The sequence below is a fragment of the Sphingobium lignivorans genome, from assembly GCF_014203955.1.
Taxonomy (GTDB): domain Bacteria; phylum Pseudomonadota; class Alphaproteobacteria; order Sphingomonadales; family Sphingomonadaceae; genus Sphingobium; species Sphingobium lignivorans.
Genome location: NZ_JACHKA010000001.1, coordinates 2,179,975 through 2,235,111 on the forward strand (window position 1 = coordinate 2,179,975; position 55,137 = coordinate 2,235,111).

The following is a 55,137-nucleotide window of genomic DNA, read 5'->3' on the forward strand; positions in this document are numbered from 1 at the left end:
GCGTATCGGCGCCGCGAGTCGAGTCTCCGGACGAGATCATGGTGCTGGGCCAGGCCGGCACGCTGGACGAAGCGCTCAAGGTCTCCAGCACCGGCATGATCCAATGGCTGCGGGACGACTATGGCCTGACGCTGTCGCAAGTGGCGCAGGTGCTCGGCACGGCGATGCGCTACAATGTCGCCAATCTGGCGGGGCGAAACGTCGGCGTTGCCGCCAGGCTGGACAAGGCGCTGCTGCCACCGAAGCGGTGATTTTCCCGCCCCGCCGCGCGCATTGTCTTTTCCTCGCGAAGGAGGCTTGACGATAACTCTATATAGGTAGAGTTATCGCATATGACTCGAACCCGCACACTCTCGCCCCATGCTCGCATGGTGCTGGCCGTCCTTCTCGAGGCCCGGGGCAAATGGTCCCATGGCTACGAGCTGGCGCGGCTTGCCAGCGTCAAGTCCGGCACGCTCTACCCCCTCCTGATCCGGCTCGAAGCGCAGGGCCATCTGGAAGCGGAATGGCAGCAACCGGCCGAGGGAGGGCGGCCGCCGCGACATGCCTATCGGCTGACCGCCAGCGGTGTGCAGCTTGCACACGCTAATCCGCCCGTCGGGACCGTGCCTTCTGCAGCCGGACGGCGCGAGGCGACGACATGAGCGGAGGCGTGCGGCGCGGCCTTGCCGATCTCTCCTGTCGGGCCTTGCAAGCCATGCTCCCGCCTTCGCTCCGGTCATGGGGCTGGGCCGTGCGCTGCGAGACCGCCGAGATCCCTGACGACACCGAAGCGCTTCTGTTCGCGCTGGGCAGCCTGTTCGGGCTCATGCCCCGCGCGCTTGCCACGCATCTTCTTCATCGCCGCGCCTCGCTGACTCGCGATGGCGGTCTTCTCTCTGGAGGCTCGATCACCATGAACGCCCACCCTCGCCGCCTCGGGATCACATGCGCGATCGGCGCCGTCATCCTTGGCCTTGTCTACATGGCGATTGCCGGGGCGCCGGCGCGCTATCTCGCGATCAACGTCGGCGCTCTCGTGATCGGCCTGGCGGTTCTGGCGACGCTCGGCCGCAATCGGATCGCGGGGCAAAGATGGGCCGGCGGGACGATCGCCGCGATGGCCGGCGTGCTGCTGGCGACCGCTCTGCTCGGTAATACGGCGGATGGAGCGGCACGCTGGGTCAAGCTGGGCGGATTGTCCATCCAGCCAAGCCTGGTCCTGCTTCCCCTGACGCTTGTCCTGTTCGCGCGAACCCGCGACGCGCTCGCGACGGCGGGCCTCATCGCCGCCGCTGTTGCCATGGCACTTCAGCCAGACCGGGCCATGGCCGGCATGCTGGCGGCGAGCCTTGCCGTCCTCGCCATGATGCGCTCCGACCGGCATGTCGTCGCGGCACTGGGTGCGAGCGTGACCGGCTTTGCCATGACGCTGGCTCGTGCCGACACGTTGCCGGCGGTCCCCTATGTCGACCAGATCCTCTACACGTCTTTCGACGTCCATGCTGCAGCCGGAGCGGCGGTGCTGGGGGGCTGCGCTCTGCTCCTCGTCCCGGCGATCACAGGCTGGACCCGCGATCGGGCGAGGCGCGAGATCTACGCCGTCTTCGGCGCCGTCTGGTTCACCGCGATCCTCGCGGCCGCGCTGGGCAATTACCCGACGCCGATAGTCGGCTATGGCGGCAGTGCCATCATCGGCTATGCGCTCAGCCTCCTGGCGCTGCCGAAGCGGGCCGATGCCGAGCTTGGCGCAGGGGCCAGAGCCGGCAATGAAGCGGATGCCATCGCGGCCGACCGGCCAATGTTCCTCGCGCCAGCCTGATCGGCAATCAGCTCATCCCGCCACCAGCGCCGCGTCTCGCAGGCCACGCCAGACGCGGGCTGCCTGCACGCTCTCCTGCACGTCATGCACACGCACGATCTGTGCGCCCGCGCTGATCGCGGTCAGGGCAAGCGCCACCGATCCGCCGAGCCGCTGGTCGACCGGCGCGCCATCCGTCAACGCGCCGACGATCCGCTTGCGGCTCGCGCCGAACAGGATCGGGACTCCAAGCCCATGATACATCGGGAGATTATTGATGATCCGGGTGTCATCCTGCAGCGCCTTGCCGAAGCCGATGCCCGGATCGACGATGATCCGCTCCCGCTGCACGCCCGCGGCGAGACAGACGGCGATCCGCGCTTCCAGCCAATCGAAAACCGCCAGATCGGCCGCCCCGTCCACCACCGCGTCGGCTTTGTAGCGGACGGCGCCGCCATGCGGGTCCTCCCCGGCGGAAGGGGTGTGCATGAGGATCACCGGGCAACCCGCTGCGGCGACCACCTCCAGCGCGCGGGGGTCATGCGTCAGGCCCGTCACGTCATTGACGATTCCCGCCCCGGCGGCCAGCGCAGCTTCCATCACGCTGGCCTTGCGCGTGTCGATCGACACCACGATGCCGCTTCTTGCCAGCCTTTGTATGACCGGAACTGTCCGCTCGATCTCGTCGCCTTCCCAGACCGGCGCAGCGCCCGGCCGCGTCGATTCCCCGCCCACATCGATGATCGAGGCCCCGGCAAGCTGCATCGCGAAGCCGGCATCGGCCGCCCGCTCCGGCGCGTCGACATGCTTTCCCCCGTCCGAGAAACTGTCCGGCGTCATGTTGAGGATGCCCATGACCTGCGGCGTGTCGAAGCGCACGATCCGCTCGCCCAGAGTCAGAGGCGCCCGCGACGCTGTGAGGCCCGCCATCAGCCCATCGATGCGCTCGGCCTGCCGGTCGGAAAGCCCTGCCTGCCAGCGGTCGAGCAACCCCAACGGCACTTGCGCCTTGCCGCTCGCGTCCGTGCCGTCGATCCAGCGGACCTCGACTGCCTGGAACCAGATGAGCCCGCCGGCCAGACGCCGAACATCACTTTCCGCCAGCCCCACAGGGGTGTCGGCGAACCAGATCGGGCGGAGATAGAGTGTCGCGTCGGGCGGCGGCAAATCTGCTGGCAAGGTCATGCCGTTCTCGTAACGGAAGCGATCCCCTGAGGGAACATGGCTTCGCTGCCCCGGCATCGCGCCTTCCAGTTCATCCAGCAGCGCCATCGCGCACGGACATTGCCTTCTCCCGGAGGAACGGCAGGATCGCGCCCGCAAGCGGCCATGAGCGCCGCGCGGGCACGGAGGGACTATGCGTTTCGGCAAGGCAGCGGTCATGGGGATGCTGGCGCTCATGCTGTCCCCGAGTGCCAGCGCCGGAGACGAGCCCCCATCGCAGCCCCCCGCCTTGCCCGCGCATGTGACATCAGCCCGGATGAGCGCCCCGGATGCGCCGGGCAATGCCGGGAGCTGGATGTCCCACGGCCGCAGCTATGACGAGCAGCGTTATTCCCCGCTGACCCAGATCAACGATCGCACCGTCGGGCGCCTCGGCCTTGCCTGGTACGACGATCTGGCGACTTATCGCGGCGTGCAGGCGACGCCGCTGGTGATCGACGGAATCATCTACAATGCCTCGGCCTTCAACATCGTCACGGCCTATGACGGGCGCACGGGCAGGAAGCTGTGGACCCATGACCCGCAGGTCGAGCGGCAGTGGGCGCGCCTCGCCTGCTGCGGCCCCAGCACGCGTGGCATCGCGGCGTGGAAAGGCAGGATCTACATCGCGGCGCTCGACGGGCGGCTGATCGCGCTGGACGCCAAGACAGGCAAGCCGGTCTGGACCGTCCAGACCTTCGATCGCGCTTATCCCTATTCCATCACTGGCGCGCCCCGCGTCTTCGACGGCAAGGTAGTGATCGGCCATGGCGGCGCCGATTATGGCGTGCGCGGCTTCGTCTCGGCCTTCGATGCGGAGACGGGGCGCCGGCTGTGGAAATTCTACACCGTCCCCGGCAATCCGGCCGACGGGCCCGATGGCGAGGCGTCGGACAGCGCCATGAAGATCGCGCGCCCGACATGGCACGGGCAATGGTGGAAATATGGCGGCGGCGGCACGGCGTGGGACAGCTTCGCTTATGATCCGCGACTCAATCTCGTCTATATCGGCACGGGCAACGGCTCGCCCCTTTCCTGGCATTTCCGCAGCGAGGGGAAAGGCGACAACCTGTTCCTCTGCTCCATCGTCGCGGTCGATGCCGACAGCGGCGCATATAAGTGGCACTATCAGATGGTGCCGGAGGAGGACTGGGACTTCACCTGCACCCAGCCGATGATGCTCGCGGACCTGCGGATTGGCGGCAAGTCTCGCCAGGTCATCATGCAGGCGCCCAAGAACGGCTTCTTCTATGTGCTGGACCGCAGGACAGGAGCGCTCATCTCGGCCGAGAAGTTCGTGTCGGGGAACTGGGCGAGCCACGTCGATCCAAAGACTGGCCGGCCGGTGCTTTACCCCGGCGTCCACCTCACCACCACGCCGCAGCGCATCACGCCCAGCCTCCTTGCCGCGCATAGCTGGCATCCCTGGTCGTTCAGCCCGAAGACCGGCCTCGTTTATTTCCCGGCCATGGAGCAGTCCATCGTCTATGCACGCCAGCGGGACGCGGATTTCCGTTTCGTCCCGTTCCGCAACAATGCCGGTTATGACTATGCGGGCGCCACGCCGGAGAATGCCGCCCTCCGCCGGAAGCTGCAGGCCGAGGCGGACGCCATGGAGAAGGGCTATCTTCTGGCCTGGGACCCGGTGAAGCAGCGCGAGGCCTGGCGCGTGCCATATTCCCTGCCCGGCTCGGGCGGCACGCTCGCGACCGCGGGCAACCTCGTCTTTCAGGGTACGATCGAAAAGACATTCGCCGCCTATCGGGCCGACGATGGCCGCAAGCTCTGGGAGATGCCGGTCGACAATGTCGCCATCGGGGGACCGGTCACCTATGAGATTGACGGCGTGCAATATGTCGCGGTGAATGTCGGCTGGGGCGGCTCGATCGTCGCGGGCCTTTCGAAGATTCCCGGCGGCTTCCGCGTCTCGCCCGCGCGCCTGCTCGTCTTCCGGCTGGATGCCTCTGGTGTCGCCTTGCCGCCCCTGCCGCCACCCACGGCCCTCCCCCGCCCGCCCTTCCTGCGCGCCAGCGAGGAAGAGGTGCGGCTCGGCGCGCAGCTCTATGGAGAGACGTGCGCGCGCTGCCATGGCGAAAATGCACGCGGCGGCCTCAAGGACCTGCGCTACATGACCAGCGAGACACATGCGCAGTTCCTCGACATCGTGCTCAAGGGGACGCGCGCCGCGCAAGGCATGGCCGGCTTCAGCGATGTGTTGAGCAAGGCGCAGGCGGAAGCCATCCACGCGTTCCTGATCGCGCGGGGTAACGAGGACTGGCAGGACGACGCGGCGCGGAAATGATCCTCTCGACCGGCTATCCTGCTCGGGGATCGGGGATATGGTTGCCCGAGGGAGACCCCAGGCGTGTCCAGGCTTCATGATCGGCAAAGCGCGGCGGTGCGTTGGCTGCGACTGCCCGCAAGCCCGCCAGATCGGCAATGACGATGCGCCCGCGCGACCGCTGGACATAACCGGCCTGGTCCAGCCGCTTGAGCGTGCGATTCACATGCACCGGCGTTATCCCCAGCAGATCGGCGAGATGCTGCTGGGTCAGCGGCAAGTCGAAGCCATCCGCGCGGGTCAGCCCGGCGGCGTTCAGACGACTGTGCAGATCGAGCAGGAAGGCCGCGAGGCGCTCCAGCGCCGAAGCCGCCCCAATCCATGAGAGGGACTGCATCAAGGCCACCCTCTCCTTCTGCGTGCTCAGAAACAGTCCGACCGCAAGTCTCGGATTCTCGATGAACATGCGACCAAGAGCAGGGCAGGGAATCACGCTCACGACGACGTCAGTGAGGGCCTCCAGCGTCTCCCCCGCACGTGAGAGGGAGAGGCTTGGCATACCCAGCATGTCGCCGGGCAAATGGACTTTCACGATCTGACGCCGACCCTCGCGAAGCATCATGGATGACGCGACCCAGCCTTCCATCAGGAAGAAGATTCCCCCCACATGATCGCCCTCGCGCCGGATCGCGTGGCCCCGATGGATCTTTCGACTGGACGCCGCGAACCGCCGGACCAGCCCCTCGTCCGAACCCGTCAACGGTACGAATTCTTCCAGACGATGATAGGGCGGTTGCATGCGGTTCTCCGGTAATCCGCCGCTCCCATCGGGAAGAGTTCAAGGCCTTGCATTTACACAGGTTAGTTTGCGGAAATGCCTTTCCGCCCCCCTCACCGGCGCCTGGTCGCGAACCAGATGACATGGCGCGGTCCCTTGCCGTTATCGCGCGCTTTCACCGCCACTTCCTCCACCACAAAGCCCGCAGCGCGCAGGCGGCGCGTGAAGGCTTCGTCCGGGCCGGCCGACCAGACGGCAAGGATGCCGCCGGGCCGCAGCGCCCGCATGGCGCGGGACAGCCCGCTCGCGGAATATAAGCGATCGTTCGCGGCCACCGTGAGCCCGTCCGGCCCATTGTCGACGTCCAGCAGGATCGCATCATAAGTCCCCTGCCCCGCATCGATCAGCGCGGCAACGTCATCCTGGACGAGATTCACCCGGGGATCGTCCAGGCAGCCGGCGGTCAGGTCGGCCATGGGCCCACGCGCCCAGACGATGATGTCCGGCACCAGTTCGGCAAGCGTGATCGTCTCGCCAGCATCCATCTTCGCGAGCGCGGCCCGCAGGGTGAAACCCATGCCATAGCCGCCGACGAGCAGATGCCGCTTTCCGCGGCCGGGCAATCGATCCAGCGTCATGACGGCCAGCGCAGCTTCCGATCCGCTCATGCGACTGTTCATCAGTTCATTGCGATCCAGCACGATCATGAAATCATTGCCGCGCCGGAACAGACGCAAGGGCTCTCCACCGGGAACGTCGGCGATTCCAAGAAGTTCGCGGGGCTGCATGGATCATCCTTTCCGGTCGCGCCGATGGCCGGCGCGCACGCTCCCCACTGGCAGCTTGGCTTCCCGGACGCAAATATCGCGGTGCAAATGATCGCGCAAACGGCCCCGGGGCGCTATTGCGCTCGCGACTCCCTCTCACCACCCCTGGATGCACATGCGATATTTTCTCGATACCGAATATAATGGCTTTGGGGGGATGCTCATCAGCCTTGCCCTGGTCCCCGAGCATGGCGATCAGGAATTCTACGTTTCGCTGCCGCTGCCTGAGGCCATTCACCCATGGGTCGAGCGCAATGTCATTCCCTATCTGCGTCATGTGCCCCCGGGCGTCGATCATGTGCTTGACCGCGTACAGGCCGCAGAACAGCTCGAGGCTTATCTTCAGGGAGATCCCGACCCGTGGATCCTGGCCGACTGGCCTGAAGACCTTGCCCACTTCTGCGCGCTGATGGTGACGGGGCCGGGCCAGCGCATCAATCTGCGGAGCCTGCGCCTGGAACTGATCGATGCGACAGGGTTCAGCAGTGCGCGAAACAGCAGCGTCCCCCACAATGCGCTGCACGATGCGCGGGCGCTGCGCGGATTCTGCTTGTCGGAGTAGGAATCTCCGATTGGGCCTGTCGAAAAGCGGTCTCAGGCGGCGGCAGGCCGTCGCGGCGTAGCGGGCGCGGGCTGGCTGTCCGGCTTACTGCCCCGTCCAGCTCGGCAGATCGAGCGTGAAGCGCGCGCCCTGGCCCAGTGCGCTTTCCACCGTCACGTCGCCGCCCATGGCACGGGCGAGCCGGCGCGAAATGTAGAGGCCTAGGCCGCTGCCTTCCTCGCCGCTCAGGCCCAGACGCTCGAACCGTTCGAAGATGCGCTCATGGTCGGCGGGATCGATGCCCCCGCCCTGATCCGCCACCACGACCCGCGCGCGGCCATTCTCGACATCGACACGGACCCAGACAGTGCTGTCCCCCGGCGAATGACGCACCGCGTTGCCGACCAGATTGACGAGGATCTGCAGGACACGCCGATATTCGGCACATGCCGGCGCCCGCTCTCCAAGAGGCGGTGTCTGGATGCGGACATGGCGAGCGGCGGACTTGAGGTTCAGCAGGCCGGCGGCGCGACGGGCCATATCGGCCAGGTCGACTTCCTCCTTCGCTGTCGTGAAGCCCGGACGCTCGATCGCCTGCAGGTCGGCAAGGTCGTCGATCAGTTCCAGCAGATGCCGTCCTGCCGCCGCGATATCCGCGGCATAATTGGCATAGTCCTGCCGCAGGGGGCCTTGGAGCTGCCCACTGATCGTGCTGGCATTGGCGATGATCCGCCCGATCGGCTGGCGCAGGGCCTGATCGAGCCGCCGGCCAAGATCGGCGCTGAAGATCCGGCCTGCCTCCGCCGATGACGGGCTGGCTGACGCGGCGGACAGGTCGGTATGGATGACGGCCGGGACTGCCTGTCCACGATAGCCCGTCAGGCCGCCGACATTGTCGAACAGCGGCTCGCCGAACAGGCGATAATGAATGGACGGATCGGCGCGCAGCCGTGCCGGCTGATCCCGGAACGGCACCCGCAATGCCAGCGCCTCCAGAAGCGGCATGGCCGGGTTCTCATCCTCTGCGACGATATCCAGCAGGAAATAGCCCGTCAGCGGCTCGCCGGACCGTGGCGGCTCGTGCCCGATCACTTCCGCTTCCTGAGAGCGTCGAAAACGCAGCCGTGCGTCGACTTGCCAGGACCAGCCGTTCGCGCCCTCCTCCCCCGGCGCAGGGCTGAGATCGCCAGCGGGTTCCTCGGGCGCGCGGGTCTGCCAGTCGACGATGGTCAGCGCATAGCCTTCCCCGTCGGGACGGATCTGGACCCACATGCTGGCATCGGATGCTCCGTCGACAACTTCGACCGCGCGGGAGACGGGAATCGACAAGCGGCGGACGAGACGGACCAGTTGCGCGAGCGCCGGCACGGCCAGCGGCCCGTTCGGATCGCCGCCCGCCTCGACCTGCAGGCGCAGAAGCGCGGCATCTGCCGAGAGGATGGAACCTTCATGATCCAGCCGAGCCTGCGCGGCGGGCTTGAGCGCGATCATCGCACGCGGTCCAGCAGCGCGAGTTTGTCGGCCAGGGCACGGGGTCCGGACATCCGGTCAAGCCATGAAACGGCGCGATCGGAGGTATAGCGGCGATAATCCTCGATGAAGGCGACCAGCGCAGCGTCGCCGCCCGCCGCCATGCCATTCAGCGGCGCGAGCAGTTCGGCGGCGCGGAAAGCGACGGCATCGCCCACCCGCATGAGGCGCAGCAGGGCGAGGCGCGGCTCATCGCGAAGGTCGATCATGGCGTCGAGCACGTCGTCAAGCGGCAGTCCCGTCTCGCTTTCTGCAAGCGCGGCGAAAAGCAGAAGCCTGGCGTCCACGAGAGCGGCCGATGCCAGCGCATGGCGCGTCTCCGAGGGAAGGCTCCGCGCGCAACGGCGGGCCAGCGCGAAGGCGCCCTGGCCTTCGTCGTGGCGGCCGATCAGCTGTTCGGTCGCCCGCGCGATCGCCTTGACCGCCGCAGGCGCTTCGAGGCCGGGAAAGCGCTCGCAGCCCCGGATCAGCAATGCGGCAACCGTCCATGCGAGATCATGATAATGCTCGGCCGGAAGGTCGGGCCGCATCGGCGCATCCAGCAGCATCGGCGCAGACCAGCGCTTCTCCGCTATGCCAAGAGCCGTCAAGGCCTCGATATAGATGTCATTGCCAGCACCGGAAGCCAATGCAGCAAAGCTCGCCGGGCCGCCCGGCGCGTCATCGTTACGCAGCAGCAGCGCCACCGCGGCGCGTCGACGCAAATGACCCAGCAATTCCGGAGAGAGCAGGTCGAGATCGCTCTCGATCGCACGGCGGGCATAGCCGGTCCCGAGATCGGAAAGCAGCGCCTCGATATGCGGATCGCCCACGTGCAGGCCGATGGCGAGCTCGATCGTGTTCATCATCCCGGCGAGATGGAACCGGGTTTCGGCGAGCAATGCGTCCGTCCACCGGCGGGGCGCAGCCGCGGCGAGCCATGCGAGATCGGTGCCGTGGCGGACATCCTCGATCAGGCGACGCGAGAGGCGCGCGGCTGGCCGTTCGCCCACGCCATAGGGGCGCTGCTCGACGGGATCATTGGCCATGCTCATGGCACGTGCTTAACGCCACAGCCTTAATAGGCCCTAAATTCCCGGCGTGGATTCAGCAGGAGCGCTGCATGCGGCGCCCGTCTCACGCCACCTTCTGCACGCCCGGGAACAGGCGTATGGTGACGATCAGCGCGCAGAGCGCTGCGAGCAATGCAAAAGCGCCGTCCGGCCGACCGAGAAGATAGCCCAGGAAAATGATCAGTGTCGCGGCAGGCACGGTGAGGCGGGCCCAGCGGGTCCACAGACCTGCCGGTGGCGCCCGCTCATCGGCAAGCGCCAGCACGCCGATCAGGAAGACCGGCAACCCGGCGCCCGCCAGCATCAGCGGCTGACCTCCCGAAAGATGCAGGCCCGACAAGGCAAGAAGAGCGAGGCCAGCCCCGTGCACCAGCCGCTCGCGCCACGGCGGGCCGGCGACACGCAGTGTCACCAGCGCGGCCTGTCGGGCCAGATCGCATGTGCCCAGAGCCAGTAGCATCACGCCGAGCGCGGAGATCATCCAGCCGCTCAGGCCCAGGGCAAGCCCTGCCGAGGCAAGCAACAAGGAGAGGGCAACCGGCAGGGAAGGATCGATCTGCCTTCGCACCAGTTCGCGCACCATCGCCCGGGAGACAGGCGCGAGCAGGCTGCCGAGCCCGCTTGCGCGTCCGGAAAGATCGGCCTGACTGCGGTCGCTGAGCGCCTGCAGCGCGAGGTCTGCGCTCTCCTGGTCATGGACCAGCGCGAGCCGCCCCTCCATCACCATTTCCGGCGACAGCGCGACGCGCGCAATCCCATCCTGCACGGCCCGACGCAGCAGAGTGAGGGCCAGATCCCATTCGCCGAGCATGTCGATCGTGGCCAGCACGCGAGTCGCGGGAAGGCACAGCGCGCCGCCCCAGACGGCGCCACCATCGATGCGCTCCAGGTCGCTGGTAGCAGGAACAGCAGGCAGCGCCAGCACTGCCGCCGGCCCGGCCACGAGCAATGATGCCAGCGTATCCGGAGGGAGAATGATATTCTCGGCAATGAGAAGCACGCGGTCCTCGGGAGCGAGGCTGCGAGCGAGAATGGTCATGTCCTGGAAAAGCGCCACCTCGGGTGCGCGCGGGCCGCCAATCTGATCGACAAGCCGGGAGAGCTCCGGCGTAACCTCATCCACATGAATGAGCACGCGTTCGGCTCCGGCCGCGACGGCCAGGCGCGCCTGATACCCCACGAGCGGCTGTCCCCCGAACTCGATGAGCGAGCCGGACCGATCGCCATCAGCATGGTCGCGCGCGCCATCGCGCGCACTGAGCAAGGCAACAAGCGCCATCCGACGTGCTAATCCAGGGCTTTCGACATGCCTCCTGTCTGACGGCGAGACAGCCTGAATGCAAGCGGAGGGCGTGAACGTCTTGCGCAGACAGGCCGCGCGGGCTGGCCGGGACGGCGAAGTGCCGATCGCCGGCGAACGCTCCTAACAAAAAGCCCCGCCAAGGCGGGGCAGTGTTGACCGCTGCTCGGGTCTGCAGTGGACAGCGGGCGTCGATGAAACGTGCTGCCGGCGCGTTGGTTGCATGCCGCGCGTGCGAAATGAAAAAAATTTCCGGCGGGCGTTCAGTCCCGCGTTTCGCCTTCGACCAGAGCGATCGCATCGCGGATGCGCCGCAGGATGACCGGATCGCCGGGGGCACTTTCCAGGGCTTCGTCAGCGAGGTCCATCACGCTGTTCACGCCGAAGCTCGCGCACAATCCCTTGAGCTTGAGAGCTGCCATGGTCCAGTTCGCGTCGCAGCGGGCGCGGGCCAGAAGATCGAGCTGCCTTTCGGCGCTTTCCATGAACGCGCGGCGCAATTCAGCGATCAGCGCGAGGTCCGATCCGACAGCCGCGGAAAGGGCTGCTTCAAGAGTGCCGGGGTCATAAGCCATGCGCTGAAAATAGGGCGGCAAACGTAAACAGGGCGTAAAATTCGGTTCCACGGCGAGGCTAAAATGTTAAGGACAAGCCCATGACAGGGCGCAAAAAAGAGAATAATCCGTCCCACTCAGGGACAGGGGGCCCGGACTCCGAACCGGCAAGGGATGCAGACGGCATGAGCCATGACTGGCTGGCGCGATTGCGCGAATCTGACTCCGGATGGAATGAACCGGCCTTTCCGGATCGCTTCCCGCGGAGCGATGGCCAGACGGCTGCGTCTCTTTCGGAACAGGCTGCCGTGGAGGAAACCTCTTATTCTGAAGAATCCGGACGCGGCTTCGTGCGTCTCGCCGGCCTGGGACTGGTTGCGCTCGCAGCGATCGGCTGGATTGCGCTCGTGGCGGCAAGCGGCGTCGATCCTGACATCGCGCTTCGCTTCGCGCCTCTCGTCAATCTGGTTGCGGTTCTTGCCGCACCGCTGGTGCTGCTCGGCGGGCTTGCCGCATGGCTTGCGAGGCCGCGTCGCGATCAGGGCATGAACCCCGCGATGCTGGCCGGCGCGCGGGATACGGTCGGCCAGGCTGAACGCGCCGCCATCCGGCTCGGCGAAGCCCAGGCCCTTTTCATGAACCAGACACGCGATTTCGCGGCGATGGCGGACCAATCTGCCGGCGCGATCCTCGGCACCGTCCAGGCCATGAGCGCCCAGACCGCCCAGATCGAGCAGAGTACGGGTGCTTCCATCGCGACCCTCACGGACCTGAGCGAACGGATCGCGACGATGAGCGAGGCGCTGCCCCGCCTTGAGGACCGACTGGCGACACTGGGGGAGACGCTGGCCCGGACTAGCGGCGAGATCGGCCATCGCCACGATTCGCTTGATCAGCAGCTCCAGTCCACGGCTCTCATCGCCGAGGAAGTGCGGCTGCAATTGCTCGATGCAGGCAAGGCCCTGGGGGACCAGCTTGCTGATCTGCGCGAGGGCACGCGAACGGCCGGCGAGGAACTGGCCGGTCTCTCGGAGCTCTCCTCCGCGCGGATCGATCTGACACTCGATCGGGTCAAGGGCGTGCTCGCTTCGACCCAGGAGCGCATCGAGGCGCAGAATGTCGCTCTTGCCGCGCTGGTCGAGGAGAGCCGGGCGAGCATCGATCGCGCCGCCGGCAACGCGCATGAGCGCTTCGCCGAGCATTGCCGCAAGATCGAAACCATTCTCGATGCGCTGGACGCCCGGATCATGGGCCAAACTGAGAAGAGCAACGCCTGGCTGGAGAGCACGGCGCGCGGGGTTACTGAACTGGCCGGCGAGTTCAATGCGCTGGAACAGTCCGCCATGGCGCGCACCGAACGGCTGTCCTCGACGATGATGCAGCTTTCCGGCGACACCCGGCGGCTGGTGGATGCCATCGAGGACGGCCACGGCAGTTCCGAGCAGCTCGTCCGTCGGGCCGAGGCCTTGCTGGTCGCGCTCGATTCCGGGGTCCGCGAGCTGGATGAGAGCTTGCCGACGGCGATGGGGCGCGTGGAAACGCGGCTCGGCGCCCTGCATGACCGCATCCGGGACGCCAGTCCGGCCATCGAAGCCGTGGAAGCTGTCGCCACCGGCGTCGTCAGCCAGCTTCGCGAGTCCGACGATCTCGCCAAGGGCCATGCTGCCGCGCTCGGCGAGGCGCTTCAGCGCTCCCAGCAGGCTCTTGCGGCCCAGAAGGCGGAAGTCGCGGCGCTCGCGCAAGCCGTGGGCGAAGCGAGCGACAGCATGGCGCGGCTGGGCGAGTCGGTCGGGCCGCAGATGATCGAGGCGCTGCTGCGCGTGCGCGAAACGGCCGATGCCGCTGCCAACAGGGCCCGCGCGGCGATTGCGGAGGCGATCCCGGCAGCCGCTGCCGCGTTGGGCGCAGCAAGTGGCGAAGCCATGGACAAGGCCGTCGGGCAGGTCGTGACGGATCATCTCGCCCGGCTGACGTCCGTGGCGGACGAAGCCGTGAAAGCGGCTCATCGCGCGACCGACAAGCTCACCCGGCAGATGCTCACCCTCACCGATGCCAGCCAGACGCTCGAGCGGACCATTGCCAGCAATGCCGAGCGGATCGAGGGGCAGGACCGCGAACTGATGGCCGAGCGCTCGGCCCGCCTGATCGCCTCGCTCAACGAACGCGCGATCGACGTCAACAAATGGCTCGACAAGGATGTCTCCGAGGCGGACTGGACGGCCTATCTCAAGGGCGATCAGGGACTGTTCGCCCGGCGGGCAACGAGGCTGGTGAGCAGCGCGGACGCCAAATATGTCCATGCGCTCTACAATGAGGATGCGGATTTCCGCGAGCATGTGAACCGCTACATCCATGACTTCGAGGCCCTGCTGCGCACCGTGATGGCGACCAGAGATGGCAGCACGCTCGCGCTCACCATGGTGTCGTCGGACATCGGCAAGCTGTACGTCGCGCTGGCACAAGCCATCGAGCGCCTGCGCGCTCACTGAGCCTGCGGTGCGGGATGTCCCGCCCGGTCTCTAAACCCGGCGTCTGCGCGTCGGCGCATGAAAATCGCATGGCTTGTCAGCGATCCAGCGCAGAAATGAAGCCATCGCCGGAGCTGCCTGCAAGGCGGCGACATCGTCGCCGGTGCGTTGAAGCTCGCCATTGCTGAAATTGGCATGGATCGCTCGGTGGCAGATCGGATGCACGGGCCGGGTCAGGCGCCCGCCCTTCACTTTCGGGACCGGGTGATGCCATTCGATGCGTCGGCCGAGCAATCTCCCACAAAGCCAGCACCGCACTTCCGCTTCCACGGGGCCGGCATCGGCCCTGTGATCATGCGGACCGCGCTTTTCCTTCCCTCTCGCCATGGCGCAATCAGCGGGCCAGTGCCTCCGCCCGCCCCCGCCAGGCTTCCGCCAGCACCGGCATGCGCGCCAGCGCAGCCACGCCGGCAGGGTCTCGCTTGTGCCCTCCCCCGATGAGCAGGGCGAATATCCGCGCAACAGGCCAGTCCGGATGCGGCCGTGCAACGAGAGTCATAGGCTCGCCGGCCTGCACGTCACCCTCGCGCAGCACGCGCAGATAGAGGCCGCAGCGGCCGCTCGCCACGGCCTTTGCCAGCACGTCGTTGCGGCCGAAGCGATGATTGAGCTTGGAGCATGGCTGGCGCCCGTGGCTGATCTCCAGCAAGGACGTCCCCAGTTCGAAGCGGTCGCCAAGGCAGAGGTCGACTTCCGTCGCGCCGCGCGTCGCGAGATTTTCGCCGAAAGCTCCCGGGCGCGTCAGCAGGTCATGCGACCCTATCGCCTCGCGCCACCAGCCATAATGTTCCTGCGGCACCAGATGCACCGCCTTGTCATGCCCGCCATGATGGACGGGATCGGCCACGGTGTCGCCCTCCAGCCCCAGCCAGCCGATCCGCACCGGACCTGCCACGGGCACTTTCCCCATCGCGCTGGTCACGCCGGGCGCGAGCAGCGCCGGTCGACCGGTGAGAACGGCATCCAGGCCGAGAGACAGGGATGGCAAGGCCATGGGAATTCCTACTCCCGGAACATCAGCATGCGGATCTGCTTGAAGGGCAGGTCCCCATAAGTGAGCAATGTGTCGTGGAAATGCTTCATCGAATAATGCTCGCCCATGCGGCGCTTATATTCCTCGCGCTGCTTCACGATTTCCAGCTCCCCGATGATCTCGCGCCCCGGGGAAGCCGGTGTCTGGGAATCCCGCTGCACCTCGATGAAGGCATTGGTCGGCTCCATGCCGATCTTCTCGACATAAGCGGCCACGGCCTGATCAAACGTCATTTCGCCCCGGGCCATGCGCAACTTGGTGAGAATGCGCTGGACGCGCCACATGCGCATCTGCCGCCGCGCCATTCGTGTCTTGAGCTCCTCCATATAGGGCAGCGTCTTGTAGTACCCTTCTTCCTCCATCAGTCGCTCGAGATAGAAGGACCAGGACTGGCTGAAATAGGCGCTCCGATAAGCGCGCCGCATCGGCCGGGTGACATGCTGGTTGCGCGAGGCGATCTGCACATTGTGGCCCAGCCATTCGTGATAGGAGATCACGTGCGTCCAGTAGGGATTATAGCTCTTGATGCGGCTGGCCCGTTCCTCTGGCGTGAGGATGTCTTCGAGCGGGGTCAGCACATAATATCCTGATTGCCGGCCCGCCACGGTCGGTCCACCGGTGGCGCCGCCGAAGGATAGGATCCGCCTGCCCATGGGCGGGGTCAGCCGCGCGCCATAATCGATATAGTCGGGGATCGTGACGATGTGCGCGCCGGGACCGCGCAGCCAGTCGCTCATCATGTCCACGTAGCGTTGCGCCATCGGCACCACATGATCCCATGGCGGCGCCTCGTTCTTCATCGCTTCCCACGTCATGCGCAGGTCGCCGCTCGGATGGATCTGGCGCGCTAGGTCGCGCATTTCCGTGAGGAGGACCCGCTCCTCCCCTTCGGCGATCCTCAGCATTTCTTCGACGCTGTAGTCGTCCAGCTGTTCCTGCACGAACTGGTAGAACTCGATTTCCTCGGGCTTCCACGCCGGCGCGCGCGTCGAGCGGGGCAGCAGGTCCGTCTTCAGCCAGCGGGCGAAGTCATCGACGGCCGCAAGCGCCGGGCCGGTAGCGGCGATGAGGTCACGCTTCACTGCCGGGTCGTCGGTCGACACCGTGGGAACATAGTCCTTCAGCAGGAGCCGTGCATAATAGGCCTGATAGATGCCGTTTTCCGTCCATGTCCGGGCGGGATTCTTCAGATTCTGCTTTGCACGGGCCAGCACCGCCGGCAGCGCCCGCAATTCGCTTGCCGCTTCCTTGACCGCGCCGTCGGACAGCGCCCCGGGGCGAATGAACAACCGGTTCGTCTTCTCCAGCGCGAAGACGAAGGCGGGAGTCACTTCATGAAGACGCAGCGTCTCCATCTCGAAGAGGCGCGTGCGCACATGCGCAATGAGCAGGTCATGATCGACCTGATCGTCCAGCCCCAGCCGGTCCCGATCGATCTCGCGGGCCTTGGCCAGCACGCCGCGATAGGCCTCGGCGGCAGCGGCGAAGGCCGGCGTCCCCGGCTCCCCTTCCCTGACCGCCAGTGCCTCGGTGATCACCGCCTCCAGCGGCTGCGCGGACGACGCGGGTTGGGCAGCGAGGCGCGACGAGGGGAAGATCGCCATGCAGACGATGGCGAGGCAATGAAGCAATCGGAACATCTGAACCCTCCCGGCGCGCCGCGACGTACGAAAATCGCCGGACGCGAGGCTATCGCCGCGCCGCAAGCCGGTCAACGCCATGTCCCGGCATCGGATCACGCCACTCACGCCTGGCGCCCATGTCGCAGCCCCCCCGGGCCTTCAGGCCGGTTTGCGGAACATGGTGATGACCATCTCCCGCGCAACCTGAAGCCCGCAGCGCCGGTAGGTCGCGATGGCCGCTACGTTGTCCGCGTAGCAATGGAGAAATGGGCGCAGGCCCTGTGCGGCGAGGCTGGCCATGGCCGTGCGCGACATGAGCATGCCGAGCCCCCGCCCCTGCGCGTCGGGATGGACACACACGGCACTGACCTCGCCATGTCCCTGCAGGCGCATGCGCTCGCCTGCCATGGCGATGAGCCGTCCGCCCTCCTCCCGCACGCCCCAGAATCGTCCAAGCACATGGGTCCGCGCGGCGAACGGGCCGGGCTGGGTCAATTCGGCAAGCGCGCGCATCTCCGTCGCATCCGCTTCGCCGAGCGCGATGATCCTGGGATCGTCCACCGGCGGGGGCGGATCGAGGGCCACCATCTGCACGGCAGCGGACATGCGCTCCAGCACCGTACCCGGCGGATGAGGCACGCTATCGCGCTCGATCATGGCAAGCAGTTCGCCGGGCGCGGCCAGCGCGGCGATGGCGGCAAGACCGGCCTCATCGAATGTGCGCATGGCCGCGAGAGGCCCGATATCGGGCAGGAAACGCACCGCATGATCGTTGCGCCGGGCATGATGTGCCTGAAGACCCGTGAGCGCATTCCAGACCGGCCGGTCGAGGGGCGAGTCAGCCATGCCTCGTCTCCCCGCCAGCGCCTGCCGCGGCGATCCGTGTGTCGAGTGACCGCACTGCCAATGCCTCCTCCATTCGCGCAATCTGGTTGAGGAAATCGGGGCCCGCTGCGTCGCACAGCGCCGAAACCGCATCCCGGACGGCGGGAAACAGGCTGGCGGATAGATCCGCCATCAGCGCATCCCCGGCCGGGCTGATCGCGACGCGCCGCTGTCGCTTGTCACGCCGGACGCCGGTAACGATGACGAGCCCATCCTTCTGCAGGGCGGCCACGATCCGGCTGACTCCCGGCTGGCTGATCCCCAGACGCGCGCTCAGCGCTCCGACGGGGAGCGGTCCTTCCTCCCGCAACGCCCAGAGCAAAGGCAATTGCCCCGGCTGCACGGCGAGCCCCCGGGCCACGAGTTGCGATGCCACACCGCTCTGCAGGCGCTCGCCCAGCCGCTTGAGACGGCTGCCAAGGCACAGATGTCCAAACTCTGCGATCAGGTCGCCCGCATTATCACCGGTTTCGAGATTTTCCATACGCCGCTATATATCGCGCTATTCTTTCAAGGGAAGTCCGTCATTGGGAAGTGCCGGTGAAGGCACCATGAGTGGCTTCCGGCTGCTGCAGCGGCCCGACACGCGCGCGTGAACCCGAGCGCAATCAGCGCTCACAATGGACCTTTCCTTTCTCGCACCGGGGCGCTATAGGCGCGCGCTTCCTGTCCTTGGTGACAGGGAGCATGCGGGAGGAATGCCCTTGGGCCATCCGCTTGACCGCTAAGCTTGAACCGGATGCATGCCTCGCTTGCGCGGCGCATCCACTACAGAGTGAGACACATGGCCAAGAAAATCACGGGCTACATCAAGCTCCAGGTGCCCGCTGGAGCCGCCAATCCCTCGCCGCCGATCGGCCCTGCGCTGGGTCAGCGCGGCGTCAACATCATGGAATTCTGCAAGGCGTTCAACGCTGCGACGGAGAAGGAGCAGAAGGGCACGCCCCTGCCGACCATCATCACCGTCTATGCGGATCGCAGCTTCTCCTTCGTCACCAAGAAGCCGCCGGCAACCTATCTCATCAAGCAGGCCGTGAACCTGAAGTCCGGCTCGAAGGAGCCCGGCAAGGTCTCTGCCGGCAAGATCACGCGCGCTCAGCTCGCCGAGATCGCCGAGGCCAAGATGGCCGACCTCAATGCGAATGACATCGAGGCAGCGACGAAGATCATCGAAGGCAGCGCCCGCGCGATGGGCCTGACCGTGGTGGAGGGCTAAGCACATGGCGAAGATCAGCAAGAAGGCAAAGGCTCTGGCAGCGGCCGTGAACAGCGAGAAGCTGCACGGCGTCGATGAAGCGATCGCGCTCATCAAGACCCACGCCACCGCCAAGTTCGACGAGACGGTCGAGGTCGCGATGAACCTCGGCGTCGATCCGCGTCACGCCGACCAGATGGTCCGCGGCGTCGTCACGCTCCCGGCCGGCACCGGCAAGGAAGTCCGCGTCGCCGTGTTCGCTCGCGCCGACAAGGCGGAGCAGGCCAAGGCTGCCGGCGCAGAGATCGTCGGCGCCGAGGATCTGCTCGAGCACATCCAGGGCGGCAATTTCGACTTCGACCGCGTGATCGCGACGCCCGACATGATGGGTCTCGTCGGCCGCCTCGGCAAGGTGCTGGGTCCCAAGGGCCTGATGCCAAACCCGAAGCTCGGCACCGTCACGCCGAACGTCGCCGAGGCCGTCAAGGCGGCCAAGGGCGGCCAGATCGAGTTCCGCGTCGAGAAGGCTGGCATCATCCATGCCGGTCTCGGCAAGGCCAGCTTCTCGAACGAGGACCTGCGCAAGAACTTCGACGCGTTCGTCGATGCGATCGTGAAGGCGAAGCCCTCGGGCTCGAAGGGCAAATATGTCCGCAAGATCGCGCTCTCGTCCTCGATGGGGCCGGGCGTGAAGGTGGACGTGGCGGAAGTCGCCAGCGCCTGATCTGCCGGCACCGGCGCTTCCAGGCGCCGAACCAACTCACAAATTCCCCGTCGCGACCCGATCGCGGCGGGGTTTTCTTTGCCAAGGCCAATCAGCGCCTTCCAGGCCTGTTCGCGCCCGGCATCCCTTTTCCTCACGCGCACTGACGTCTTGCAATCTCTCCTCTCTGATATGCATCCCGTCTTCCTTGCTTTTCCCTGTCCTACACCCCCTCCGCCATGGCAGCCCTGCCGGAGACCTCTTCCCGTCGAAGGAGACAAGGCCATGCGCGCATCTTTCCTGCTGAATGACTTTCGCCCTCCGGTCAGGCCACACGGCCTTGCCGGGACCGCCCCTGGCATGCGGCGCATCGCCCCTTCCGCAACGGTCACGGAAGCGGAAGATGACACTGACGGGTCGTCATCTTTGTAAACTTCCAGAGCGCAGCACCGGGCTGGACCGCCCGGCCCCGAGGTCCTGGAAACGCAAGGGGCGTTTCGGCCGCAAATCAGTAAACGGCGCGTTAACCGGATCGCAAAACCACATGTTGGGCAAGGACGCCCCATCCTCCCGCCATGGCAAGAATTCACCTCGAACTCGGCAGCATCCTCGCTTTGGCAGGCTTCACTATGCTGGCCCTGACTGCCCCATCCGCCGGGAACGGGGTGCGGGCGGCAGGTCCCGTCGCGAATATCGCGGTGACGCCTGCTGTCGAAGAGGCTGGGCGTGCGGAGATCGCGCCTGCCCTGCCCAGCCAGACCATCCGCCGGCACAAGGATGGCCTCTTCTATGTCGAGGGAAAGGCAAACGGCCATTCGATCCGTTTCGTGGTCGACACGGGTGCCACGGTGGTGGTGCTCAACCGGGTGGACGCAGCGAAGCTGGGCATTCCCTACGAAAGCCTGACGAGCCGGAGCAGCATGCGCACCGTCGGCGGCTCCTCGGACATGCGCTGGGCGCGTATCGACCAGATCGACATGGCCGGCAAGCGCATCGAGAAGATCAATGCGGCCGTCGTGGAAGGTGGCCTTCCCGTCTCGCTGATGGGCCAGAATGCGCTCGAGAAGCTCGGCACTGTCACCCTGCGCGGCGACTCCATGACCATTCACTGAATGGATTATGGATTGGCGCGCGGTCGTTCACGGCCCGCGCCATGCCAGTGTTCAGTCCGGCCGCTGCCCGGGACCTCATGTCAAAGATGTTGCATTTCGGCGCCGTTCCGCTTATCGGCGCGACGCTTGCCGGGATTCGTCCCGGCATACCGTCCGAGACAGCTGGCGATGGCAAGGGCCATCTTAATATCCAGCCGAGACGGGGAAAAGTTCTCGCCGGAGTGCGGCCTGCATGCGTGCAGCTGCCTTCCGGGTCTGCCCGCCCTCCTGGCGCGGGTCCAGTCAACCCTTCCCCTCGGACAAACATGCCGCGCGCGGCCGGTGAACGGTCGCGTCTGGCTTAGTGCAACGCGGCCGCGCGGCGGGGTTCGTCCCAGCGGCAGGCCGCAGAGGAGAATGGCATGGATCGCAATGAAAAGACCGAGGTCGTTTCCGCGCTTCACGCATCTCTGAAGGAGATGGGCGTGGTCGTCGTGACCCGCAATCTGGGCATGAGCGTCGCTCAGTCCACCCAGCTCCGCCAGAAGATGCGCGAGGTCGGCGCGACCTACAAGGTGACGAAGAACCGGCTTGCCAAGATCGCCATCCAGGACACCGACTATGCCGCGCTCAGCGACATGCTCGTCGGTCCGGTCGGTCTGGCGACGTCTTCCGATCCGGTCGCGGCCGCGAAGGCTGCGATCGATTTCGCGAAGACGAACGACAAGCTGGAGATCGTCGGCGGCGCCATGGGAACCACTTTGCTGAACGCCGAAGGCGTGAAGGCACTGGCTTCCATGCCCTCGCTCGATCAGATGCGTGCGACGCTCATCGGCCTCATCCAGGCGCCGGCGACCAAGCTCGCTGTCGTCACCAAGGAGCCGGCCGCGCAGCTTGCGCGCGTGTTCAACGCATACGCCACCAAGGATGCCGCCTGATCTTCCGGGCATCCCGCGTGAAATTGCAATCAACTGACTTAGGGCCCAATGCCCGCCTAGAAAATGGAGTGAAATACAATGGCTGATATCAACGCTCTCGTCGACCAGCTGTCGGCCCTAACCGTTCTCGAGGCTGCCGAGCTTTCGAAGGCTCTCGAAGAGAAGTGGGGCGTCTCCGCTGCTGCTGCCGTGGCCGTCGCGGCACCGGCTGGCGGCGCCGCTGGTGGCGATGCCCCGGCTGCCGAAGAGAAGACCGAGTTCGACGTGATCCTCGTCAACGACGGTGGCAAGAAGATCAACGTCATCAAGGAAGTCCGCGCCATCACGCAGCTCGGCCTGACCGAAGCCAAGGCGCTGGTCGAGTCGGCTCCGAAGGCTGTCAAGGAAGGCATCGCCAAGGCGGAAGCCGAGGAAATCAAGAAGAAGCTCGAGGAGGCCGGCGCGACCGTCGAGATCAAGTAATTTCAAAGGGGGGCGGCTTCAGGGTCGCCCACCGAAAGACTTGGGGCGCATCCTCGCGGGTGCGCCCTTTCTCTTTGCCAGCACCGGCAACAGTCGCGGGCGATGGTCGTGGCAGACCTCAGGCGGAGGTGCGTTGCGCTTGTTCCGCCCGCTTCATCGCTTCGACCGCCTCCATCAAGGTGGCGGCGCCTGGTTGCAGCACCGCGACGGCAGTCTCCTGAACCGGTTCGCTATAGGCATCCCCATCGCGATGATGAGCCTCGACCGGCACCTCATCGGCGACAACCACTGGATCATCCGCGCGACTGCGCTCGCCCAGACGCCAGAACAACAGGCCGGCCGCAAGCGCCATTGCCGCTACCAGACCGATCTGACGCCAGAAGGTCCGCAGATACTCGCTGATGATTGCTGCCCAATCCGAGGCAGAGTCGAAGCCATCCATCATGCGGCCCGTTTGCTCGGGCGGAGCAGCCGGGGGCGGCGTAACGGCCGAGAGGGCGCTGATCCGATCCAGCGGATCGGGGTTTCCAACGGCATGATGCGTCGGCTCGGGGCCTCGCTCTTCAACGTTCGCGAGCCCCGATCTCCCGCCTTCCCCGGCACGGCCTGCTCCCGGAAAATCGAGCAGAGACAGCCGCTCTGCCCGTGGTTCGCTGGCCAGAAGCCGGGGCGCCCGAATCTCCAGCCCGGACGGGCCGCGCGCTCGGAGTGCCATGTCCGAGGACTGAACGGCACCCGAAGGCATGAACTCGGCTGGCATGGCGTCGGACGCATTTTCGACTTGTCCCAAGGCTGGAAACGTAGCGAGTATGCAGAACAGCGGCGCGAGCCGCAAAATCGGAGTATATGCTCTCATTATCCTGGCCGACCCGTTGTGAGCCAGCGATAAACGCAATAACCAGCGGATGTAAAGTTAGCGCCCTTCCCCATCGCTGGCGATCATGGCCATCGGCCGGCATAGACGCCAAGCCACCTTCACCTGACGGAGCCGACGATGAGCGATGCCTTGAGATTGGGCGAGGGTCTTCCCCCTCGCAACGATGACCTGAAAGCCCTAATCAGGACAGTTCCTGATTATCCCATCGCCGGCATCATGTTCCGCGACGTCTCGACATTGCTGCTGGATGGTCATGCCTTCCGCGAAACCATCGATCGGCTGGCCTCATCCCTCGATCCGGCGGACATCGACCTGATCGCCGGGATCGAAGCGCGCGGCTTCATCGTGGCGGCCGGTCTCTCCTACGCGTTGGGCAAGGGCAAGCTGATGCTCCGCAAGCAAGGCAAGTTGCCCGGCCCGGCCGTAGGAATCGACTACGCCCTCGAATATGGATCCGACCGGATCGAGATGCATCTGGGCGCCGTGAAGCCGGGCCAGCGGATCATTCTTGTGGATGACCTCCTCGCCACCGGCGGTACCGCGCTCGCTGCCGTCGCGCTGCTGCGCGGCCAGGGCGCCATCGTCGAGCAGGCCCTTTTCGTTGTCGACCTTCCCGAACTCGGCGGCGGCCAACGCCTCCGCGCTGAGGGCGTGACACCTGCCTCGCTCGTGACGTTCGAAGGGCATTGATTCGATGCGCATCATTCTGCTCGCCGCGCTGCCCGAAGAAGCCGATGCCGTTCTGCCGGGCGCTGGCACAGCCCTGTCGGACACCTGGCCCGCCGTCCGCAGGATCAGCGCCCATGGGCACGACATCGTTCTGGCAACGACGGGAATCGGCAAAGTCAATATCGTGTCTGCCGGTGCAGTGCAAAGCACCGATGGATCGGGCCGGCGGGATGGATGTGTGGGACGTTCGGTGTTTCGATATGAAGGTGACCCTCATATCGAGTTCCTCGCGAAGTATGCGAGGGCTTCCTTTAGGATGTCTCTTTCGGCTTTCAGCTTGGCCACTTCACGGCGCAGCCGCTCTATTTTCGACTGCTCCGGCTTCTTCCGCTCTGACGTGCACCGCTGAAATGTGGCCGATTTGAGTAGGGTCCTACGTGAAGGAGTCGGACGGAATGAAGCGCAGCCGGCTCAACAGCAATCCCCGATCACGGACCAATCTTACCACCTCAAGCTTGAACTCGCGGCTGAACTTCCTCCTCTCCATTTCTGCTCTACCGAGAGATGAAAACACCTTATCTCGCTGTCCGCCAACCGGCAGCAGGCCAATCTGATGACCAGAATGGCCACGTGCTCAACAACCCGGATAGCTTAACGGAGCCGCCTGTTTTCATAGTACCGGCGGCAGGCGTAGCCCGGTAGGCGTGGGGCCTGCTTCTTTAGCCATGGGCATGCTCTCTGTCCTGGATCAACTGTAAGTCAGGGATCTAAGGAGAATGCCCAATTCGCGATCGTCGGTGCTGCCGGCTACGCGTTCACTTGGCCTGACAACCGAAGACTGCAGTATGAGGTCGATCACGAAGGGAGGCTGCGACGGATTGAGCAAAAGCTCGATCGTTGCCTCCCCGCCGCTTGGCAGGGACATAGAAGTGCGGTCCTCGCCGAACAGGCAGGTGACTTCCTGCTCGAACGGCAGGAAATTGGCGAGCTGGACAACCACCTTGTTGGCGCCCGCAACGGGCGCGATCGGGATGCTCGCGCTCCCCGTCGTCCAGGTGCCGATCGGTTCCGGTCCATGAACTCCGTTAAGCATATCAGCCGGATAATCGCCTAGGGCAAAGGAAATATGGCCAGCGACCTTCCTAGCCGCATAGAGCGGTATTCCTGAGAAGGTTTGCCTGATCCGGTAGAGGTGCAGCCCGTGCCGACAGAACTGGTTGCGTAGATAGTCGAAGCGGAAACCCAACTCCATCCATCCCCGTCCCGCGATCACCGAAATGCACTCCGGATCGAGACGCAGCCCCCAGGGGCAGTAGAAATCGTCGTAGATCGGTTCGTTCGAAAGCAGGATAACGCAGTCATCCTTGAGCTGCCGCGCGATGCTGCCAATCAGCGCCGCATGATCCAGGCTGTGATGAAAAGCTGCGTGGAAAATGATGCAATCATAGCGAAAATCCTCTCCCCGCGGATTGGCGCCGAAGGGAAGGTTGAACGGTGTCAGAGCCGTTCCGTAAAATTCTGCATTACGCGCAATGTGATCACAATAAGTAGTTGAAATATCTACAGTATCAACCGAAACACCCATACGGGCCAAATTAATGGCGACGTTACCCGGGCCCGATCCATATTCCAGCGCATGCTTGCCGCTGCTCAGACCCGAATGAAGGAATATATCACCCAGCATCGCCAACTCATAGCCCGCATGCTGGACCGCGCCGGGATCACGTCGCGCAAAATAACCCGGAAATCGGATGGGGCATTCGTTATACGCCGCATCCTGTTCATGCTCTCCGATGTCGTAATGCGCACCGGCAGTTCCACTGCCGCGGTCGAACACAGCCTGCCAAAGCTTCAGTATCTCATTGTGATAATCGGGCCCATAGGGATCCATCGAGAGATCGAGCCACGGGGGAAGTCGCAGCTCCGGCTCAGGCTGCTGACCCATGAGATGATACAGACGGTTGTGCTCGCCGGGGTCGTTAGCCCAGATTCGACGGGCTTCGGATGCGATCCAGCTAACATCCTCAATCTCGAAATAGGCGGTCATTCAACGACTCTCCCTTGGCATTAGGCTGACTAGTTCGAACGCGTATCACTATCAACTATCGCCTTCCGTCATCAACGCCATTGGGACAGTTGCGCTCGCAGTGGGTATCAACGTCCCTCACCTGCAAACCCGTTGTTTTTCAGAGATATATCATGACGCCCCCCCCTGAAATGTGGCTGATTTTGAGTGGAGTCCGCGGGTGAAGGGGTCGGACGAAGATAAAGCGCAGCAGGTTCAGCGAAGAGCACATCATCGCGATCTTGAAGGAGCAGGAGGCCGAGATGGCGACCACGGACAGCACCCTCGTTCATTACATGCGACGACGATCGAAGAAATCGGTCCGCCGGGATGCAGCTTCGACCGCGGCGGGAACGCGGTGCGCCTACGCTTTGTCCGCAACCTCCTTGGGCACTGATACACCCAGCCATCCAGTCGGTGAGGGTGTTACGAAACCCGTGAACTGTTGCGTCGTTGATCTTCATGTCCCGCATCACCTTCAGCATGGTCATGTCGCTGATAGCCTTGCCTAGCAAGGCGCTGAACAAAAGGCCGTCTGATTAACGGTTCCGTGAAGCTCAAGGTGATGCCGCTGTATCGATCGCTGCAGTTTGAGGGCGGCGGGAGTCAGCGGAACCACGTGCGGTTCTTCCATCTTCGTCCGCGGGGCCGGTATCGACCATATCGCCTTGTCGAGGCCGAACTCGCTCAAGGTCGCTTGTCGCGTCTCATTCGAGCGAACGGCGGTCAGAACGGTGAGTCGGAGTGCGTCCCCTTAAGATCGATGGAAGCTGTAAGCGCCCTCAGCAAGGCAGGCGCGTCTCCCTGCGGCATGGCGGCTCGGTGAGTAACCCGGTGGTTCTGGCGCAGCAGACCTTCGCATCACCGATCGCAGCAAGACCTCCTCCGGCACTAGCCCCTTGATGTGCGCGAAGTCGAGAACCGTGCCGATACGCTGCAACACGCGTTTCGCAATATCGGAGATCCTGAGCCAGACTCTAGCACAGTCAGAACCGCCGCGCTATCGACCTCCGCAACTGTCTTGCTGCCAATGTGCGGGAACACATGCCGCTCGAAGCTGAATATCCAGGACGCATGTCGCTGATCCTTCCAGCCACCCTCATCGTCTCGCAGCAGTCCCGCGTAACTTTCTCGAAGGTCGGGACCGACTTGCGACCCCTTCCCTTCCTCGAGCTCAGATCGACACCGGCGCACACCGCCTTTCGCAGGTCTGCAGCGAGTAACCAGTTCCCGCCAAGGAACGGCGGATGCGGCACCCAATCCAAAGTCGTGACTCTCTCTCAAAACGATATGGCACCTCGCTCATTTCGATACCGCGAAACTCTGCTTTTCTTTCGATTAGCTAAAATCTGAAAGCTGGTGGAAGCTTCCGCATCAAGGAATGGTAGCGGAGGAGGGACTCGAACCCCCGACACGCGGATTATGATTCCGCTGCTCTAACCGGCTGAGCTACTCCGCCCCGTTTCGGGAACCGCCTTGGCGATTGGTCGAGGCGCTATACGCAGCCCGATCCGCACGGTCAATGGGCTGTCCCCAACATTGATTGGCCCGTGTTTCTCTGGCAAGTGCGGCGCTCGTCGCAGGCTGCAGGGGATGGTGGATGCCGCATTTTGATTGCCTTATCGTCGGTGGCGGACACGCCGGAGCGCAGGCGGCCATCCTGCTGCGCCAGCTCAAGTTCGAGGGGACGGTAGGGCTGATCAGCGGCGAAACCGAATATCCCTATGAGCGCCCGCCGCTCTCCAAGGATTATCTGGCGGGCGAGAAGGTCTTCGATCGCATCCTGCTGCGTCCGCGCAATTTCTGGGGGGATCAGGGCATCGAGCTGTTCCTGGGCGAGCGGGTCAAGGCGCTGCAGCCGGCCGAGCACAGCCTGACGACCGCCAGCGGCGCGGAATTCACTTATGGCAAGCTCATCTGGGCGGGCGGCGGCGTGGCCCGGCGATTGTCCTGCCCCGGCGGCACCGCGAAAGGGCTGTTCACCGTGCGCACCCGCGCCGATGTGGATGCGGTGATGGCCGTGCTGCCGCAGGCGGAGCGCTTCGCGATCGTCGGCGGCGGCTATATCGGCCTGGAGGCGGCGGCCGTGCTCAGCAAGCTGGGCAAGAAGGTCACGCTGATCGAGGCGCTGGACCGGGTGCTGGCCCGCGTGGCGGGGCCGGAACTCTCGGCTTTCTTCGAGGATGAGCATCGCGCGCATGGCGTGGACGTGCGCCTCGCCTGCGGCGTCGAGGCGATCGAGGCGGACGAGCAGGACCGGGCCACCGGCGTGCGCCTGGCGGATGGCACCATCATTCCCACCGATGCGGTCATCGTGGGGATCGGCATCGTGCCGGAAACAGGACCGCTGCTCCTGGCCGGGGCCAGCGGCGGCAATGGCGTGGATGTCGACGAATATTGCCTCACCTCCCTGCCGGACGTCTATGCGATCGGGGATTGCGCCGCGCATGAGAACCGCTTCGCCGAGGGGCGGCGCGTGCGCGTGGAATCGGTGCAGAATGCCAATGATCAGGCCCGCACTGCCGTCCAGCACATCATCGGCACGCCCGCGCCTTATGATGCCGTGCCGTGGTTCTGGTCGAACCAGTATGATCTGCGGCTGCAGACGGTCGGGCTTTCCGTCGCCCATGACGATCGGGTCGTGCGGGGCGATCCGGCGACGCGCAGCTTCTCGGTGGTCTATCTGCGCCAGGGCCATGTCGTCGCGCTAGACTGCGTGAACCGCACGAAGGATTATGTGCAGGGCCGCGCGCTGGTGGTCGATGGCACACGGGTGGACCGCGATCGGCTCGCCGATGCCGACACTCCCCTCAAGGAACTGGCCGCCGCGCAGGGATGAGGCTGCCGGGCATGAAGCACTCGCCCAAGCCCCTGCCCCATCGACTCAGCCCCGCCCCCGGAAGGCGTAGCGAGCGATGAGATCCCATCGCCCATCCCGATAATGCCAGCAGGCCAGCGCCGCGATCCGCACCGGGCGCGGACGCACCGTCTGCCTGAGCAGTGCAAGCGTCGCGCGCGCGACATCCGGCGCCACCTTGTTCTGGATGGTGATGTGCAGGCGCGGCGGATGATCGTCCTGCGGCGTCAGATGATGGTCGAAGCGCGCGCGCAGATGCGCGTGCAGGTCGAGCAGGTCCGGACTTTCCAGCACGATCGCCACGCCCCCGTCGAGCGCGTAAGGCGTGCCGATCCGGGCGCGTGGCGGCGGCTCGGCGGCGAATTCGGCAAGCAGCCGGCGCAGCTCGTTCTCCAGCGAGGGCGGCAAGTGCCGGAACAAGGTGACATGCGCCGGCACCTTGTTGCGCTCGGGCAGATAGAAGCGGCGGCGGAGCCCTTCCGCCCAGGCCTGGGCTTCCCCTTCGAGCTCCGCCGAGACGATGATCGGCGCCGGCGCGCCGGGGCGCCCCGCCGTCCCCACGCTGCCGTCAGCGCGCGCGATTGCATTTCCGGGCAGATCGGGCATGCTGCCATGATAACGATCTATGGGGGGATGCCATGGAAAAAGTTTCGCAAGGCCGCGCGCCCATCTGGCCGGCCATTCTCTTCCTGCTCTGGAACCTGCTGGGCTGCGCGGCTTTCGTCATGCAGTCGACCATGGATCTCGACGCGCTCGCCGCGACGGATCCGGTGCAGGCGCAGATCTGGGCCACCATGCCGGCATGGGCCTGGGCCGCTTATCTGGTCGCCGTCGCGGCCGGCACGCTCGGCGCGATCGCGCTACTGATGCGCTCCCGGCTGGCCGTGCTGCTCTCGCTGCTGTGCGTCGCCGCCGTGCTGGTGCAGTTCGGCTACGCCTTCCTGGGCACGGACCTGCTGGCGCTGAAAGGGCCGTCCTCGGCCATCTTTCCGGCGATCATCGTCCTGCTCGCCATCGCGCAGTGGATTTATGCCCGCTGGCTTCGCCGCCGGGGCGCGCTGCGCTGAGGATTGCGCCGCGGGGTGAATGCATGGCCGGCCCCGGCCAGCCTACATCTCGCCCCGCTGGCGGCGCAGCTCGAACCATTTGCGGACATTGTCGTTGTGCTGCTCCAGCGTGTCCGCGAAGATGTGGCCGCCCTTGCCGTCAGCGACGAAATAAAGCGCCTTGGTCTTCGCCGGGTTGAGCACGGCCTCGATGGAGCTGCGGCTCGGGTTGGCGATGGGGCCCTTGGGCAGGCCGGTCATCGCATAGGTATTATAGTCGTTGACGGCATCGATCTCGGAGCGGCGGATGCGCCGGCCCAGCGGCTTGCCGCGCGTGATGGGATAGATGATCGTGGGATCGGCCTGGAGCATCATGCCCGTGCGCAGCCGGTTCTCGTAGACTCCGGCGACGAGCGGCCGCTCGGCGGGAATCGAGGTTTCCTTCTCGACGATGCTGGCAAGCGTGATGGCTTCAGCGGGCGTCCTCACCACGATATCGGGCGCGCGCGTCTTCCACTTCTCTTCGAGAAACCGGGTCATGGCATCCTGCATCCGGGCAAGCACCGCGCCGCGCGATTCGCCTTTCTGGTAGGCATAGCTGTCCGGCATCACCGAGCCTTCCTCGGGCACGGGAATGTCGCCGGTCAGCTCCTCATTGGCCATGAGCCGCTCATGCACCAGGATGGACGGCATGCCTTCCGGGATCGTCACGAGATAGTTGATCGTCTTGCCGCTCTGCAGGATCTCCAGCACCAGCGCGTTGCTGGCGCCGCGCGGCACCTCATATTCGCCGGCCTTGATGACGCCGGCCGCGCCGAGAACCCGCGCGCGCAGGAGGAAGCTGTCCGCCGAGGCAATGACGCCCTGCTCCTCCAGCCGGGTCGCCATGGAGCGCAGCGTGGCGCCTTCCGGCACCACGACCACGGCATCCTTCTCGAGCGGACCCTCGCTGGTCCAGCCATGCACGAAATTGAAAGCGAGCGCGGCCAGGATCAGGGCTGCCAGGACAAAGACGAGACAGCCGATCCGCCGCATGACTCAGATCGCCTTCAGCACCAGGCTGGCATTGGTCCCGCCGAAGCCGAAGCTGTTGTTGAGCACGGCGCGCACCTTGCGCTGCTTGGCCACGTGCGGGACGAGGTCCACGCCCGCGCAGCTGTCGCTCGGATTGTCCAGGTTGAGCGTCGGCGGCACGATCTGGTCGCGCATGGCGAGCAGGCAGAAGATTGTTTCCACCGCGCCCGCGCCGCCCAGAAGATGGCCGATCGCGGATTTGGTGGAGGACATCGACATGCTCTCGATCGCGCTGCCGAACAGCCGGCGCACCGCGCCCAGCTCCAGCTCGTCGCCGAGCGGAGTGGAGGTGCCATGGGCATTCACATAGTCGATGTCGGCCAGCGAGAGGCCGGACTTGCGGATCGCCATTTCCATCGAGCGATAGGCGCCCGCGCCTTCGGGATGCGGCGCCGTGACGTGATAGGCGTCGCCCGAAAGGCCATAGCCCAAAATCTCGCCATAGATTTTCGCGCCGCGTGCCTTGGCCCGCTCATATTCCTCAAGCACGACCACGCCCGCGCCCTCGCCCATGACGAAGCCGTCGCGGTCCTTGTCATAGGGGCGGCTGCCGCGCGTCGGATCGTCTCGGAAGCCGGTGGAAAGCGCGCGTGCCTGCCCGAATCCGGCAATGCCGATCGGGCAGATCGCGCTTTCGGCGCCGCCGGCCAGCATCACGTCGGCATCGTCCATCGCGATCATCCGCGCGGCGTCGCCGATCGAGTGGACGCCGGTCGCGCAGGCCGTGACGACCGCGTGATTCGGTCCCATCAGGCCATATTTGATGCCGACCTGGCCGGAGATCAGGTTGATGAGGCGCCCGTGCACGAAGTGCGGCGACACGCGCTTGGGGCCCTTGTGCTCCAGCACCAGCGACTCGCTCTCGATGCCCGGCAGGCCGCCGATGCCCGATCCGATGGAGCAGCCGGCCCGCAGGCGCTCCTCCTCGCTCATGTCGGTAAGGCCGGCATCTTCCAGCGCCTGGCTGGCGGCATCGATGCCGAAGACGATGAAGGGATCGACCTGCCGCTGGACCTTGTGATCCACGCGCTTGTTGGCATCGAAGCCATATTCGTGGTCGGCAGGCTTCACTTCGCAGGCGTAATTGGTGTGGAAGTCGGTCGCGTCGAAGCGCGTGATCGTTGCCGCGCCCGATCGCGCGGCGATGATGTTGTCCCAGCTTGTTTCCACGTCCCCGCCCAATGGCGAGACCATGCCCAGCCCGGTTACGACGACACGACGCATATCACTCTCCCGTTTCGATGAGCCGGCCGCTCCCGCGCCTCGCGGCCGATAAATGAAGACGGCCCTCCTCTGGCGAGCGAGCCCGCGACCGGAGAGCCGTCCAAATCTTCAGGCCGCCCGCGCATGACGCGGGCGCAGCGCCGAGGCGCTTACTGCTTGCCTTCGATGAAATCGATCGCATCCTTGACGGTGGCGATCTTCTCGGCCGCATCGTCGGGGATCTCGACGCCGAATTCTTCCTCGAAAGCCATGACGAGCTCGACGATGTCCAGGCTGTCCGCGCCGAGATCGTCGATGAAGCTCGCGTCCTCGGTCACCTTGTCCGCCTCGACGCCGAGATGCTCGACGACGATCTTCTTCACGCGATCCGCGGTCTCACTCATGAGTGGTCCTTTACTATGGTTTGATCTCTATATCGAAAGATGCCCTAGTGCGAAGGGCAGGACGTGACAAGAGGCTAGCAACCTCCCGACAGTTCCTCATTGCGTCCCGAAGTCGGCAGTGAAAACGACGGCATTGGCCCGCGCGGCGGCATATTCGCCGATCATGCGGGGAATGTCGCCGCTCAGCTGGTCCTCGCGCACCGCCTTGTCGTTGAGCAGCTGGTAGACCAGCGCTTCGCCGCTGTCGTCGCTCACTTCGCCATTGGCGACTCCGCGCCGGGCCTCGGGCGCGAGCTGCGCGAGGAAGGCCTCGGTGGACGCGCGCAGCGTCTCCACGTCCACCCCGAGCGGCACGAACTCGGGCCGCCAGCCCGCGCGTCAATATCTCGCCGAACATCACGCGCAGCGCGCTTTCCGTGGCGGCATCCGACCAGCCGCCGGATTCGGCGCAATCGAAGAAGCCTTCTCCCGCCCGCTCGATCAGCGCCGCGCCCATGTCGCCTTCCCGGCGATAGGTCGCGAAGACAGCGGCGCTCAGCGGTTCATCGATCAGGGCGGTGGCGCAAGCGAGGTTGTCGGCCGCCCGCGCCGGCTGCCCGATGGCCAGCAGCAAGGCGCCGCACAGGCCGGCGACCAGTCCATGTCTCGTCATCGCGCTTCCCCCACTCGCGCGCATCGCGATCCGCCAGCCGGACCGCGCCTGCGTCAGATCATCGCCATGCCGCCATTCACGTGCAGCGTCTGGCCCGTCACATAGCCTGCCTCGCGACTCGCAAGATAGACCACCGCGGCAGCAATGTCCGCGCCTTCGCCCAGCGCCCCGGCCGGGATGCGCGCGAGGATCGCGCCTTTCTGCGCGTCGTTCAGGGCGTCGGTCATCGCCGAGCGGATGAAGCCGGGCGCCACGCAGTTCACGGTGATGCCCCGGCTCGCCAGCTCCTGCGCCAGGCTCTTGCTCATGCCGATGAGTCCGGCCTTGGAGGCGGCATAGTTCGCCTGCCCCGGATTGCCGGTGACGCCCACCACGCTGGTCACGGAGATGACGCGGCCGAAGCGCGCCTTCATCATCGGGCGGGCAGCGGCGCGGATGAGGCGGAAGGCCGCTTCCAGGTTGATCCGCTGCACGGTCTCCCATTCATCGTCCTTCATGCGCATGACGAGATTGTCGCGCGTCACGCCGGCATTGTTGACGAGGATGTCGAGTTTGCCGCCCAGCGCCTCGATGGCGGCGGGCACGAGCGCTTCCACGGCGGCGCTGTCGCCCAGGTCGCAGGGCACGCAGACATGGTCCCCGCCCAGCTCGGCGGCAAAGGCCTCCAGCTTGGCGATATTGCTGCCCGAGAGCGCGAGCCGCGCGCCTTGCGCCGCCAGCCCCCGCGCGATTTCCGAGCCGATGCCCCCGCTCGCGCCGGTCACCAGCGCCGTCATTCCCGTCAGATCGAACATCGTCATTCTCCCGCCGGCTTGCGCGCCACGATCTGGACGACGGCGCTCAGCCCATGATGATAAAGGCCTTCATTGACCTCGCGATGGATTTCCCGGGCCAGCACGAAGTCCAGCCCGACCAGTTCTTCCCGGAGCGTGGCGAGATCGGCCAGCATCTCCTTCACGTCCGGCCCGCCCCTGCCCGGCATGTCGATCTGCTCGGGCGTATAGGCTTCGAGCAGGAACGTGCCGCCCGGCTTCAGCGCCTTCACCACGCGGGCATGGACGTCGCGGCGCAGCGCCGCGGGCAGATGGCCGAAGATCGAGACGATATTGTCCCAGCGCGCCTCACCCAGGTCCCATGTGGACAGATCGCCGGTTTCCGTGGCCAGCGCCACGCCCTGCCGCGCGGCGAGGGCGCGGGCGCGCGCCATGCCCACGGGGGACTGGTCCATCGCCGTCACCGCGAAGCCCTGGCTCGCCAGCCACACCGCGTTGCGCCCCTGCCCTTCGGCGATGCACAGGCAATTGCCGGGCGTCAGGGCGCCGACCTGTTCGGCCAGAAAGTCGTTCGGCCCGTCGCCATAGGCCAGGTCGGCCTGCCCGAAGCGCTCGTCCCAGGATTGCATGCCGCGTTCCTTTCTCAGATTCGGCCGACCAGCGCCTCGATATCGTCCATCGTCACCACGCTGGTCGCGTCCGCCTCGGGCGCGATGCGCTTGACCATGGGCGTGAGCACCTTGCCGCCCAACTCCACGAATTCGGTGATGCCCGCCGCCCACATGGCGGCGATGCTCTCGCGCCAGCGGACCCGGCCCGTCACCTGCTCGACCAGCAGCTGGCGGATCGTCGCGGCATCGGTCACCGGCGCGGCCGTCACATTGGCGTAGACCGGCAGGAAGGCGCCCGGGGATTGCGTGGCTTCCAGCGCCCGCGCCATCGCGTCGGCGGCAGGCTGCATCAGCGGGCAATGGAACGGCGCGGAGACCGGCAGCAGCACGCCGCGCTTGATGCCATGGTCCTTCACCATGGCGATCGCGCGCTCGATCGCGCCCCGGTGCCCGGAAATGACGACTTGCCCCGGGTCATTGTCGTTGGCGACGGTGCAGACCTCGCCTTCGGCCGCGGCGGCCGCCAGGGCCTCGGCCTTGTCGATGTCGGCGCCGAGCAGCGCCGCCATCGCGCCTTCGCCCACCGGCACGGCCGCCTGCATGGCCTGTCCGCGCGTCTTGAGCAGCCGCGCCGTCGTCGCCAGGTCGAAGGCGCCCACGGCGCACAGCGCGCTGTACTCGCCAAGGCTGTGTCCGGCCACGGCCTCGGCCTTCTCCGCAAGGGCAATGCCGCCCTCGACTTCGAGCACGCGCAGCGTCGCCAGCGCATTGGCCATGATCGCGGGCTGGGCATTCTCGGTGAGCGTCAGCTCGCCTTCCGGGCCTTCCGTCATCAGCCGGAAGAGATGCTGGCCCAGCGCCTCGTCCACTTCCTCGAAGACCTGCCGCGCAACCGGCGAGGCCGCCGCGAGGGCACTGCCCATGCCGACTGCCTGACTGCCCTGCCCCGGAAAGATGAATGCACGCACGGCCTGAATTCCCCGCTTGTTCTAAAGCTCTGCGCCCTAGTCGCGGGGGGCGTCCCTAGCAAGACCCGTTGCGGGCCACCGCCGCCCGGATGGGTCGAAGCCCATGAGGGACGTTCGCCCTCATCCCCCGATCATCGGGATATTCCCGTTGTATCGCCTTGGCCCAGTCCATAGGGAAGTCCGGACATGGTCAAGCCTCAGCTCCCGCCGGCCCTTCGCCGCATGGACGCGCGCGTGCTGCGCGGCCGCATCGGCGCGATCGGGGGCGCCCTGCTGCTCAGTGTCGTCGCGGTGCTCTTCGCCAAGCTGGGTGAGGCCGCGCAGCATCTCTTCGTGGGCGTCGCCGATGCCTTTCCCTATGCACCGCTCATCGTCACGCCTGCCCTCTTCGTGGCCGTCACCTACATGACGCGGCAATGGTGCCCGGAAGCGCGCGGATCGGGCATTCCGCAGACCATGGCCGCCGCCCGGATGCCGGACCGGCCGGAAGCCCGGGCCCTGCTCTCCCTGCGCACCGCCTGCTTCAAGTTCCTCGGCACGCTCGGCATGCTGCTCGCCGGCGGCTCGGTCGGCCGCGAGGGGCCCACGGTGCAGATCAGCGCGGCGATCATGGCGGCAGTGCAGCGCTGGCTACGCGTCCCGGTGTCTGCCGGGATCATCATCGCCGGCGGCGCGGCGGGCGTGGCGGCCGCGTTCAACACGCCGCTCGCCGGCGTCGCCTTCGCCATCGAGGAGCTTGCCGCCGCGTTCGAGCAGAAGATCGCCATCGTGGTGATGGCTGCCGTGATGATGGCCGGCATCACCAGCCTCTGGCTGGCCGGCGACTACGTCTATTTCGGCGCCATGAACCAGTCGATGCCGATCTCGTCGATGTTGCTGCTCACCCCGGTGGCCGGGCTCGCGGGCGGCGTGGCGGGCGGCCTGTTCTCGCGGGCGCTGATCGCCATCGCCTGGTCGCGCAGTCCGCTCACGCGGGCCATGCGGGCAAGGCCGCTGCTCGTCGCGGGGGTCTGCGGCTTGGTCGTGGCGATCACCGGCATCCTCACCGCCGGCATCAGTTGGGGGACCGGCTATGAGACGACGCGCGCGCTCCTGTCCGGCGAGGAGGTTTCCTGGACTTTCGGCCCCGCCAAGCTCGTCGCCACGCTGGCGACAGCCGTCAGCGGCGCCCCGGGCGGCATTTTCGCGCCGTCCCTCTCGGTGGGTGCGGGCTTCGGCCAGCTCCTCGGTTTCATCTTCCCCGATCAGCCGCACGGCGCGGTCGTCCTGCTCGGCATGATCGGCTATTTCGCCGGCGTCGTCCGCGCGCCGCTCACCGCTTCGATCATCATGATGGAGATGACGGCGGATCGCACGATGATCCTGCCTCTCTTCGCTACCGCGATCTTTGCCAACTGGGTCAGCTCGCAGATCTGCCGGCCCAAGCTCTATCACGCGCTGTCACGCCAGTTCCAGCGCTAGCGATTCCCGGCTTTTCCGGAGATTGCGCTCTTGCCTTGAGCGGCATTTTCCGTCATAGGCCGCCGCTTCGCGGGACGGAAAGCCTTTCGTCGCGCGATTTCTTTGTTTGAGACGACAGCCGGAGGGGTGGTTCGCATGGGGCGGCCATCAGCGATCGGCCAACACAGGATGCATAGAACCATGCCATATTATGAGCATGTCTTCCTTGCGCGTCAGGATCTGGCTCAGGCCCAGGTCGATGCGCTTGCGGAAAATGCCGCCAAGATCATCGAAGCCCAGGACGGCAAGGTGACCAAGGTGGAGAGCTGGGGTCTTCGGAACCTCGCCTACAAGATCGCCAAGAACCGCAAGGCTCACTATGTGATGCTCAACATCGACGCGCCGGCTGGCGTCGTCGCCGAGCTGGAGCGTCAGACGCAGATCAATGAAGACGTGATCCGCTTCATGACCGTCCGCGTCGAGGAACTCGAGGGTGGCCCTTCGGTGATGATGCGCAAGAACGAGCGCGAGCGTGAGCGCGGTGGCCGTGGCGGTCGCGGCGGACGTGATCGCGACGACAGCGGCAGCAACAGCGCCGCCACCAGCAACGACGGCGAATAAGGAGACCTGACCAATGGCACGCCCGTTTTTCCGCCGTCGCAAGACCTGCCCCTTCGCCGCCAAGGATGCGCCGAAGATCGACTATAAGGACGTTCGCCTGCTTCAGGGCTTCGTCTCCGAGCGTGGCAAGATCGTCCCCTCGCGCATCACCGCCGTCTCGGCGAAGAAGCAGCGCGAGCTTTCCCAGGCGATCAAGCGCGCCCGTCATCTGGGCCTGCTGCCCTACATCGTGAAGTAAGGAGGGCGGACCCATGGAAATCATCCTGCTCGAGCGTATCGAGAAGCTGGGCGCGATCGGCGACGTCGTGACCGTCAAGGACGGCTACGCGCGCAACTATCTGCTGCCCAACAAGAAGGCGCTGCGGTCCAACAACGCGAACAAGAAGGTGTTCGAGGCCAACCGCGCCAAGATCGAGGCCGACAACGCAGCCCGTCGTGACGACGCTGCCAAGGCGGCCGAGAAGGTCGATGGCGTTCAGGTCGTCCTGATCCGTCAGTCGTCGAACAGCGGCCAGCTTTACGGCTCCGTGTCGGTTCGTGACATCGTCGAGGCGCTGCACGAGGCGGGTCACACCGTCGTCAGCAAGGCGATGATCGTGCTGGAACGCCCGATCAAGACGCTTGGCCTGTTCGACGTGCGCGTCTCCCTGCACCCGGAAGTTGCCGTGACCGTGCAGGTCAACGTCGCTCGCTCGCCCGAGGAAGCCGATCTGCAGAAGGACGGCGTCGACGTCATGGCCTCCATGTTCGAAAAGGACGAGGCCGGCTTCACCGAGGATTACGATCCCAATGCGGAGCCCGGCGAGATCGCGACCGAGACCGCCGAGGAAGAGACGACCTCCGACGCCGAATAATCCCGGCATCGCGAAAACCGGACAAAGGCCGCCCGATCCGTTCGGGCGGCCTTTTTCATGGACACGCCCCGGCCCTGCCACACCGACATGAAAAAGCCCCGGCCGCCATCGCGGTCGGGGCTTTTTTCGTCCGGCCCGGCTTCACGCCGGAGCCGCCGGCCAGTGTCAGGAGAAGGAAACGGTCCTGCGCCGCGCGCTGTTGCGGCGCATCAGCGCACCGGCGATCGCGAAGCCGCCGATCATCATCGCCCAGCTCGAGGGTTCGGGAATCGCGCCCGGGTCGGACGGGGCCGGCGCCTCCGCCTGCTTCACCTGGACATAGCCGCCGAACCAGTCGCCCCAGCAATCGTTGCAGGTATAGTCGCCGACGAACTGCAGCGAGACGGCGCCCGCATTGGCATAGCCGGTGGCCGTCAGCGCGGGCGAATAGCCGATCGAGAAATCGCTGAGGATGGACACGCCGTTCAGCAGGATGTCCGTGAAGCGGAACTTCGGCGATCCCTGCATGACGATGTCGATCTTGCTGTAGTCGGGGATGTCGAAGGTCAGCAGCTGGTCGAAATGGTCGCGGCTGGTCACCTGCACGCCCCAATAGTCGATCCCCTCCCAAGCGCTCGACGGATTGGTGATCGGGTCCGTGATGAAGGAGGTGGTTGCGGCGGCGGGTGCCGCTCCCATCGCGAGTGCCATGGCACCGGCGAGGGCATTGATGGTCTTCATTGTCTGTCTCTGTTCTTCCCTGCAAGGCGCACCCACGCCTGATCGGCCTGCGCCTGCCGACTGGCCGCGCATTCCGTCAGGGGCCGGAGCTGCCTTGCTGTCCCGCGCTCCATGCTCGCGGAGCGCTGTATGAAACTGTGAACCTGGCAGGGCGTATCTTGCGCGCGCCTTGCTCGGAGCGCGGATCGCCGCGCCATGAGGGGGCCTGTCTCTCCCCGAGTCCTCCCATTTCACATCGAGCGGGCCGCAGGTGACAGCAAGAACATTACTGGCTGGTGAATGAATGCCCCTCGGGGCCTTTCTTCGTCCTGATTCAGCACGCCCATGCCCCGGCCGGCCTATCCCAGATGCATGAAGTCGCGCGGATAGCTGCGCATGTGTGCGCCGGCATCGACATGGATGGTCTGCCCCGTCACCGCGCGCGCGCCGGCGAGGTAGAGCACGGCCCGCGCCACATCCTCAGGCTCGGGCAGGGCCTGGAGCGGCATCGCCTGCCCCAGCAGGGCGAGCTGCTCTGCGCCATAATCCTCGGTCGCCAGCGTCAGCCCCGGCGCCACGGCATTGACGCGCACCCGCGGCGCCAGTTCGCGCGCGGCGATGCGGGTGAAGCCGGCCAGCGCATATTTGCTCACCGTATAAGCGAGCTGGTCGCCGTGCGGTTGCGCCAGGCGCTGGTCGAGCAGATTGACGATGCAGGCGTCTGCTTCCGCCGGCCGCTCGGCCCGCGCGAAGCTGCGCGTGAGCAGGATCGGCGCGCTTGCATTCACTGCGAAATGGTCCGCCAGTTCATCGCCCGTCACGCTGTCGAGCCGGTCCTGCCCGAACAGCGACGCGCTGTTCACAAGGAGGTCCGGCGCCCTTCCGAAATGGGCCGCGATGGCCGGCACCAGCGTCTCGGCGCTGCCCGGCTCCAGGAAATCGGCGACGAACCCGGCCCAGGGCACGCCTGTCTCCGCGAGGCATTCGGCAAGGAAGGGATGCGGCTCGGCGTCATGGCGGCCATGGATGGCCAGCGCATAGCCCGCCCGGGCAAGGCCCATCGCGATCCGCGCGCCGAGCCGGCGATGGCCGCCGGTGACGAGCGCGAGCGGCATGGCGGCGGCGCTCACTGCACGCCCATGAGGCGCAGCACTTCCTCCCGGCTCTTTTCGTCGCGCTTGAACACGCCCATCATCCGGCTGGTGCGCATCACGGTGCCGTGGGTGCGCACCCCGCGCCCGGTCATGCAGCCATGCGTCGCCTCGATGACGACGGCCACGCCATGCGGCTTGAGATGCTCCCAAATGCAATCGGCCACTTGCGCGGTCAGCCGCTCCTGCACCTGCAACCGGCGCGCGAAGGCCTCCAGCACGCGCGCGAGCTTGGAGATGCCGACCACATAGTCGCGCGGCAGATAGGCGATGTGCGCCTTGCCGATGATCGGCGCCATGTGATGCTCGCAATGCGACTGGAACGGGATGTCCTTGAGCATGACGATCTCGTCATAGCCGCCCACTTCATGAAAGATGCGCGAGAGATGATAGGCCGGGTCCTCGGCATAGCCCTCGCAATATTCCTTCCAGGCGCGCGCCACGCGCTTGGGCGTCTCGAGCAGACCCTCGCGATCGGGGTCGTCGCCGGCCCAGCGGATCAGCGTGCGGATGGCGTCCTTCACTTCGGCAGGCACGTCGGGCTTGCCGGGGCGGATATCGGTTTCGACTTGCTGGCTGGCCAAACGGAGCCCCCTCGCTGCACATGGGACATACGGAGCGCATGCCGGTTGATCTGATGCCGGGCACATAGGTTCCTGCGCGCCGCGATTCAACTCCCGCGATGCAGGACCGCATGGTCCGAGTCGCGGGCCGCGCCGCCCGGTGGGCAGGTCCCAAGGTGCGCAGAACGGCCTTCGCGTCCCGAAAATTCGCTCGCCTCCTCATTCGCACACAGACCTTCCGTTTACGTTAGGGTAAGGCTGGAAAATTGCTGATTCCGGCCCGTTTCCGCTGGCCCGGCACTGCCTATTTTTCGCCGCTCCTCGCGCGCTTCCCTTGCGAAAGGCAGGCCGGATACCGCATATTGCCGCCAGACCTTCGCGCCCCCCGCGCCAACAGCCGATCCACAGGAGAGCGACCATGGAAGCCTTCATCTACGACGCGGTGCGCACGCCCCGGGGGCGTGGCAAGCCGGACGGGTCGCTTCACGAGATCACGCCTGTCCAGCTCGCCGTGCAGGCGCTCCAGGCGATCCGCGATCGCAACGGCATCGATACCGCCGATCTTGACGACGTCATTCTCGGCTGCGTGGCGCCGGTCGGCGAGCAGGGCACGGACATCGCGCGCATGGCGGTGCTCACGGCCGGCTTCGCGGATACGGTGCCCGGCGTGCAGATCAACCGCTTCTGCGCATCCGGGCTGGAGGCGACGAACATGGCCATCGCCAAGGTGGCGAGCGGCGAGGCCGAGCTGGCGATCGGCGGCGGCGTCGAATCCATGAGCCGCGTGCCGATGGGCGCGGATGGCGGCGCCTGGGCGTCCGATCCCGCCGTGGCCTATGCCACTTATTTCGCGCCGCAGGGCATCGGCGCGGATGTCATCGCCACCAAGTTCGGCATCTCGCGCGACGATTGCGATGCCTATGCCGTCGAGAGCCAGCGGCGCGCCAAGGCGGCGTGGGACGAGGGCCGGTTCGCCCGGTCGATCATCCCGGTGCGCGACGTCATCGGCCAGGTCGTGCTGGATCGCGACGAGCATATGCGGCCCGAGACGACGATGCAGAGCCTCGCCGCGCTCAAGCCCAGCTTCGTGGCGATGGGCGAGGAAATGCCCGGCTTCGATACCATTGCGCTGCTCCGCTATCCCGAGCTGGAGCGCGTCAATCATGTCCATCATGCCGGCAACAGCTCGGGCATCGTGGATGGCGCGGCGGCCGTACTGGTCGGCAGCCGGGCAATGGGCGAGAAATATGGCCTTACCCCCCGCGCGCGGATGAAGGCGATGGGCTCCATCGGCTCGGAACCGATGATCATGCTCACAGGGCCGGAAAGTATCGCAGACAAGCTCTTGAAAAAGGCCGGGATGACGACCGGGGACATCGATCTCTGGGAGCTCAACGAGGCCTTCGCCAGCGTGGTGCTGCGCTACATGCAGGCGCTGGATCTCGATCCGTCGCAGATCAACGTGAACGGCGGCGCCATTGCCATGGGGCATCCCCTGGGCGCAACCGGCGCCATGGTGCTCGGCACCGCGCTCGACGAGCTGGAGCGGTCCGGCAAGGGCACGGCGCTGGTCAATCTGTGCGTCGGCGCCGGCATGGGCACCGGCATCATCATCGAGCGGATCTGAGAGGAGCGAAACATCATGGCCACTACCCTCTCCCTGGACATCGACGGCGACGGCATCGCGCTGGTCACGATCGACGTACCCGGCCAGTCGATGAACGTCATCACGCCGGATTTCTTCGACGATCTTGCCGGCGCGATCACGCGCATCGCCGATGACGAGGCGGTCAAGGGCGCCGTCATCAGCTCCGGAAAGGCCAGCGGCTTCATGGCCGGCATGGACCTCAAATATCTCGGGAAGATGCTTCAGGATGCCGTGTCGAACGGCGGCACGGGTGATGGCACGGACATGGGCCAGCTCTTCGAGAGCGTGTTCCGCCTCAATGCGCTGCTGCGCCGGCTGGAGACCTGCGGCAAGCCGGTCGCCGCCGCTATCGAGGGCACCTGCATGGGCGGTGGCCTCGAACTGGCGCTGGCCTGCCATCGCCGGGTGCTGACCAGCGATCCCCGCGTGACCATCGGCCTGCCGGAAATCCTGGTCGGCCTCTTCCCCGGCGGCGGCGGCTCGCAGCGCCTGCCGCGCCTCGTCGGCATTCAGGGCGCCCTCATGTACATGCTGCAGGGCAAGAGCTGGCGTCCGGCCGAGGCGCTCGGCATGAAAGTGGTCGACGAGCTGGCCGAGCCCGGCAAGGCCGTCGAGGCGGCCCGGGCATGGGTGAAGGCCAATCCCGGCGCGCACACCCAGCCCTGGGATGTGAAGGGCTTCAAGGTCCCGGGCGGGTCGGGCCAGTTCAATCCCGGCTTCATCCAGACGATGATGGCCGCGACCGTGATGACCACCAAGACCACGCAGCGGAACATGAACGCCCCGCACGCGCTGCTCTCGGCGGTCTATGAGGGCATCCAGCTGCCCATGGACAAGGCGATCCGGGTGGAAAGCAAATATTTCGCCAGGGTGGTCGCCGATCCGCAGGCCGGCAACATGGTGCGCACACTGTTCGTCTCCAAGCAGGCGGCCGAGCGCGGCGCCCGCCGCCCGGCCGGCGTCGAGAAGGCGCCGACCAAGAGGCTCGCCATGCTCGGCGCGGGCATGATGGGCGCGGGCATCGCCAATGTCGCCGCGCAGGCAGGCATCGAAGTCGTGCTGCTGGACCGCGATCAGGCCGCGGCGGACAAGGGCAAGGCCCATGCGCAGGCGCAGATGCAGAAGCGTCTTGGCCGGGGCATGACGCCCGAGAAGATGGAGGCCGCGCTGGGCCGCATCACGCCGGTCACGGATGCGGCGGCGCTCAAGGGCTGCGATTTCGTCATCGAGGCGGTGTTCGAGGATCCGGCGATCAAGGCGGAGATCACGCAGCGCGTGGAAACCGTGCTGGGCCCGGACGTGATCTTCGGCTCCAATACTTCAACCCTGCCGATAACATCGCTTGCCAAGGCATGGACGAAACCGGAGAATTTCATCGGCGTCCATTTCTTCTCGCCGGTCGAGAAGATGCCGCTGGTGGAAATCATCATGGGCAAGCAGACCGGCGATGCGGCGCTCGCCAAGGCGCTCGATTTCGTCGCGCAGATCCGCAAGACGCCCATCGTGGTGAATGACTCGCGCGGCTTCTACACGTCCCGCTGCTTCGGCACTTATGTGCAGGAAGGCACGCAGATGCTGGCGGAAGGGATCAACCCGGCCCTCATCGAGAATGTCGGCCGGCAGCTCGGCATGCCGGTGGGGCCGCTCGCGGTCTCGGACGAAGTGTCCATCGAGCTGGGCCACAAGGTGACGGTGGCGACGAAGGCCGCGCTGGGCGATGCCTATGTGCCGAGCCTCGCCGACGATGTGGCCGCGCACATGGTCGCGCTGGGGCGGCTCGGCCGCAAGAACGGCAAGGGCTATTATGACTATCCGGCCGATGGCGGCCGCAAGTCGCTCTGGCCGGGCCTTGCCGCTGAATATCCCCTCGCCCTCATGCAGCCCTCTCCGCAGGCCGTGCGCGAGCGCCTGCTCTATCGCCAGCTCGTCGAGTGCGCGCGCTGCTTTGCCGAGGGTGTGCTGGTGACGCCGCAGGATGGCGACATCGGCGCGATCTTCGGCTGGGGCTTCGCGCCTTATACCGGCGGGCCGTTCAGCGCGATCGACACGATCGACCCGGCGAAGGTGGTCGAGATACTGGACCGGCTGACGGCGGCCCATGGCGCGCGCTTCGCCCCGCCAGCCCAGTTGCGCGAGATGGCGGCGAGCGGCGCCACTTATTATGGCAAGGCAGGCGCCAGAGCGGCTTGATCCGCCCCGCCGCACCTGCCGCATCGCCGGGGCAAACGGCCATGGAGGCGATGGCGTCCATAGGCCCTATGCCACGGCCGGTCCGCTCGCTATAGGCCGGCCATGCTTGCGAGCGACCTGCGAATTGCCCTGTTCAGCGGCAACTATAATTATGTCCGGGACGGCGCCAATCAGGCGCTCAACCGTCTGATGGGGTCGGCGCTGGCCGCGGGTGCCGCCGTGCGCGTCTATTCCCCCACCATCGCGACGCCGGCTTTCCCGCCCACGGGCGATCTCGTGTCGGTGCCGAGCTGGTCCATGCCGGGCGGCCGCGGGGAATATCGCCTCGCGCGCGGGTTGCCCGATGCGGTCAGGGCCGATCTGGAGGCCTATCGCCCCAACATCGTCCATGTCTCCGCGCCGGACATTCTGGGCCATCGCGCCGTCTCCTGGGCGCACGCGCAGGGCATTGCCACCATCGCGTCGCTGCACACCCGGTTCGAGACCTATCCGCGCTATTATCATCTCGGCTTCACCGAGCCGCTGCTCGTCTGGGCGCAGAAGCGCTTCTACAACCGGGTCGATCAGGTGATGGTGCCCAGCCAGAGCATGGTGACGCTGCTGCGCGAATGGGGCGTGTCGAGCCCCATCGGCGTCTGGTCGCGCGGCATCAACCACGCCCGGTTCAATCCCGGCCGGCGGGACGAGGCCTGGCGCCGCGCGCTCGGCATCGCGGAGCACGAGGTGGCGGTTGGCTTTCTCGGCCGGCTGGTGCTCGAGAAGGGGCTGGGCGTGTTTGCCGATGTCGTCGCCGCGCTCAAGGCGCGTGGCGTGCCGCACAAGGTGCTGGTCATTGGCGATGGCCCCGCGCGCGAATGGTTCGCGCGCCGCGTGCCCGAAGCGGCCTTCACCGGCTTCCAGGCCGGGGACGATCTGGGCCGCGCCGTGGCCGGTATGGACATCTTCTTCATGCCGTCGGTCACCGAGACGTTCGGCAATGTGACCACCGAGGCGATGGCCGCCGGCGTGCCCGTGGTCGCTGCCCGCGCGACCGGATCGGTCGATCTGGTGGTGGACGGCGTCACCGGCTTCCTCGTTCCGCCGCAGGATGTCAGCGCCTATGCGGACGCCATCCAGCGCCTCATCGAAGACCCTGCCCTGCGGCGCGCGGCCGGCCTCGCCAGCCACGAGCGGGTGCGCGGCTACGAGTGGGAAGAAGTCAACGCGGACATGCTCAAGGCCTATGAGGCACTCGCGCACAAGGCCTGAAGTGTCGGCTCTGCCCTTGCGGCCTGGACAAATTTCGAGGCCCTGGCGGCGCACCCTATCGTCATTAACGACGTCATCCCGGACTTGATCCGGGATCCAGCTGCCTTGAAGGTCGCCGGGCCCCAGCTGGCTTGAGAAACCGGAAGAAGCGGGATCCCGGATCAAGTCCGGGAGGACAAAGGAAAAAGCTGGAAAGCGCTTCTAGCTTCCTCAAAGTCCGCCAATTTGTCTACGCCGCATGACTGAAGAGTTTATTGCAACCATCTGAAATAACTGTCACTAATTATCATTAAACAGCAGCCCCCTCGCCCCTCGATGTGGCAGGGATCGACCCTGCCCCGCCGATCCCGCCACCCGTGTCGGAACTGCCGAGGTCCGGGCCGCCGCGATCAGGCCCGCCACGGTTCGCGCCTCCCTCGCCCGCGCCGCCGACCATGGCCACGCGCCCGCGATACTGCACCAGCGCATCGGGCATCGCGTCGCGGATGAAGGCAAGCAGCCCTTCACGCACGTCGCAGCGCAGGTCAAAGGCCTTGGAGGCGTCCGCCGCCGTCATCAGCGCCCGCACTTCCATCGCCTCGGGCTTGGTGTCGGTCACCTGCATGTTCCAGAAGCGCCCGTCCCACAGCGGATGCGCGGTGATGATCTCGCCCACTTTCTCCCGCAGCCGGGAAATGTCGGTCGCCGGATCAAGATACCAGAAGACGCTGCCGAGCAACTGGCTGGTCTGCCGGGTCCAGTTCTGGAAACTGTCCTCGAGGAATTTGGAGACCGGCACGACGAGCCGGCGCTCGTCCCACACCTTCACCACCACATAGGTCAGGCGGATTTCCTCGATGCGCCCCCATTCGCCCTCGATGATGACGACGTCGTCGATCCGGATCGGCTCGGTAAAGGCCATCTGAATGCCAGCGATGAGGTTCTTGAGCGCGGGCTGCGCGGCGGCGCCGACAGCCAGACCGGCAAGACCCGCCGAGGCGATCAGCGTTACCCCGATGCTCCGCACGCTGGGAATGCTCATCAGCATCATGCAGAAGGTGACGAGCAGCACGATGAAGATCGCGATCCGGTACAGGATGCCCGAGCGGGTGCGCCGCCGCCGCGCGCGCAGATTGTCCGCAACGTCGATATCGGCGCGGGCCTGGATGATGTCGAACACCACGCCCAGCACGGCGATCGCCAGCCAGCCGATCAGCGCCGGGACAAGCAGGCCGGAGAGGCGGGTCCACAGCCGCAGCCCCCCTTCGTCGAGCGCGAGGGCCGGCTGCACCAGCGACAGCGCGATCGCGACGAACAGCCAGCGGCTCGGCTGTCTGAGGCGCAGGAGCAGATTGTCGTCGATGCTCGACACGCTGCGCGCGGACGCCCTGCGCACGATCTGCACCGCAAGCCAGTGAAGGGTCAGCGCCACGATGATCGCCGCGCCTGCCACGATCAGGCTCGCCAGCCAGCCGGGCAGCCCGGCCATCGCTCGGTCCATAATGTCTCTCCGCTGATGATGCTGTCCCGTGGCAACGGCGCAGCAAGGCGGAGAGTTCCCGGGCCGGGGTCGATCGGGGAGCCGCGCGGGTTACACAGGCAGGAGAGGTCGCCCTTCCCCGCACCAGTTCAACCCCGGTTCAACAGTGTCTGTCGGGTGGGAAAGCCCGTTCGGACCGTCCTCTTAAGCCCAGTCGAACGTGAGCGGGGCCTCGCGGAACGCGAAACGGTCGAGATGCCGCGCAACGACGCCTTTCATCGCGTCGAGATGCTCGGGGCTGCTCGCATCGATCGTCACGTCAAGCGTCTCGTCTCGTGCATCCATGGTGACGAGGGCATCACTGGCCCAGGTGGCGCCGCGCGCATCGCGGGGGAAAGTGATGGTGCCGTGCTCGGGCGTGAATTCCACCGCGAGATTATGAGCCCAGTGCTTGCAGAGCTGCTGGAGATAGCGGCTGCCGTTGCGGGTCGGCACGCGGGCAATGGCCTTGGTCATGCGTTCATCATCCTGATGGTCCGAGGCGTGGACGCCGCTTCAAAGGGGAGAAGCGACGTCCATGCCTCACATTGGGTTTGCACGCGACCGGCGCAAGGCCAGCCGCGCGGGGGCTTCACAGCCGTTCGATCTTGCGCGCGGCTTCGTCGAGAATGGCGGCGATGTCATGCGGCAGCTCGTCGCTGCCCGCGCCACGTCCCATGCGGGCATGCAGCACGGCCTTGAGATTGCCTATGGCACGCCGCACCGGCCCGTGGTCGGCCCGCTCGCGCATCTCGCGCAAGCCCTCGAGCCGTGCCATCAGCGCGTTCACTTCCTCGGCATGTTCGGCCAGATGGGCCTCGCCGGCCGGCGTGATCGCATAGAGCTTGCGCGCCCCTTCGCTCTCGCCCTCGCCGATCAATTCCATGTCCGCGAGCAATGTGAGCGTCGGGTAGACGACGCCGGGGCTCGGGGCATAAGCGCCGCCCGTCAGCTCCTCGATCGCGCGGATAAGGTCGTACCCATGGCGCGGTCCTTCCCCGATCAGCTTGAGGAGCACGAGGCGCAGTTCCCCGCCATCGAACATGCGACCGCGCCCCCGGCCCCCGGGGCCACGCCGCTCCGCGGGGTTCCATTCGGCACCGAACGGCCCCGGACCCGGGCCATGTCGGCCGCGCATGGCATTGCGAATGGTCGAATTGACGAAGCTGCCGATGGCCTCTCCGAAATCGTCCCCGAACCCGTTCCCGAAGCCGCGTCGGCCTCGCCCATGCCCGCGCGATCCCTGCCGCCCGTCGCATGCCCCCGGGCCTGCGGGCCCGCCTGATCTTCCATGTCTCATCATATCGTCCTTGAGTCGTTGTGATAGCTCTAAGATATATCTTAGACAGGTCTTTGCAAGCCCCTATCTCGCTTTCATCGAAATCTCGGGTCGCGTGGCACGGGCGCAGCGGAAATCTTGCCGGCCCATGCCTGTGCAACCGACCTCCGTCGGCCCTATATAGGCCGCATGTCCGATCTCTTCGGCGGCGCTCCCGCCGCAACCAGCCCTCAGGCGCCGCCGCGCGACGCGCCTCTCGCCGATCGCCTCCGCCCCCGTTCGCTTGCCGAGGTGGTGGGCCAGGATCATCTCACCGGTCCGGAAGGCACGATCGGGCGCATGGTGGCCGCGGGACGGCTGTCCTCGATGATCCTCTGGGGTCCGCCCGGCACTGGCAAGACGACGCTCGCCCGGCTGCTCGCCGATGCGGTCGCCATGCGCTTCGCCCCCATATCGGCGGTGTTCTCGGGCGTCGCGGACCTCAAGGCGGCATTCGCGGCAGCGCGCGACGCGGCCCTTGCCGGCCAGCGCACCTTGCTCTTCGTGGACGAAATCCACCGCTTCAATCGCGCCCAGCAGGATGGTTTCCTGCCTTATGTGGAGGATGGGACGGTCACTCTGGTCGGCGCCACGACCGAGAATCCCAGCTTCGCGCTGAATGCCGCTTTGCTCTCGCGTGCGCAGGTCCTGATCCTGCGTCGTCTGGATGAAGCGGCCCTGGCCGAACTGCTTGTCCGCGCCGAAGCGCTCGCCGGCGCCCCCTTGCCGCTTACGGAAGACGCCCGGGCCGCGCTCATCGCCTCGGCAGACGGAGACGGGCGTTTCCTGCTCAATCAGGTCGAGACGCTGCAGGGCATATCGATTGCCGAACCGCTCGATCCGGCGGGCCTCGCCGCCCTGCTCCATCGCCGCATGCCCGTCTACGACAAGGATCGCGAGGGGCATTACAACCTGATTTCGGCGCTTCACAAGGCACTGCGCGGCTCGGACCCGCAAGCGGCGCTCTATTATCTCGCCCGCATGCTGGTTGCGGGGGAGCAGCCGCTCTACGTCCTGCGCCGCCTCGTGCGTTTCGCCAGCGAGGATGTGGGCCTGGCCGACCCGCAGGCGCTCGTCCAGTGCCTTGCCGCCAAGGATGCCTATGAGTTTCTGGGGTCGCCGGAGGGCGAACTCGCCATCGTGCAGGCCTGCCTTTATCTCGCCACTGCGCCCAAGTCGAACGCGGCCTACAAGGCCCAGAAGGCGGCGTGGCGCTCGGCCAAGGAGACCGGCTCGCTCATGCCGCCCGCCAACATCCTCAATGCGCCCACCAAGCTCATGAAGGAGATCGGCTACGGCAAGGGCTACAGCTACGATCATGATACGGACGAAGGCTTCTCGGGCGACAATTACTGGCCCGAGGACATGACTCCGCAGACCTTCTACGCCCCGGTCGATCGCGGTTTCGAGCACAAGATCCGCGAGCGGCTGGCTTATTGGGACGGCCTGCGGGAACAGCGCGCAGGCGCCTGACACCGAGGATACCGGTCGCGGCCCCACAGCCGGCTCAAGGCGGCGTAGCCCAATTTAGAAGCTCTGGCGGACACCATCCCGTCACGAACGACGTCATCCCGGACTCGATCCGGGATCCCACTTCTTCCTGTTCTTCAGAACAGGCTGGCACCGGCAAACTTCAAGGCAGCGGGATCCCGGGCCAAGCCCGGGACGACGAAGGAAAATAGCTGAAAAGTGCGCTTCTGGCTCCCTCAACGTCCGGAAATTTGTCCACGTCGCCTAAGCAAATATCAATCATTCCGCCCCACCACTGACGCATCGTGTCGCTCAGGTGGGAATAGAAAATGGCGGTCTCTCTTGGATGTCTGCGCGCATCCGTCTCTGCTTGCCTGCTGATCGGCCTCGCGGCCGCCCCGGCTTTCTCCGCCTCCCCCGCGCCGCAGGCCGATGTGGCCCGGGATCAGGATCTCCGGCTGGAGACCATCGGCTATCGGCTCGCCATCGCCAACGGCAGTCGCTGCGACGGCCAGCAGATGCTGACCGGCCTCCTGTTTCACGATATCGGCGCCTATGAGCTGAAGGATCGCCCCGCCATCAGCCGGGTCTATGGATTGGGCAAGGGCTTCGGCATCCGGGGCGTGGTGCCGGAGAGCCTCGCGGAACAGGCAGGCCTGCGCACCGGCGATGAAATCACTGCCGTGAACGGCGTCGATCTGGACGCCTTCTCCCCCGAGCTGATCCGCCGAACCGGCTCCTACGATCGAACCGAAGCCTTCATCGCCTATCTCGACGCGGCGTTGCGGCAGGGGCCTGCCCTGCTATCCGTCCGCCGTGGCGATGACGTGACGTCGGTGCGCCTCGCAGGCGCGCCGGGCTGCGGCGGGCGCTTCGCTGTTCAGGCGCGATCCGATCTCAATGCCTGGTCGGACGGCCGCTATGTCGCTGTCACCACCCGGATGATGGACTTCGCCGCCGACGATCAGGAACTGGCTTTCGTCGTCGCGCACGAGATGGCGCACAACATTCTGAAGCACGCGGAACAAAGCAGCGGCGTCACGCGTCTGCTCGCGCAATTTGCCGTGGGCGCCGGCAAGATCAAGAAGTCCGAGCTGGCCGCGGACGAGCTGGGCGTGGAGCTCTTCGCCCGGGCAGGCTATGATCTGAGCGCTCCTGAGCGCATCCTGCGCCGTGCCGCCAAAAGCCTCTGGTGGAACATCGCCTTCACCCATCCGGGTACGACGCGCCGGGTGGAGCAGATCAACGCGACCATCGTGAGACTGCATCAGGCCGATGCCCCTCCGGCCCGCCTGCTGACGACTGCACGGGGCACCACGCCCTCGCCCTGATCCGGGCGGGAGCCGCACACGCCCCGCAAGATCCCCACGCCGTCGAGGCGCAGACGCGCCGATGCGCCGGCTGTACTGTAGAGACAGCCGGCGCCCCTGCACCCCTCATTGCCGTCCTCTGGCCGCGCTTGGCGTCAGGGGCTGGCCGGTTCGTCGTCGCTCAGCACGCCGACCCCGACCGCAAGACCCACCAGGCCCGAAGCGGCCAGAAAGCCGTTGATATTCTGAACTCTCGGGCGTGCCGGCGGCGGAACATTGGTGCCCGGAGCCGGAGGCGGATTACCGGCTTCGGGTGGCGGAACATTCTCCTGCCCATCCGGTTGCGCGGAGACCATTGCCAGAAGCGGCAGCTTCGCATTCGCCGCTTCTGCATGGGCCGGGGCAGTCACTGAGAGGGCAAGCACCCCCATCAGCAGCCCCGATGTCAGTTTCGTCAACATAGCCTGTTCACTCCATATGTTTGCGCGATAGCTAATGCGTCTTCCTTAATGGACAGGTAGTGGTCTTCATGACCCCATCCTGTTCGGCTTTCAGTCCCTTGCGACCCGAGGACTTGCGCGTTTTCGCGGCAGTCCCCGCTTCCTGCGGCGGCCCTTGCTGACAGGACCACCTTCATGACCCCGTCTTTTCTAGAGACAGGGCCGAAATCTCGAAGCGGACTGGCTTCTGGCCATCCGGCGTCGAGACGACGAGCCGCCAGAATTGCAGTCCACAATCCGGCGGAATTGTCAGGGCGAGTGGCTCGCCGCTCGCGCCTTTCGCCGGTGGCACGGCCTGTTGCCAGACCGGCGGAGAATTGCCGGGCGCGCAACGCAGCACCCACTCGACACGGGGACTCTGCTCCATCAGCCCGACGTCCAGAGTCTGCCGCATCGCATAAGCGCCCGGCGGCAGCTGGGTGATGCGATCGACAAGCGTGACAAGCCGCCCCGGCGCGACCTCGACGCCAAGCCTGCCTTCCTCGATCAGCCGCGCCTGCGCGATCTCGCTGCTGTGAAGCGAGAAGGTGAGCGGTGCAAAATCCGGGTCCGTGGTCGCCTGCGTCAGCGCGAAGCTCTCCAGAACCCGGCGATCGAGACGGCCACTTGCCACTGCGAGTGCCCTCGCCTGTTCATAATCCCCGGAACGGATCAGCGGGCGCAACAGGGCCGGGAGAAGATCGCGCTGATCTCCCGCAAGGGGAATGCCGCTTTCCAGGACGAGCGCGACGACCGCCGACTTGTCCTGCGATTGCTGAATGGCGGTGGCCAGGAAATGCCCGAACCACGGCCGCGCGGAATAACGCAGGAGCAGCCGGCGAAATGCGGGCTGATCCAGCGGCGAAGCCAGCGCCGGGAACACGTCCCTCCCCATGCCGGGATTGACGGTCAGCAGGATGTCGAGATGCCCGAGCGCCGCGACATCGTCTCCCCGCGAGGTCGCGAGCGCCATCAGCGCCAGCTGCGTTTCCCGGTCGCGGCGGGATATGCGCTCGGCGAGCCGCAGCTTGCCCTCGAAGCTCGGGTCGCCCGTCGCATTGGCGGCGAGCCCGATCTGCCGCATCGCGACCGCGTTCAGGGCCCCGTCCCGCAGGACGGCCCGTGCGTCCCGGACGATCTTCTCGGTCGCCGCAACGTCCAGTGCGCCGGGCTCGAAGAAATAGCGGTCTGACAATTCGAGGCCGATCCGGGGATCGGACTGCAGCACGCGCGGCGCCGAGCCGGGCGATGTGGCCAGCCAGTAAGCGAGAGACGCGTCCCGCCATGCCTTTCCGGCGAGCAGGCAGGCAAGCACTGCCAGCAGAAGCAGGGCCGGCGTCCGCCAGCCCGTGCGACGCTCCAGAGGCAGCCCGCGCGCCCTCACCCGTCCTCGCCTGACGCCGGGGCATCTTTCCGGCCATAGCCGTATCGATAGCCATAAGCATAGCCATAGGCGCCGCTGTGCGCCGCGACCTTGGTGACCGTCGCGCCGAATATCTGATTGCCGGCCTCACGCAGCCTGCGCAGCGCCGCCCGAACCGCGCGTCTCGGCGTCTTTTCCGCCTCCACGACGAACACCACGCCTTCGGCCGTCCGCCCGATCAGGAGCGCATCCGCAAGGCCGAGGACAGGCGGCGCGTCGATGATGACATGGTCGAAATCCTTGAGGAAGACCTGCAGCAGCTCGGCCAGCCGCGTGCTGCTGAGCAGCTCCGGCGGGCTCGGCGGCAGCGGACCGCTCGTCAGCAGATAAAGGCCTTTCCTGCCCGTATCCTGTATTATCGCGGCAATGTCGTCGTCGCCCGCCAGCAGGTTCGAGAGACCGACCTCGTTGGGCATGTTCAGGATCCTGTGCAGGGAGGGCATGCGCAGGTCCGCGTCCACCAGCAGCACATTCTTGCCGGTGCGGCCGATGAGATCGGCCAGCGCGAAGGCTGTCGTCGACTTGCCTTCCCCCGACCGCGCGCTGCTGAGCGCCACCGTCCTTGGAAGGCCATGGGTCGTGGCGAAGGCAAGCGTGGAGCGGACACTGAAGTAGGACTCGAACAGCTGCGAGCGCGGATCGCTGAGTTCGGCGACGGGATCTTCCTTCACCAGCGGCACGCTTCCCAGCAGCGGCACCGAAAGAAGCTCGGAGACATCCTCCGGCCGGCGGATGCCCTCGTCGATCTGCTCCAGTCCGATCACGGCAGCGACCGACAGGCTGAGCCCGGCCAGCAGTGCCAGCGCCAGATTGAAGGTCATGTTGGGTGCCGATGGCCGGGTGGGAACGCTGGCCTCATCGACCACGGAGATGTTGTTCACGCCGACCGCGCCGGCGACCCCCACTTCCTTGTAGCGCTGGAGCAGCGCGTCGTAGAGCTGGCGGTTGGTGTCGGCATCCCGCTGGTAGATGTTGTACTGGATCGCGTCGTGCCGCTGCCCATCGAGCACGGCCTTGAGAGCGCCGACCTTCTGCTCGAGGTCCCGCTCGCGACGCACGGCTTCCTGATAATCCTGCTGCCGGCTTTTCGCGACGCGCCCGGTCTCCTGGGCGATCGCGGCATCGAGCGCGATGATCTGCTCCTGCACGGCCCTTGCCGCCGGATATTCCGGCTCGAACGTGACCATGAGCTGGCTATGCTGCGCCGCCAGCTCCGCGCGCCGGGCACGCATCTGGGTGATGGCGGGATTTGTCAGCACCTCGACGCTGTTTGCGGCGCTTCCGCCCGCGATGCGGCTCTGCGCGACGATCCGGTCGGCCTGCGCGCGTTGCAGCGCTTCGTTCAGGGCTTCGAGATTGGCCGATGCGAGCGTGCGCGAGGTCGGGGTTCTGGTGCCCCCATCCGTGCCCTCGTCCAGCGGAATGATGTTCTTGCCGGACGCATAGGCGACCGCATCCCGCTCGGACTGTTCCAGCCTGGCCTTCAGCATCTCCAGACGCCCCTCGAGGAAACGGCGCGCGTCCGAGGTCGAGGAGAACTGGCGGTCCATCGTCGAACCGATGAATTCCTCGACCCAGGTGTTCGCAAGCAGGGCGGACATCTCGGGGGATCGACTGGTATATTTGATGTCCACCAGCCGGGAGTTCCTGACCGGCTGCACATCGACATGCTGGAGCAGGATCGCCATCACCAGCCGTTCGCGTGGCGATGAGCCGCCGCTCT

The 55,137-nt window shown here is 66.0% G+C and carries 54 protein-coding genes, 1 tRNA gene and 2 pseudogenes (2 of these 57 cut by a window edge); 23 read left to right on the top strand and 34 right to left on the bottom strand.

Features of this window, described 5'->3' with window-relative positions; all coding sequences use genetic code 11:
• The 3 genes from HNP60_RS10065 to HNP60_RS10075 all read left to right on the top strand — a co-directional run.
• A protein-coding gene (locus HNP60_RS10065) for an acetamidase/formamidase family protein (RefSeq protein ID WP_184153222.1) crosses the window boundary here: on the top strand, positions 1–251 show its 3' portion. 979 nt of this gene lie to the left of the window's left edge; only the last 251 of its 1,230 coding nucleotides appear in the window; its start codon lies off the left edge, out of view; it ends in the stop codon at positions 249–251.
• Positions 252–332: 81 nt separating this feature from the next.
• A complete protein-coding gene (locus tag HNP60_RS10070; RefSeq protein WP_184153224.1) occupies positions 333–644 on the top strand; it encodes a PadR family transcriptional regulator in 312 nt (103 codons plus the stop codon).
• Complete coding sequence (locus HNP60_RS10075) at positions 641–1,801, top strand: putative peptidoglycan glycosyltransferase FtsW/RodA (protein ID WP_260394834.1); 1,161 nt, start codon at positions 641–643, stop codon at positions 1,799–1,801. Before HNP60_RS10070 ends, HNP60_RS10075 begins: the two co-directional genes overlap by 4 nt.
• A 12-nt stretch (positions 1,802–1,813) precedes the next feature.
• Here HNP60_RS10075 and folP read toward each other — a convergent pair whose 3' ends face one another.
• Entirely contained in the window at positions 1,814–2,965 is a 1,152-nt protein-coding gene (folP, locus tag HNP60_RS10080) for a dihydropteroate synthase (RefSeq protein WP_184157001.1), read from the bottom strand.
• Positions 2,966–3,137: 172 nt separating this feature from the next.
• Here folP and HNP60_RS10085 point away from each other — a divergent pair, with 172 nt between their 5' ends.
• On the top strand, positions 3,138–5,285 hold the full coding sequence (locus tag HNP60_RS10085) for a PQQ-dependent dehydrogenase, methanol/ethanol family (RefSeq protein ID WP_184153228.1): 2,148 nt from the start codon (positions 3,138–3,140) through the stop codon (positions 5,283–5,285).
• Positions 5,286–5,298: 13 nt separating this feature from the next.
• On the opposite strand, the gene HNP60_RS10090 is transcribed toward HNP60_RS10085, so the two are convergent.
• Both HNP60_RS10090 and HNP60_RS10095 read right to left on the bottom strand, forming a co-directional pair.
• The gene (locus tag HNP60_RS10090; RefSeq protein ID WP_184153231.1) at positions 5,299–6,063 is read right to left on the bottom strand and encodes a Crp/Fnr family transcriptional regulator; all 765 of its coding nucleotides are present in this window, start codon (positions 6,061–6,063) and stop codon (positions 5,299–5,301) included.
• A gap of 92 nt (positions 6,064–6,155) precedes the next feature.
• Entirely contained in the window at positions 6,156–6,830 is a 675-nt protein-coding gene (locus HNP60_RS10095; RefSeq protein WP_184153234.1) for a spermidine synthase, read from the bottom strand.
• A gap of 154 nt (positions 6,831–6,984) precedes the next feature.
• On the opposite strand from HNP60_RS10095, the gene HNP60_RS10100 reads away from it, so the two are divergent.
• Positions 6,985–7,431, top strand: coding sequence for a hypothetical protein (locus HNP60_RS10100; RefSeq protein ID WP_184153237.1), 447 nt, complete (start codon positions 6,985–6,987; stop codon positions 7,429–7,431).
• Between the two features lie 84 nt (positions 7,432–7,515).
• On the opposite strand, the gene HNP60_RS10105 is transcribed toward HNP60_RS10100, so the two are convergent.
• From HNP60_RS10105 to HNP60_RS10120, 4 genes are all read right to left on the bottom strand, one after another.
• Positions 7,516–8,901, bottom strand: coding sequence for a sensor histidine kinase (locus tag HNP60_RS10105; RefSeq protein ID WP_184153240.1), 1,386 nt, complete (start codon positions 8,899–8,901; stop codon positions 7,516–7,518).
• The gene (locus HNP60_RS10110) at positions 8,898–9,974 is read right to left on the bottom strand and encodes a hypothetical protein (protein WP_184153243.1); all 1,077 of its coding nucleotides are present in this window, start codon (positions 9,972–9,974) and stop codon (positions 8,898–8,900) included. Before HNP60_RS10110 ends, HNP60_RS10105 begins: the two co-directional genes overlap by 4 nt.
• A gap of 82 nt (positions 9,975–10,056) precedes the next feature.
• Positions 10,057–11,271 (bottom strand): hypothetical protein, encoded by a 1,215-nt coding sequence (locus tag HNP60_RS10115; protein WP_184153245.1) that lies wholly within the window; start codon positions 11,269–11,271, stop codon positions 10,057–10,059.
• A 284-nt stretch (positions 11,272–11,555) separates the two neighbouring features.
• The gene (locus HNP60_RS10120; RefSeq protein WP_184048659.1) at positions 11,556–11,867 is read right to left on the bottom strand and encodes an Hpt domain-containing protein; all 312 of its coding nucleotides are present in this window, start codon (positions 11,865–11,867) and stop codon (positions 11,556–11,558) included.
• 329 nt (positions 11,868–12,196) lie between these two features.
• Here HNP60_RS10120 and HNP60_RS10125 point away from each other — a divergent pair, with 329 nt between their 5' ends.
• Positions 12,197–14,335, top strand: coding sequence for a coiled-coil domain-containing protein (locus HNP60_RS10125; protein WP_184153248.1), 2,139 nt, complete (start codon positions 12,197–12,199; stop codon positions 14,333–14,335).
• Positions 14,336–14,365: 30 nt separating this feature from the next.
• On the opposite strand, the gene HNP60_RS10130 is transcribed toward HNP60_RS10125, so the two are convergent.
• The 5 genes from HNP60_RS10130 to HNP60_RS10150 form a co-directional block, all read right to left on the bottom strand.
• The gene (locus HNP60_RS10130) at positions 14,366–14,701 is read right to left on the bottom strand and encodes an HNH endonuclease (protein WP_260394835.1); all 336 of its coding nucleotides are present in this window, start codon (positions 14,699–14,701) and stop codon (positions 14,366–14,368) included.
• Positions 14,702–14,708: 7 nt separating this feature from the next.
• Positions 14,709–15,368 (bottom strand): MOSC domain-containing protein, encoded by a 660-nt coding sequence (locus HNP60_RS10135; protein WP_184153254.1) that lies wholly within the window; start codon positions 15,366–15,368, stop codon positions 14,709–14,711.
• A gap of 8 nt (positions 15,369–15,376) precedes the next feature.
• Positions 15,377–17,047, bottom strand: coding sequence for a DUF885 family protein (locus HNP60_RS10140; protein WP_184153257.1), 1,671 nt, complete (start codon positions 17,045–17,047; stop codon positions 15,377–15,379).
• 141 nt (positions 17,048–17,188) lie between these two features.
• Positions 17,189–17,875, bottom strand: a complete 687-nt coding sequence (locus HNP60_RS10145; RefSeq protein ID WP_184153260.1) for a GNAT family N-acetyltransferase — start codon at positions 17,873–17,875, stop codon at positions 17,189–17,191.
• On the bottom strand, positions 17,868–18,398 hold the full coding sequence (locus HNP60_RS10150) for a MarR family winged helix-turn-helix transcriptional regulator (protein ID WP_184153263.1): 531 nt from the start codon (positions 18,396–18,398) through the stop codon (positions 17,868–17,870). Before HNP60_RS10150 ends, HNP60_RS10145 begins: the two co-directional genes overlap by 8 nt.
• A 300-nt stretch (positions 18,399–18,698) precedes the next feature.
• Between HNP60_RS10150 and rplK the strand changes: the two genes are divergently transcribed.
• The 5 genes from rplK (at position 18,699) to rplL (ending at position 22,303) form a co-directional block, all read left to right on the top strand.
• On the top strand, positions 18,699–19,130 hold the full coding sequence (rplK, locus tag HNP60_RS10155; RefSeq protein WP_184048641.1) for a 50S ribosomal protein L11: 432 nt from the start codon (positions 18,699–18,701) through the stop codon (positions 19,128–19,130).
• 4 nt (positions 19,131–19,134) lie between these two features.
• A complete protein-coding gene (rplA, locus tag HNP60_RS10160) occupies positions 19,135–19,833 on the top strand; it encodes a 50S ribosomal protein L1 (protein WP_014076428.1) in 699 nt (232 codons plus the stop codon).
• Positions 19,834–20,387: 554 nt separating this feature from the next.
• On the top strand, positions 20,388–20,924 hold the full coding sequence (locus tag HNP60_RS10165; RefSeq protein WP_184153266.1) for a retropepsin-like aspartic protease family protein: 537 nt from the start codon (positions 20,388–20,390) through the stop codon (positions 20,922–20,924).
• 401 nt (positions 20,925–21,325) lie between these two features.
• Complete coding sequence (gene rplJ / locus HNP60_RS10170; protein WP_014076430.1) at positions 21,326–21,841, top strand: 50S ribosomal protein L10; 516 nt, start codon at positions 21,326–21,328, stop codon at positions 21,839–21,841.
• 78 nt (positions 21,842–21,919) lie between these two features.
• Positions 21,920–22,303, top strand: coding sequence for a 50S ribosomal protein L7/L12 (gene rplL, locus HNP60_RS10175; RefSeq protein ID WP_014076431.1), 384 nt, complete (start codon positions 21,920–21,922; stop codon positions 22,301–22,303).
• 118 nt (positions 22,304–22,421) lie between these two features.
• Here the strand turns inward: rplL and HNP60_RS10180 are convergent, their stop codons facing one another.
• The gene (locus tag HNP60_RS10180; RefSeq protein WP_184153269.1) at positions 22,422–22,748 is read right to left on the bottom strand and encodes a hypothetical protein; all 327 of its coding nucleotides are present in this window, start codon (positions 22,746–22,748) and stop codon (positions 22,422–22,424) included.
• Positions 22,749–23,297: 549 nt separating this feature from the next.
• Between HNP60_RS10180 and HNP60_RS10185 the strand changes: the two genes are divergently transcribed.
• Complete coding sequence (locus HNP60_RS10185; protein ID WP_184153272.1) at positions 23,298–23,870, top strand: adenine phosphoribosyltransferase; 573 nt, start codon at positions 23,298–23,300, stop codon at positions 23,868–23,870.
• A 226-nt stretch (positions 23,871–24,096) separates the two neighbouring features.
• Here the strand turns inward: HNP60_RS10185 and HNP60_RS20305 are convergent.
• The 4 genes and pseudogenes from HNP60_RS20305 to HNP60_RS10200 all read right to left on the bottom strand — a co-directional run.
• A pseudogene (locus HNP60_RS20305) lies at positions 24,097–24,233 on the bottom strand (IS3 family transposase); the annotation flags it as partial.
• Between the two features lie 364 nt (positions 24,234–24,597).
• Positions 24,598–25,896, bottom strand: a complete 1,299-nt coding sequence (locus HNP60_RS10195; RefSeq protein ID WP_184153279.1) for a class I SAM-dependent methyltransferase — start codon at positions 25,894–25,896, stop codon at positions 24,598–24,600.
• Between the two features lie 909 nt (positions 25,897–26,805).
• Positions 26,806–27,108 (bottom strand): phage integrase central domain-containing protein, encoded by a 303-nt coding sequence (locus HNP60_RS20310; RefSeq protein ID WP_420825246.1) that lies wholly within the window; start codon positions 27,106–27,108, stop codon positions 26,806–26,808.
• 188 nt (positions 27,109–27,296) lie between these two features.
• A tRNA-Met gene (locus HNP60_RS10200) sits at positions 27,297–27,373 on the bottom strand.
• A gap of 141 nt (positions 27,374–27,514) precedes the next feature.
• Between HNP60_RS10200 and HNP60_RS10205 the strand changes: the two genes are divergently transcribed.
• Positions 27,515–28,753 (top strand): NAD(P)/FAD-dependent oxidoreductase, encoded by a 1,239-nt coding sequence (locus HNP60_RS10205; protein ID WP_184153282.1) that lies wholly within the window; start codon positions 27,515–27,517, stop codon positions 28,751–28,753.
• Between the two features lie 45 nt (positions 28,754–28,798).
• Here HNP60_RS10205 and HNP60_RS10210 read toward each other — a convergent pair whose 3' ends face one another.
• Complete coding sequence (locus HNP60_RS10210) at positions 28,799–29,377, bottom strand: 2'-5' RNA ligase family protein (RefSeq protein ID WP_184153285.1); 579 nt, start codon at positions 29,375–29,377, stop codon at positions 28,799–28,801.
• Between the two features lie 32 nt (positions 29,378–29,409).
• Here HNP60_RS10210 and HNP60_RS10215 point away from each other — a divergent pair, with 32 nt between their 5' ends.
• Positions 29,410–29,838 (top strand): sugar transporter, encoded by a 429-nt coding sequence (locus tag HNP60_RS10215; protein WP_184153288.1) that lies wholly within the window; start codon positions 29,410–29,412, stop codon positions 29,836–29,838.
• A 42-nt stretch (positions 29,839–29,880) separates the two neighbouring features.
• Here HNP60_RS10215 and mltG read toward each other — a convergent pair whose 3' ends face one another.
• The 7 genes from mltG to fabD all read right to left on the bottom strand — a co-directional run bounded on the left by mltG (position 29,881) and on the right by fabD (position 35,502).
• Positions 29,881–30,852, bottom strand: coding sequence for an endolytic transglycosylase MltG (gene mltG, locus HNP60_RS10220; RefSeq protein WP_184153291.1), 972 nt, complete (start codon positions 30,850–30,852; stop codon positions 29,881–29,883).
• Between the two features lie 3 nt (positions 30,853–30,855).
• On the bottom strand, positions 30,856–32,115 hold the full coding sequence (gene fabF, locus HNP60_RS10225) for a beta-ketoacyl-ACP synthase II (RefSeq protein ID WP_184153294.1): 1,260 nt from the start codon (positions 32,113–32,115) through the stop codon (positions 30,856–30,858).
• Positions 32,116–32,264: 149 nt separating this feature from the next.
• Positions 32,265–32,498 (bottom strand): acyl carrier protein, encoded by a 234-nt coding sequence (locus tag HNP60_RS10230; RefSeq protein WP_014076445.1) that lies wholly within the window; start codon positions 32,496–32,498, stop codon positions 32,265–32,267.
• 96 nt (positions 32,499–32,594) lie between these two features.
• Positions 32,595–32,852 (bottom strand): hypothetical protein, encoded by a 258-nt coding sequence (locus HNP60_RS10235; RefSeq protein WP_184153297.1) that lies wholly within the window; start codon positions 32,850–32,852, stop codon positions 32,595–32,597.
• A gap of 351 nt (positions 32,853–33,203) precedes the next feature.
• Positions 33,204–33,944, bottom strand: a complete 741-nt coding sequence (gene fabG, locus HNP60_RS10240) for a 3-oxoacyl-[acyl-carrier-protein] reductase (protein WP_184153300.1) — start codon at positions 33,942–33,944, stop codon at positions 33,204–33,206.
• A gap of 2 nt (positions 33,945–33,946) precedes the next feature.
• Positions 33,947–34,552 (bottom strand): class I SAM-dependent methyltransferase, encoded by a 606-nt coding sequence (locus HNP60_RS10245; RefSeq protein ID WP_184153303.1) that lies wholly within the window; start codon positions 34,550–34,552, stop codon positions 33,947–33,949.
• A 14-nt stretch (positions 34,553–34,566) separates the two neighbouring features.
• Positions 34,567–35,502: an ACP S-malonyltransferase gene (gene fabD, locus HNP60_RS10250; RefSeq protein WP_184153305.1), complete on the bottom strand. Its 936-nt coding sequence runs from the start codon at positions 35,500–35,502 to the stop codon at positions 34,567–34,569.
• A gap of 186 nt (positions 35,503–35,688) precedes the next feature.
• Between fabD and HNP60_RS10255 the strand changes: the two genes are divergently transcribed.
• From HNP60_RS10255 to rplI, 4 genes are all read left to right on the top strand, one after another.
• Complete coding sequence (locus tag HNP60_RS10255; protein WP_184153308.1) at positions 35,689–36,963, top strand: chloride channel protein; 1,275 nt, start codon at positions 35,689–35,691, stop codon at positions 36,961–36,963.
• Between the two features lie 180 nt (positions 36,964–37,143).
• Positions 37,144–37,563, top strand: coding sequence for a 30S ribosomal protein S6 (gene rpsF / locus HNP60_RS10260; RefSeq protein WP_184153311.1), 420 nt, complete (start codon positions 37,144–37,146; stop codon positions 37,561–37,563).
• Between the two features lie 13 nt (positions 37,564–37,576).
• Positions 37,577–37,801, top strand: a complete 225-nt coding sequence (gene rpsR / locus HNP60_RS10265) for a 30S ribosomal protein S18 (RefSeq protein ID WP_014076452.1) — start codon at positions 37,577–37,579, stop codon at positions 37,799–37,801.
• A 13-nt stretch (positions 37,802–37,814) separates the two neighbouring features.
• Entirely contained in the window at positions 37,815–38,417 is a 603-nt protein-coding gene (gene rplI / locus HNP60_RS10270) for a 50S ribosomal protein L9 (RefSeq protein ID WP_184153314.1), read from the top strand.
• A gap of 165 nt (positions 38,418–38,582) precedes the next feature.
• Here rplI and HNP60_RS20385 read toward each other — a convergent pair.
• The 3 genes and pseudogenes from HNP60_RS20385 to folE form a co-directional block, all read right to left on the bottom strand.
• Positions 38,583–38,702 (bottom strand): annotated as a pseudogene (locus tag HNP60_RS20385) (PEPxxWA-CTERM sorting domain-containing protein); the annotation flags it as partial.
• 773 nt (positions 38,703–39,475) lie between these two features.
• Complete coding sequence (locus HNP60_RS10280; RefSeq protein WP_184153320.1) at positions 39,476–40,246, bottom strand: SDR family oxidoreductase; 771 nt, start codon at positions 40,244–40,246, stop codon at positions 39,476–39,478.
• Complete coding sequence (gene folE / locus HNP60_RS10285; protein ID WP_184048337.1) at positions 40,243–40,851, bottom strand: GTP cyclohydrolase I FolE; 609 nt, start codon at positions 40,849–40,851, stop codon at positions 40,243–40,245. The genes HNP60_RS10280 and folE overlap by 4 nt, the downstream gene beginning before the upstream one ends.
• A gap of 397 nt (positions 40,852–41,248) precedes the next feature.
• Between folE and HNP60_RS10290 the strand changes: the two genes are divergently transcribed.
• The 3 genes from HNP60_RS10290 (at position 41,249) to HNP60_RS10300 (ending at position 45,916) form a co-directional block, all read left to right on the top strand.
• Positions 41,249–42,457, top strand: a complete 1,209-nt coding sequence (locus tag HNP60_RS10290) for an acetyl-CoA C-acetyltransferase (protein ID WP_184048334.1) — start codon at positions 41,249–41,251, stop codon at positions 42,455–42,457.
• Between the two features lie 15 nt (positions 42,458–42,472).
• The gene (locus tag HNP60_RS10295) at positions 42,473–44,668 is read left to right on the top strand and encodes a 3-hydroxyacyl-CoA dehydrogenase NAD-binding domain-containing protein (RefSeq protein ID WP_184153323.1); all 2,196 of its coding nucleotides are present in this window, start codon (positions 42,473–42,475) and stop codon (positions 44,666–44,668) included.
• 102 nt (positions 44,669–44,770) lie between these two features.
• Entirely contained in the window at positions 44,771–45,916 is a 1,146-nt protein-coding gene (locus HNP60_RS10300; RefSeq protein WP_184153326.1) for a glycosyltransferase family 4 protein, read from the top strand.
• A gap of 289 nt (positions 45,917–46,205) precedes the next feature.
• Here the strand turns inward: HNP60_RS10300 and HNP60_RS10305 are convergent, their stop codons facing one another.
• From HNP60_RS10305 to HNP60_RS10315, 3 genes are all read right to left on the bottom strand, one after another.
• Complete coding sequence (locus HNP60_RS10305) at positions 46,206–47,396, bottom strand: mechanosensitive ion channel family protein (RefSeq protein ID WP_184153330.1); 1,191 nt, start codon at positions 47,394–47,396, stop codon at positions 46,206–46,208.
• Between the two features lie 183 nt (positions 47,397–47,579).
• Positions 47,580–47,891, bottom strand: a complete 312-nt coding sequence (locus tag HNP60_RS10310; protein ID WP_014076461.1) for a DUF2218 domain-containing protein — start codon at positions 47,889–47,891, stop codon at positions 47,580–47,582.
• 115 nt (positions 47,892–48,006) lie between these two features.
• Positions 48,007–48,717 carry a PadR family transcriptional regulator gene (locus HNP60_RS10315; protein ID WP_184153333.1) on the bottom strand — a complete coding sequence of 237 codons (711 nt, stop codon included), beginning with the start codon at positions 48,715–48,717 and terminating at the stop codon, positions 48,007–48,009.
• Between the two features lie 165 nt (positions 48,718–48,882).
• Between HNP60_RS10315 and HNP60_RS10320 the strand changes: the two genes are divergently transcribed.
• Both HNP60_RS10320 and HNP60_RS10325 read left to right on the top strand, forming a co-directional pair.
• Positions 48,883–50,205, top strand: a complete 1,323-nt coding sequence (locus HNP60_RS10320) for a replication-associated recombination protein A (RefSeq protein WP_184153335.1) — start codon at positions 48,883–48,885, stop codon at positions 50,203–50,205.
• A gap of 326 nt (positions 50,206–50,531) precedes the next feature.
• On the top strand, positions 50,532–51,533 hold the full coding sequence (locus tag HNP60_RS10325; protein ID WP_184153338.1) for a M48 family metalloprotease: 1,002 nt from the start codon (positions 50,532–50,534) through the stop codon (positions 51,531–51,533).
• A 134-nt stretch (positions 51,534–51,667) separates the two neighbouring features.
• Here the strand turns inward: HNP60_RS10325 and HNP60_RS10330 are convergent, their stop codons facing one another.
• The 3 genes from HNP60_RS10330 to HNP60_RS10340 all read right to left on the bottom strand — a co-directional run.
• Positions 51,668–51,973 (bottom strand): hypothetical protein, encoded by a 306-nt coding sequence (locus HNP60_RS10330; protein WP_184153341.1) that lies wholly within the window; start codon positions 51,971–51,973, stop codon positions 51,668–51,670.
• A 172-nt stretch (positions 51,974–52,145) separates the two neighbouring features.
• Positions 52,146–53,375, bottom strand: a complete 1,230-nt coding sequence (locus HNP60_RS10335) for a hypothetical protein (RefSeq protein WP_184153344.1) — start codon at positions 53,373–53,375, stop codon at positions 52,146–52,148.
• Positions 53,372–55,137 carry the 3' portion of a GumC family protein gene (locus HNP60_RS10340; RefSeq protein ID WP_338056707.1) on the bottom strand. It continues 418 nt past the right edge of the window, so 1,766 of the gene's 2,184 nt are visible here — the last part of the coding sequence; its start codon lies off the right edge, out of view — the gene reads right to left on this strand; its stop codon occupies positions 53,372–53,374. The genes HNP60_RS10335 and HNP60_RS10340 overlap by 4 nt, the downstream gene beginning before the upstream one ends.

What these genes read in the sequence shown, in the direction of transcription:
- HNP60_RS10070 (WP_184153224.1), top strand. Translation starts at nt 333, where the DNA reads ATGACTCGAACCCGCACACTCTCGCCCCATGCTCGCATGGTGCTGGCC.
- HNP60_RS10075 (WP_260394834.1), top strand. Translation starts at nt 641, where the DNA reads ATGAGCGGAGGCGTGCGGCGCGGCCTTGCCGATCTCTCCTGTCGGGCC.
- folP (WP_184157001.1), bottom strand. Translation starts at nt 2,965, where the DNA reads ATGACCTTGCCAGCAGATTTGCCGCCGCCCGACGCGACACTCTATCTC.
- HNP60_RS10085 (WP_184153228.1), top strand. Translation starts at nt 3,138, where the DNA reads ATGCGTTTCGGCAAGGCAGCGGTCATGGGGATGCTGGCGCTCATGCTG.
- HNP60_RS10090 (WP_184153231.1), bottom strand. Translation starts at nt 6,063, where the DNA reads ATGCAACCGCCCTATCATCGTCTGGAAGAATTCGTACCGTTGACGGGT.
- HNP60_RS10095 (WP_184153234.1), bottom strand. Translation starts at nt 6,830, where the DNA reads ATGCAGCCCCGCGAACTTCTTGGAATCGCCGACGTTCCCGGTGGAGAG.
- HNP60_RS10100 (WP_184153237.1), top strand. Translation starts at nt 6,985, where the DNA reads ATGCGATATTTTCTCGATACCGAATATAATGGCTTTGGGGGGATGCTC.
- HNP60_RS10105 (WP_184153240.1), bottom strand. Translation starts at nt 8,901, where the DNA reads ATGATCGCGCTCAAGCCCGCCGCGCAGGCTCGGCTGGATCATGAAGGT.
- HNP60_RS10110 (WP_184153243.1), bottom strand. Translation starts at nt 9,974, where the DNA reads ATGAGCATGGCCAATGATCCCGTCGAGCAGCGCCCCTATGGCGTGGGC.
- HNP60_RS10115 (WP_184153245.1), bottom strand. Translation starts at nt 11,271, where the DNA reads ATGGCGCTTGTTGCCTTGCTCAGTGCGCGCGATGGCGCGCGCGACCAT.
- HNP60_RS10120 (WP_184048659.1), bottom strand. Translation starts at nt 11,867, where the DNA reads ATGGCTTATGACCCCGGCACTCTTGAAGCAGCCCTTTCCGCGGCTGTC.
- HNP60_RS10130 (WP_260394835.1), bottom strand. Translation starts at nt 14,701, where the DNA reads ATGGCGAGAGGGAAGGAAAAGCGCGGTCCGCATGATCACAGGGCCGAT.
- HNP60_RS10135 (WP_184153254.1), bottom strand. Translation starts at nt 15,368, where the DNA reads ATGGCCTTGCCATCCCTGTCTCTCGGCCTGGATGCCGTTCTCACCGGT.
- HNP60_RS10140 (WP_184153257.1), bottom strand. Translation starts at nt 17,047, where the DNA reads ATGTTCCGATTGCTTCATTGCCTCGCCATCGTCTGCATGGCGATCTTC.
- HNP60_RS10145 (WP_184153260.1), bottom strand. Translation starts at nt 17,875, where the DNA reads ATGGCTGACTCGCCCCTCGACCGGCCGGTCTGGAATGCGCTCACGGGT.
- HNP60_RS10150 (WP_184153263.1), bottom strand. Translation starts at nt 18,398, where the DNA reads ATGGAAAATCTCGAAACCGGTGATAATGCGGGCGACCTGATCGCAGAG.
- rplK (WP_184048641.1), top strand. Translation starts at nt 18,699, where the DNA reads ATGGCCAAGAAAATCACGGGCTACATCAAGCTCCAGGTGCCCGCTGGA.
- rplA (WP_014076428.1), top strand. Translation starts at nt 19,135, where the DNA reads ATGGCGAAGATCAGCAAGAAGGCAAAGGCTCTGGCAGCGGCCGTGAAC.
- HNP60_RS10165 (WP_184153266.1), top strand. Translation starts at nt 20,388, where the DNA reads ATGGCAAGAATTCACCTCGAACTCGGCAGCATCCTCGCTTTGGCAGGC.
- rplJ (WP_014076430.1), top strand. Translation starts at nt 21,326, where the DNA reads ATGGATCGCAATGAAAAGACCGAGGTCGTTTCCGCGCTTCACGCATCT.
- rplL (WP_014076431.1), top strand. Translation starts at nt 21,920, where the DNA reads ATGGCTGATATCAACGCTCTCGTCGACCAGCTGTCGGCCCTAACCGTT.
- HNP60_RS10180 (WP_184153269.1), bottom strand. Translation starts at nt 22,748, where the DNA reads ATGATGGATGGCTTCGACTCTGCCTCGGATTGGGCAGCAATCATCAGC.
- HNP60_RS10185 (WP_184153272.1), top strand. Translation starts at nt 23,298, where the DNA reads ATGAGCGATGCCTTGAGATTGGGCGAGGGTCTTCCCCCTCGCAACGAT.
- HNP60_RS10195 (WP_184153279.1), bottom strand. Translation starts at nt 25,896, where the DNA reads ATGACCGCCTATTTCGAGATTGAGGATGTTAGCTGGATCGCATCCGAA.
- HNP60_RS10205 (WP_184153282.1), top strand. Translation starts at nt 27,515, where the DNA reads ATGCCGCATTTTGATTGCCTTATCGTCGGTGGCGGACACGCCGGAGCG.
- HNP60_RS10210 (WP_184153285.1), bottom strand. Translation starts at nt 29,377, where the DNA reads ATGCCCGATCTGCCCGGAAATGCAATCGCGCGCGCTGACGGCAGCGTG.
- HNP60_RS10215 (WP_184153288.1), top strand. Translation starts at nt 29,410, where the DNA reads ATGGAAAAAGTTTCGCAAGGCCGCGCGCCCATCTGGCCGGCCATTCTC.
- mltG (WP_184153291.1), bottom strand. Translation starts at nt 30,852, where the DNA reads ATGCGGCGGATCGGCTGTCTCGTCTTTGTCCTGGCAGCCCTGATCCTG.
- fabF (WP_184153294.1), bottom strand. Translation starts at nt 32,115, where the DNA reads ATGCGTCGTGTCGTCGTAACCGGGCTGGGCATGGTCTCGCCATTGGGC.
- HNP60_RS10230 (WP_014076445.1), bottom strand. Translation starts at nt 32,498, where the DNA reads ATGAGTGAGACCGCGGATCGCGTGAAGAAGATCGTCGTCGAGCATCTC.
- fabG (WP_184153300.1), bottom strand. Translation starts at nt 33,944, where the DNA reads ATGTTCGATCTGACGGGAATGACGGCGCTGGTGACCGGCGCGAGCGGG.
- HNP60_RS10245 (WP_184153303.1), bottom strand. Translation starts at nt 34,552, where the DNA reads ATGCAATCCTGGGACGAGCGCTTCGGGCAGGCCGACCTGGCCTATGGC.
- HNP60_RS10255 (WP_184153308.1), top strand. Translation starts at nt 35,689, where the DNA reads ATGGTCAAGCCTCAGCTCCCGCCGGCCCTTCGCCGCATGGACGCGCGC.
- rpsF (WP_184153311.1), top strand. Translation starts at nt 37,144, where the DNA reads ATGCCATATTATGAGCATGTCTTCCTTGCGCGTCAGGATCTGGCTCAG.
- rpsR (WP_014076452.1), top strand. Translation starts at nt 37,577, where the DNA reads ATGGCACGCCCGTTTTTCCGCCGTCGCAAGACCTGCCCCTTCGCCGCC.
- rplI (WP_184153314.1), top strand. Translation starts at nt 37,815, where the DNA reads ATGGAAATCATCCTGCTCGAGCGTATCGAGAAGCTGGGCGCGATCGGC.
- HNP60_RS10290 (WP_184048334.1), top strand. Translation starts at nt 41,249, where the DNA reads ATGGAAGCCTTCATCTACGACGCGGTGCGCACGCCCCGGGGGCGTGGC.
- HNP60_RS10295 (WP_184153323.1), top strand. Translation starts at nt 42,473, where the DNA reads ATGGCCACTACCCTCTCCCTGGACATCGACGGCGACGGCATCGCGCTG.
- HNP60_RS10300 (WP_184153326.1), top strand. Translation starts at nt 44,771, where the DNA reads ATGCTTGCGAGCGACCTGCGAATTGCCCTGTTCAGCGGCAACTATAAT.
- HNP60_RS10305 (WP_184153330.1), bottom strand. Translation starts at nt 47,396, where the DNA reads ATGGACCGAGCGATGGCCGGGCTGCCCGGCTGGCTGGCGAGCCTGATC.
- HNP60_RS10310 (WP_014076461.1), bottom strand. Translation starts at nt 47,891, where the DNA reads ATGACCAAGGCCATTGCCCGCGTGCCGACCCGCAACGGCAGCCGCTAT.
- HNP60_RS10315 (WP_184153333.1), bottom strand. Translation starts at nt 48,717, where the DNA reads ATGATGAGACATGGAAGATCAGGCGGGCCCGCAGGCCCGGGGGCATGC.
- HNP60_RS10320 (WP_184153335.1), top strand. Translation starts at nt 48,883, where the DNA reads ATGTCCGATCTCTTCGGCGGCGCTCCCGCCGCAACCAGCCCTCAGGCG.
- HNP60_RS10325 (WP_184153338.1), top strand. Translation starts at nt 50,532, where the DNA reads ATGGCGGTCTCTCTTGGATGTCTGCGCGCATCCGTCTCTGCTTGCCTG.
- HNP60_RS10330 (WP_184153341.1), bottom strand. Translation starts at nt 51,973, where the DNA reads ATGTTGACGAAACTGACATCGGGGCTGCTGATGGGGGTGCTTGCCCTC.